Source organism: Ramlibacter sp. MMS24-I3-19, assembly GCF_050320135.1.
GTDB lineage: Bacteria > Pseudomonadota > Gammaproteobacteria > Burkholderiales > Burkholderiaceae_C > Ramlibacter.
Genome location: NZ_CP190017.1, coordinates 1,282,501 through 1,337,423 on the forward strand (window position 1 = coordinate 1,282,501; position 54,923 = coordinate 1,337,423).

Consider the following 54,923-nt stretch of genomic DNA (forward strand, 5'->3'; position numbering starts at 1 on the left):
AACGGTCCTAAGGTAGCGAAATTCCTTGTCGGGTAAGTTCCGACCTGCACGAATGGCGTAACGATGGCCACACTGTCTCCTCCCGAGACTCAGCGAAGTTGAAATGTTTGTGATGATGCAATCTCCCCGCGGAAAGACGGAAAGACCCCATGAACCTTTACTGTAGCTTTGTATTGGACTTTGAACAGATCTGTGTAGGATAGGTGGGAGGCTTTGAAGTGCGGTCGCTAGATCGCATGGAGCCAACGTTGAAATACCACCCTGGTGTGTTTGAGGTTCTAACCTAGGCCCGTTATCCGGGCTGGGGACAGTGCATGGTAGGCAGTTTGACTGGGGCGGTCTCCTCCCAAAGCGTAACGGAGGAGTTCGAAGGTACGCTAGTTACGGTCGGACATCGTGACGATAGTGCAATGGCATAAGCGTGCTTAACTGCGAGACTGACAAGTCGAGCAGATGCGAAAGCAGGACATAGTGATCCGGTGGTTCTGTATGGAAGGGCCATCGCTCAACGGATAAAAGGTACTCTGGGGATAACAGGCTGATACCGCCCAAGAGTTCATATCGACGGCGGTGTTTGGCACCTCGATGTCGGCTCATCTCATCCTGGGGCTGTAGCCGGTCCCAAGGGTATGGCTGTTCGCCATTTAAAGAGGTACGTGAGCTGGGTTTAAAACGTCGTGAGACAGTTTGGTCCCTATCTTCCGTGGGCGCTGCAGATTTGAGGAAGCCTGCTCCTAGTACGAGAGGACCGGAGTGGACGCACCTCTGGTGTATCGGTTGTCACGCCAGTGGCATTGCCGAGTAGCTATGTGCGGAAGAGATAACCGCTGAAAGCATCTAAGCGGGAAACTCGTTCCAAGATGAGATCTGCCGGGACCTGAGCCCCCTAAAGAGTCGTTCAAGACCAGGACGTTGATAGGTCGGGTGTGGAAGCGCAGCAATGCGTTAAGCTAACCGATACTAATTGCTCGTGCGGCTTGACCCTATAACTTTGATCTGCAAGATCAGGGTTGTTATGCCAAGTGACGCAATCCAAAAAAGCTGATTTGCTCTATGAATTGGTTGTCTTGACCTAGTCAAGATGACAAAAAGTTATGCCTGATGACCATAGCGAGGTGGTCCCACTCCTTCCCATCCCGAACAGGACAGTGAAACGCCTCTGCGCCGATGATAGTGCGGATTCCCGTGTGAAAGTAGGACATCGTCAGGCTCTTATGCCGTGCAAAGCCCCGTCTCATTAATGAGATGGGGCTTTTGCCTTTTCTGGCGGCCAATTGCATGCCTCCAAAATCTAGGCAAACTCGCGCAACGTCAACTGGGACTAGCGTCAGCGCGGGGCACGTGATTGGAAGATTCCGGCGCATCGGCGGCATCATCTCGACATGCGAAGAAGAATCTTGATGCAGCTGGGAGCAGGCACTGCCGCGCTGCTGGCATTGGGAGGTGGCGCCTTGACCCTCTGGTCCCTGCCGTCCACGATGGAGCTCTCACCGGTTCGGGCCGCCTTCTCTTTCGCCGCATCGGCGCTGCCGTGCTCGATGGAGTCCTGCCCCCGGATACTGCTCGGCGCAATCCTGCACTCGACGCATTCCTGGTCGGGATCGACGTGGTCGTGTCCACACTCGCGCCGCATGCCCGGCAGGAACTGTCGCAGCTGCTGGCACTGCTGGCGAGTGCGCCAGGCCGCCGCGCGCTGCTTGGCTTGGACGTCAGATGGGAGGACGCATCAGTGTCTCAGGTCCAAGCGGCTCTCGAGAGCATGCGCACCTCGACACTGTCGCTCCGTGTGCAGGCCTATCAAGCCCTCCACGACATCTCTGGAGCTGCCTACTTCTCGGACCGCAGCACGTGGGCAGTCCTGGGCTATCCCGGTCCGGTGCAGGTCTGAACATGGGCCAAATACCGGATCCCATCCAGGATGGCCTCGCCCGCGGTTGGCGCGTGTTCGGAGGCCAGCGTGGCATGTCCCCGGAACGCCTCGTCTGCGATGTGGCCATTGTCGGAAGTGGCGCCGGGGCCGGCATCACCGCAGAACTGCTGGCGCGTGCGGGCCTTCGGGTGGTCCTGGTGGAGGAGGGGCCACTGCGCAGCAGCAGTGATTTCCGACAGCAGGAGGCCGACGCCTATCCGGCCCTGTACCAGGAGAGCGCCGCGCGCAAGACGCGTGACAAGGCCATCACGATCCTCCAGGGCCGCTGCGTCGGCGGATCGACGACCGTCAACTGGACCAGTTCATTCCGAACGCCGGCGCCAACGCTGGCCCACTGGCGCTCTCACTTCGCGCTCCCGGAGTACACCGACCATGAGCTCGAGCCGTACTTCGCGCAGGTCGAACGCCGACTCTCCATCGGTCCCTGGCTGACCCCGCCGAACGAGAACAACGACCTGCTGCGTCGGGGTCGCCAAGCTGGGCATCCCCGCCGCGCCGATTCCGCGCAACGTCAAGGGCTGCTGGAACCTGGGCTCCTGTGGCCTGGGGTGTCCGACCAACGCGAAGCAATCGATGCTGGTCACGACCATCCCTCGCGCGCTGGACGAAGGAGCAACCCTCCTGGTCGAGACTCGCGCTGAACGGTTCGACATCCGCAATGGCCGGGTCCGCGCACTTCTTTGCGCAGGAGCCGGCACCCAGGCGTCCAGCACACGCATCGAGGCGCACCACTACGTGCTCGCCGGCGGCGCGATCAACTCACCCGCGGTGCTCCTGCGATCGCAGGCGCCCGACCCGCATGCGCGGCTCGGGCGTCGCACCTTCCTTCACCCGGTCGTGCTGTCGGCAGCGGTCCTGCCGCAGCGCGTTGAGGGCTGGCAGGGGGCGCCGCAGTCCATCTACTCCGACCACTTCCTTCACACGCATCCGATCGACGGCCTCATCGGCTACAAGCTCGAGGCGCCGCCATTGCATCCGGTGATCTTCGCGTCGACGGTCCCCGGCCATGGCGCCCGCTATGCCGAGGCACTGCATGCCTTCCCGCACACACACGTGCTGCTCGCACTGCTGCGCGACGGTTTCCATCCGAACGCGCCGGGCGGCGAGGTGCGGCTGCGGGCCGACGGTTCGCCGGAGCTCGACTACCCATTGACCGACTACGTCATGGACGGCGCGCGGCGTGCGCTGCTCAGCATGGCCGAAATCCAGTTCGCCGCGGGCGCCAGCCAGGTGCAACCAGTGCACGAACTCGCGCCCCCGTATCGCAGCTGGCCCGAGGCGCAGAGCGGGCTGCAGCAGTTGCCGATGAAGCCCCTGCTGACGAAGGTCGTGAGTGCCCATGTGATGGGCGGCTGCGCCTTTTCGGGGACGAACGCCAGGGTGTCGCACGTCCCGATGGCGTGCACTGGCAGCTGGAGAATCTCTCCATCCACGATGGCTCCCTGTTCCCGACCAGCATCGGTGCGAATCCCCAGCTGTCGGTCTACGGCGTCGCCAACCGCCTGGCCCAAGCCCTCGCCAGGCGCCTCACGGGCCGCGACATCCTGCTTGCCTGATGGCAGCAGCATCCCGCCTGGCCCGCCTGCAGCAGGTGCTGGTCACCGGCCTCATCGTGGCCGCCGCGGTGTGGGCGCAAACCTGGTGGCCTGACCATCCGGCCGTGGCGACCATCGGTGCGCTCGCCATTCTCCTGATCCACGCGGGACCGCTCGCCGTCGAATTCCTGCTGCTCGGGCCTGCCAGCAGGGGTGACCCAGCACCGCGCCCGCGCATGCGAGACCTGCTGCTCGCCTGGGTCCGTGAGGTCGTTCAAGACGTGCGCGTGTTCGCGTGGCGGCAGCCCTTCGCGTGGCGACGTTGCCCAGACCAGCTGAATGGCGGTGAAGGCGCGGTCGGCATCGTGTTCGTCCACGGATTCGTCTGCAACCGCGGGTTCTGGACGCCCTGGCTGGAGGAAGCCAAGCGCCGCGGCCACCCTTTCCTGGCCGTGAACCTGGAACCTGTCTTCGGCAGCATCGATGCCTATGCGCCCGCGATCGACGAGGCCGTGCACCGCATGACGATCGCGACCGGCCGAGCGCCTCTGCTGGTCTGCCACAGCATGGGCGGTCTCGCCGCCCGCGCGTGGCTGCGCCGGGCAGCCGACACAACGCGGGCATCGCATGTGGTCACCATCGGCTCGCCACACCAGGGCACGTGGCTGGCGCGATTCAGTCGCACAGCCAATGGCCACCAGATGCGCATGGAAGGCGAGTGGCTGCGAGCGCTGCGCAATGGAGAGCAAGTGCCAGCAGAACGCTTCACATGCTGGTACTCCAACTGCGACAACGTCGTGTTCCCCCCAGCGTCGCCACGCTGCCGGGCGCGGACAACCGGCTGATGCCAGGGGCGGCGCACGTGGACCTCGCGTTCCACCCCGAGGTGATGGAGCACACCTTCGTGCTGGCACGAAGCATTCGCGACGAACATCGACCAAGAAGGTGAACAGCCTCCGTGGCTGGTGAAGTTCATCACAACGAAGGGCGTTGATATTCACCGTCGCAAACGGTCGTGCGTTCCTAAGCTTGCGCTTCCAACAACTTCATGCCCAAGGGAGGAACCATGACCGATTTTTCCGTCCGCTCGCCTGCAGACGCCCAGGATCCGCGCCTCGCAACGCGATGGAACCAGGCAGCCGGCCTTGACCTCGTCCTCGACGAACTGGCCTATGGCGTCGCCGTGGCCAGTCCCACCGGCGAACTGCTGCACGCCAACCATGCCGCGCGCCACGAGCTGGGAGCCGAACGCGTGCTGTGGGTGCAGCACGGCCGGCTCCAGGTCCAGTCGAACGCCGACATCCGCGTCCTGATGGATGCCCTGTCGAAGGCATCGGCGGGCAAGCGCAGCCTGGTCACCCTGTCGGCCCGGCGCGGAGCGCCGCTCACCATCGCTGCCGTCCCCGTGGGCCGCAGCACGGGAACCCAGGCCGCGCTGCTGTTTTCGCGCGCCAGCGTGTGCGAGTCGCTGATGCTCTGTTTCTTCGCGCGCAGCCATTCGCTCACGGCGGCGGAAGAGAACGTGCTTGGCATCCTGTGCCAGGGCTACTCCGCTCCGCAGACCGCTCGCCAGCTCAAGGTCGCGGTGTCCACGGTGCGCAGCCACGTGCGCAGCCTGTGCGCCAAGACCCGCTCCAGCGGCGTGCGCGATCTCGTGAGCCGCTTGGCCATGCTGCCGCCGGTGGCCCCCGCCCTGATCACCGACTCGATGCATTGACAGGGGTCAAGCGATGAGCGGTGATGACCGCATCCTGCCCTGCTTGCTAAAAAGTGGCCAAAGGGGAGAGAGAACCATGAAACCGTCCACCACGGCGGCGCAAGACCGCCTGTTCGACGCCTTGTCACCGGCCGTGCGCGCCCTGGCGTTGCGCGGCGTCGTGCGCAGGTACCGCAAGAACACGGTCATCGTGAACGAAGGCGAGGTGGGCGAGTCCACCTTCGTGCTGCTCGAAGGCCGGGTCAAGGTGTATGCCAACGACACCTGCGGCCGCGAGATCATCTACGACATCGTCGAGCCGGGTGACTACTTCGCCGAGATGAGCCTCGACGGCGCTCCCCGCTCCGCATCGGCGATGACGCTGGAGCCATGCATTTGCGCCGTGGTCGATGGCCCGCAGATGCGCGCCCACCTGGCGTACCAGCCGCATGCGATCGAGTTCATGGCCCACGTCGGCCGGCGCGCCCGCGCCGCCACGCTCAAGGCGCGCGAACTGGCGTTGATGGACGTCTACGGCCGCGTGGTGAGCACGTTGGAGGGGCAGCGGGGCGCGGCCACGCTCGATGCGCCCATCATCATTTCGCCCATCACGCACCAGACCATCGCCAGCCGGGTCGGCGCCTCGCGCGAGATGGTCAGCCGCCTGCTCAAGGACCTGGAGCGCGGCGGCTACATCGATATCGGCTTGCGCCAGATCATCCTCAAGCGCAAGCTGCCCGCGCGCTGGTGAGCGTCACGGTGCGTGCAGTCAGGCCTGTGCCTTCGCAGGCAGCACACCGCGGCGCATCTGGTCCAGCTCCATGGTTTCGAACAGGGCCTTGAAGTTGCCCTCGCCGAATCCTTCGTTGCCCTTGCGCTGGATGAACTCGAAGAAGATCGGGCCCAGCTGGTTCTCGCTGAAGATCTGCAGCAGCAGCTCGCCCTGCTGGCCGTCCACCAGGATATTGCGCTGCTGCAGGCCCGCGATGTCCTCCTGCAGCTGCGAAATGCGCTTGGGCAGCAGCTCGTAATACGTCTCGCTGGTCGACAGCAGCTTGACGCCGGCCATCTGCAGCGCGTCCACCGTGTCATACAGGTTGGTCGATCCCAGCGCGATGTGCTGGATGCCCTCGCCGCGGTACTTGTCCAGGTACTCCTGGATCTGGCCGGCCTTCTCGTTGCCTTCCTCGTTGATCGGGATCCGGATCTTCCCGCACGGGCTGGTCATGGCCTTGCTCTTGACGCCGGTGGCCTGTCCCTCGATGTCGAAGTAGCGGATCTCGCGGAAGTTGAACAGGCGCTCGTAGAACTCCGACCATTCGGCCATCCGGCCGCGGTGCACGTTGTGCGTCAGGTGGTCGATGTAGGTGAGCCCGAATCCCTTCGGGTCCAGCGCACCCGCGCCCAGCGCGCCGGGCAGCGGCTCGAAGTCGACGTCGTAGAAACCGATGTTGCCAATGTCCCCTTCCTTGGCGCCGTTCTTGCCGCGCCAGCGGTCCACCAGGTAGATCAGGCTGTCGCCGATGCCCTTGATGGCGGGGATGTTCAGCTCGCCCGGGCCGACCTGGCCCGCGTAGCCCCAGGCGCCCAGCGACACCGCGCGCTCGTAGGCGGCCTTGGCGTCCTGCACGCGGAACGCGATGGCGCAGATGCTGGGGCCGTGCGCGCGCGCGAAGCGCTGCGCGAACGAATCGGGTTCGGCATTGACGATGAAGTTGATGCCGCCCTGCCGGTACAGCGTCACGTCCTTGTGGCGGTGTTTCGCGATCGGCCGGAACCCCATGCGCTCGAACAGCTCGCCCATGGCCTTCGGGTCGGGGGCGGCGTACTCGATGAATTCGAAGCCGTCGGTGCCCATCGGGTTGTCCCAGGTGCGGGCGGGGGCGGTGGCTTGGGCGGGCAGTGCAGCGTTCATGGCAACTCCGGATGCGATGGGCGCCACTGTAGGGCCGCAGCACGTCATTTTTCCGCCGGAGACAGGCTCGATCCGGCCATGTGCGTCAATAAAATTGCGCGATGGCCGACAACGCTGCACTCGACAAGCTCGACAAGGCCATCCTGCGCGCGCTGCAGGACAACGGCCGCGAGACCTACGACGTGGTCGGCGAGCAGGTCGGCCTGTCGCCCAGTGCCGTGCTGAGGCGAGTGAAGCGCCTGGAGGAGAGCGGCATCATCGACCGCTACGTGGCGTTGGTCCGCCCGGAGTCCGTGGGCCTCGGACTCACCGCCTACATCAACGTGCGGCTCGAAAAGCACACCGAGCACCACAAGCGCAACCCGATGGACGTGTTCCGCGCCAGCGTGCAGAGCTGGCCCGAGGTGGTCGAGTGCGTCGCGCTCACGGGTGAGATGGACTTCCTGCTGCGCGTCGTCGTCGAGGACATGGCCCACTACAGCCGCTTCATCATGGAGACGCTTCTCAAGCACCCCAGCGTGCAGGACTGCAAGACGAGCTTCGTGCTCGACCGTGTCAAGACCACCACGGCCGTGCCCGTGTGACGGGGCACTGCAGCACGCAAGCAGGCGTTCCGTGACGCGCCAGACCGCGCGGCTCGGTGAAAACCCGTAGATTCAGGGCATGGGAACTGACCACACCACCACTGCCGTTCCCGTGCTGGTGCCGATCCGCTCGCTCGGCCCGGCGCATCGCGAACGCATTGCCACGCACCTCCTGTCGCTGAATCCCGACGACCGCTACCTGCGCTTCGGTTATCCCGCCACCGACGAACAGATCCGCCGCTATGTCGAGTCCCTCGACTTCGACCGTGACGACATCTTCGGCATCTACAACCGCAAGCTCGAGTTGATCGCGATGGCGCACCTGGCGTTCTCGCGCGATCCCGAGGCCAGCCAGTGCGCCGAGTTCGGCGTCTCGGTACTGCAGAAGGCGCGCGGCCGCGGCTACGGCTCGCGGCTGTTCGAGCGCGCCACCATCCATGCCCGCAACGACGGCGTCGACCTGCTGTTCATCCACGCCCTGTCCGAGAACACGGCGATGCTGAAGATCGCGCGCAAGGCCGGCGCCAAGCTCGAGCGGTTCGGCACCGAAACCGAAGCGCACCTGCGCCTGCCGCCGGCCACGCTCGACACCCGGATGAGCGAGCTCGTGATCGAGCACTTCGCCCAGACCGACTACCGCCTGAAGCAGCAGGTCAAGAGCTTCTGGGACTTCCTGGCCGGCGTGCAGGAAACCCGCCAGGGGGTGCGCGCGGCGCGCCACAAGTCCGCCAGCTGAGTTGGAGGAGCGCAAGCGCGGCGCTGCCCTGCGATTCCGCTATCCTTGCAGGTCCCCCAACCACCGCACGTCCTGCAACAAGGCTGTGTCCGACCCCCACCCTGCGCGCGACAAGGAAGATCGCCGCACGTTCCTGCAGAAGGTCGCCGAGTTCATCCATCCGGGTCCGGATACGCGCGATGAACTGATCGAAACCCTGGCAGACGCCGAGGAAAACGACGTCATCGGCGCCGAGTCGCGCGTGATGCTCGAAGGCGTGATCCGCATGGCCGACCTGACGGCCGGCGACGTCATGGTCGCGGCGCCGCGCATGGACCTGGTGAACATCGACTCGCCGTACGACGAGATCCTGCACCTGGTCATCGACACCGCGCACTCGCGCTTCCCGGTGTACGAAGGCGACCGCGAGAACATCATCGGCATCCTGCTCGCGAAGGACCTGCTGAAGCTGCAGCGCGCGCCCGAGCTGAACATCCGTGCGCTGCTGCGGCCCGCCGTGTTCGTGCCCGAAAGCAAGGGCCTGAACGACCTGCTGCGCGAGTTCCGTGGCAACCGCAACCACCTGGCCGTCGTGATCGACGAGTTCGGCCGCATCGCCGGCCTGATCACCATCGAGGACGTGCTGGAGCAGATCGTCGGCGAGATCGAGGACGAGTTCGACATCGCCGAGGAGGAGGGCGACATCTTCGCCCTCGCCGACCGCACCTACCGCGTGAGTGGCGACACGAGCGTCGAGCGCGTCAACGAGGCGTTCGGCGTGTCGCTCGAGGCCTCGCTCCCGGCCGACGACGGCGAGCACCGGTTCGAGACCATCGGCGGCCTCATCGCGCACCAGATGGGCCACGTGCCCAAGCGCGGCGAGCACCACACGCTGGCCGGCCTGAACTTCGTCGTGCTGCACACCAAGGGTGGCGCCGTGCGCTGGTTCAAGGTCGCCCCGGTGCCCAGCGACGACAACACCGGGTGACGACCAGCCTCACCCGTCCCCTGCCGGCGTTCGCGCTCGCCCTCGTCGGCGGCCTGGCCCAGGCCGCCTCCATCGCCTTCTTCGGCAGCGGGCACCCCGTGTGGTGGCTGCAGGTCCTCTCGCTGGCGCTCCTGGCCTGGCAGGTGCAATCGGCGCCCGGCTGGAAGCGGGCCGCCCTCCTGGGCTGGACCTTCGCCATCGCCTGGCTGTGCGGCACCTTCTGGTGGCTGTTCATCTCGATGCACACGTATGGAGGACTCGCGGCGCCGCTGGCGGGCCTCGCCGTGCTGGCACTCGCGGCGTTCCTCGGTACCTACTACGCCTTCGCCTGCGGCGTGTTCCGCGCCATCGCGCCGACGCCGGCCTGGTCACCCGCTGCCTTCGCCGCCTTGTGGATGCTCGCGGAACTGCTGCGCGCGCGCTGGTTCACCGGTTTCCCGTGGGGCGCCGGCGGCTATGCGCATGTGGACGGCCCGCTGGCGGCGCTGGCGCCCTGGATCGGCGTGTACGGCATCGGCCTGCTGGCGGCGATCCTTGCGCAGGTGATTGCCCTGCTGGCCGCCAGGCCGCGCTGGTCGATTCCGCTGGCCTGGATCGCGGGCGTGGTCGTCGCCGTCATCGTGGCGAACGTTGGCACGGGCGCCGCAGCCGGCGCGCCGAATGGCGAGCGCCTCTCGGTGTCGCTCCTGCAAGGCGACATCCCGCAGAACGAGAAGTTCGAGGACCAGACCGGCGTGCCGTTCGCCCTGCGCTGGTATGCCGAGCAGATCACGCGCAGCACCACGCGCCTGGTCGTCGCGCCGGAAACCGCGATCCCGGTGCTGCCGCAGCAATTGCCCGAAAGCTACTTCGAGGGCATGCAGCGGCGTTTCAGCAGCGGCGAGCAGGCCCTGCTGGTGGGCATTCCCCTCGGCAACTACGAACAGGGCTACACGAACTCCGTCATCGGGCTGAAGCCCGGCGCGCAGCCGTACCGGTTCGACAAGCACCACCTGGTGCCCTTCGGCGAGTTCATCCCGCCGCTGTTCCGGTGGTTCACCGACCTGATGAACATCCCGCTGGGCGACTTCAACCGCGGCGCGGTCGGCCAGCCGTCATTCGACTGGGCCGGCCAGCGGCTCGCGCCCAACATCTGCTACGAGGACCTGTTCGGCGAGGAACTGGCCGCGCGCTTCGCCGATGCCGCATCGGCGCCGACGATCTTCGTCAACGTGAGCAACATCGGCTGGTTCGGCGACTCCGTCGCGATCGACCAGCACCTGCAGATCAGCCGCATGCGGGCGCTGGAGTTCGATCGCCCCGTGATCCGCGCCACCAACACTGGCGCGACCGCGATCGTCGATCACGACGCGCAGGTCACGCAGGCACTGCCGCGCTACACGCGGGCCGTGCTCACGGGCGAGGTCCAGGGTCGCACCGGCGTCACGCCCTTCGCGTGGTGGTCGGCCCGCTTCGGGCTGTGGCCGCTGTGGATCGTGGGCGTTGCGCCCGTCGTTGCAGCGGCTCTGCTGCACAGGCGCCGCAGAGCCCGCCCGTAAAATCGGGCGAATGCTCTCCTTCCAGCAAATCATCCTGAAGCTGCAAGCTTACTGGGACGCCCAGGGCTGCGCGCTTCTGCAGCCGTACGACATGGAAGTGGGCGCCGGAACCTCGCACACCGCCACTTTCCTGCGTGCCCTCGGCCCCGAGCCGTGGAAGGCCGCCTACGTGCAGCCCAGCCGCCGCCCCAAGGACGGCCGCTACGGCGAGAACCCGAACCGCCTGCAGCACTACTACCAGTACCAGGTGGTGCTCAAGCCCGCGCCCGCCAACATCCTCGAGCTGTATCTCGGTTCGCTCGAAGCACTCGGGTTCGACCTGAAGAAGAACGACATCCGCTTCGTCGAGGACGACTGGGAGAACCCCACGCTCGGCGCATGGGGCCTCGGCTGGGAAGTCTGGCTCAACGGCATGGAGGTCACGCAGTTCACCTACTTCCAGCAGGTGGGCGGCATCGACTGCAAGCCGATCACCGGCGAGATCACCTACGGCCTCGAGCGCCTCGCCATGTACCTGCAGGGCGTCGACAACGTCTATGACCTGAAGTGGACCGAGGGCCTGTCCTATGGCGACGTCTACAAGCAGAACGAGGTCGAGCAGTCGACCTACAACTTCGAGCACAGCGACGCGGACTTCCTGTTCACCGCGTTCACCGCGCACGAGAAGCAAGCGAAACACCTGATGGAGCAGCAGCTCGCACTGCCGGCCTATGAGCAGGTGCTCAAGGCCGCGCACACCTTCAACCTGCTCGATGCACGCGGCGCGATCAGCGTCACCGAGCGCGCCGCCTACATCGGCCGCATCCGCAATCTCGCTCGCAGCGTGGCGCAGAGCTACCTGCTCAGCCGGCAGAGGCTCGGATTCCCCATGGCGCCGAAAGCCTGGGCCGACGAGGTCACGGCCAAGCTGGCCGACGGCAAGCTGGTGGGGGCCGCGCAATGAGCACCCGCAACCTGCTCGTCGAGCTGTTCGTCGAGGAACTGCCGCCCAAGGCGTTGAAGAAACTGGGCGAGGCGTTCGCCGGTGGCATCGCGTCATCGCTGGCCGCACAGGGCTTGGCCGAATCCGGCGCGGCCTTCGAGGCGTTTGCGTCGCCGCGGCGCCTTGGCGTGCTCGTGCGCAGCGTGCGGTCGCAATCTGCGGACAAGGCCGTGTCGCACAAGCTGATGCCCGTCATCGTCGGCCTGACCCCCGATGGCCAGCCCACGCCTGCGCTGGTGAAGAAGCTGCAGGCCCTGGGTGCGGACGCGGGTGCGGCGTCGAAGCTGCGCCGCGCCGTCGATGGCAAGGCCGAGGCGCTGTTCCTGGACAGCACGCAGCAAGGCGTCACGCTGGCCGACGGCGTGCAGAAGGCTTTGCTGGACGCGATCGCCAGGCTGCCGATCCCGAAGGTCATGACGTACCAACTCGCCGACGGCTGGACCGACGTGAAGTTCGTGCGGCCCGCGCATGCGCTGGTCGCGCTGCATGGCAGCGACGTGGTGCCATTGCAGGCGCTGGGCCTGCAGGCAGGCCGCGTGACGCACGGCCACCGCTTCGAGGCCAAGGCGCAGGACGTCAGCATCCCCGACGCCGACAGCTACGCAGCCACGTTGCGCGAGCAGGGCGCCGTCATCGCCAGCTTCGCCGAGCGCCGCGCCGAGATCCAGAAGCAGCTCGCTGCGGCGGCGCAGGCCGTCGGCGGTGGCGCGCGCCCCATCGAGGACGAGGCGCTGCTGGACGAAGTCACCGGGCTGGTCGAGCGCCCGAACGTGCTCACGTGCGCCTTCGACAAGGAGTTCCTGCAAGTGCCGCAGGAGTGCCTCATCCTCACGATGAAGGCCAACCAGAAGTACTTCCCGCTGCTGGATGCGGCCGGCAAGCTCACCAACCGGTTCCTGGTGGTGAGCAACATCCGCCCGCAGGATCCCGGTGCTGTGATCGGCGGCAACGAGCGCGTCGTGCGTCCGCGCCTCGCAGACGCGAAGTTCTTCTTCGACCAGGACCGCAAGAAGACGCTGGCCTCGCGCGTGCCGGACCTGGGCAAGGTCGTGTACCACAACAAGCTGGGCACGCAGGGCGAGCGCATCGAGCGCGTGCGCGCGCTGGCCAAGGTGATCGGCGCGCAGATGGGCAGCGACCATCTGGCGCACGAGGCGGACATCGCCGCCAATCTTGCGAAGGCCGACCTGCTGACCGACATGGTGGGCGAGTTCCCGGAGCTGCAGGGCATCATGGGCGGCTACTACGCGCGCCATGACGGCCTGGGCGAGGACATCGCGATGGCCATCGAGGACCACTACCGTCCGCGCTTCGCGGGCGACGAGCTGCCGCGCAACGATCTCGGCATCGCGGTCGCGCTGGCCGACAAGATGGAGACGCTGGCGGGCCTGTTCGCCATCGGCCAGCTGCCCACCGGCGACAAGGACCCGTTCGCGTTGCGGCGCCATGCGCTCGGCGTGGTGCGCATGCTGATGGAGCGCAAGCTTCCGCTGGCGATCAACGAACTGGTCGCGCAGGCGCTGGGCCTGTTCCCGCAGGCGGCACCGGAGACCACCTCGCAGCTGGCGGATTTCATCGACGACCGCCTCGCGGGCCTGCTGCGCGAGCAGGGCTACAGCGCGCAGGAAGTCGACGCCGTGCTGGCGCTCAAGCCGCAGAAGCTGGGCGACGTCGCCCAGCGCCTTGCCGCCGTGCGCGTGTTCGCGGCGCTGCCCGAGGCACCGGCGCTGGCCGCCGCCAACAAACGCATCGGCAACATCCTGAAGAAGGCCGAGGAAACCGTGCAGCTGCAGGTCAAGCCGGCGCTGCTGCGCGAGCCGGCCGAGCAGGCGCTGCATGCCGCCATGCGCGACGTGACGCCGCGCGCGGGCCAGCAGTTCGAGGCCGGCGACTACACCGGCTCGCTGCAGACCCTGGCCGCGCTGCGCGCGCCCGTCGACAAGTTCTTCGACGACGTGATGGTCAACGCGGAAGACGCCGACCTGCGCGCCAACCGGCTCGGCCTGCTGGCCACCCTGCATGGCGCGATGAACCGCGTCGCCGACCTGTCCCGCCTGGTGGTCGAACGATGAAGCTGGTGATCCTCGATCGCGACGGCACGATCAACGTCGACAGCGACCAGTACATCAAGTCGCCGCAGGAGTGGCAGCCGCTGCCCGGCGCGCTGGAGGCCATCGCGCGCATGAACCACGCCGGCTGGCACGTGGTGATCGCCTCCAACCAGTCGGGCCTGGGCCGCGGCCTGTTCGACGTCGCCTCGCTCAACGCCATGCACGCCAAGATGCACAAGCTGCTGTCGGCGCACGGCGGCCGCGTCGACGCCATCTTCTACTGCCCGCACACGGCTGACGAGGGCTGCAACTGCCGCAAGCCGCTGCCGGGGCTCTTCGAGCAGATCGCCGAGCGGTTCGGCATCGAGCTCAAGGGCGTGCCCGTGGTGGGCGATGGCCTGCGCGACCTGCAGGCCGGCGTGGCGGCCGGCTGCGAGCCGCACCTGGTGCTCACGGGCAAGGGCGAGGCCTACCGCGACCGCCCGCTGCCCGACACGTTCCCGCCCGGCACGCGCGTGCATGCGGACCTGGCGGCGTTCGCCGACTACCTGGTGTCGCGTCCCGCACCGCGGCCGGTGGCCTGAGCGATGGCAGCCCTGCGTTCCGTCATCCACGGTCTCTGGATGCTGGTCACGGTGGTCCCGTGGGCGATCATGATGCTGCTCGCCTCGTTGGGTGTCAGCAGCGTGCGCATGTACTGGCTGGCCGTCGGCTGGCTCAAGCTCGCGATCTACGGCCTGCGCTCGCTGTGCGGCGTGCGCTGGCGCGTGACGGGCATGGAGAACCTGCCGGTGGGCACCACCGCGCCGGCGATCCTGCTGGTCAAGCACCAGTCCACGTTCGAGACCTTCCTGATGCCGATGCTGATGCCGCATCCGCTGGCGTTCGTGTTCAAGCGCGAGCTGCTGTACGTGCCGTTCTTCGGCTGGGCGATGGCGCGGCTGGACATGATCCACATCGATCGCAGCCAGCGCGCGCAGGCGTTCAACAAGGTCGTCGCGCAGGGCAAGCGGCTGCTGGCCCAAGGCGTCTGGATCATCATGTTTCCCGAAGGCACGCGCATTCCGCGCGGCCAGGCGGGCAACTACAAGAGCGGCGGCACGCGGCTCGCGGTGGCCACCGGCGCGCCGGTGATCCCGGTGGCGGTGAGTTCGGCCAAGGTCTGGCCGCGCAAGGCCTTCATCAAGCGGCCGGGGGTCGTCGACGTCGTGATCGGCAAGCCGATCCCCAGCGTCGGCCGCCAGCCCGAGGAGCTGATGCGCGAAGTGCAGGACTGGATCGAGGGCGAGATGCGCCGCATCGATCCCGAGGCCTATCCCGACGCGCAGGCGCCCGAGACGGCGAAGCGAGCCTGACCTTGGCCACGATGCGCAAGCTGATGCAGCTCACGCTCGACCTGTTCGATCCGGCGCCTGCGCCCGCTGCGCCGGAGCCTGCGGAGTCGACCCCGGCGTCGATGGAGGCGGTCGCGGCCGCTCCCGCCGAACCGCTCGAGGCGGTGCTGGCGCCCGCCACCTTCCACCATCCGCGCGCCAACCGCCAGGCCGTGCTGGGCGGCACCTTCGTCGCCTACGAATTCAAGCGCGCGCGCCGGCGCAGCATCGGCTTCGTGGTCGGCGCCGAAGGCCTCACGGTCAGCGCGCCCAAGTGGGTGACCCTGCGCGACATCGACGAGGCCGTGCAGGGCAAGTCGGCATGGATCCTGTCCAAGCTCGATGCCGCCCGCGAGCGCCACCAGCGCGTCGAGTCCTCGCGCATCGTCTGGCGCGACGGGGCCACCTTCCCGTTCCTGGGCGAGCCGGTGATCGTGGTGCTCGACTCGCGTGGCCAGAGCGGCGCCGTGCTGAACACGGACGCGCAGGCCCTTCCCGGCGTGCCGCGGCTCACGCTGCACGTCGCGCTGCCGCACACCGCCACGCCGGCGCAGATCCGCGACGCGGTACAGGCCTGGCTGATGCGGCAGGCCAAGCGCCTGTTCACGGAACGGCTGGACCACTACGCGCCGCAGCTGCGCGTCGAGTGGCGCAAGCTGGTGTTGAGCAATGCCGGCACGCGCTGGGGCACTGCGCATTCGGACGGCACCATCCGCCTGAACTGGCGGCTGATCCACTTCCGCCTGCCGGTGATCGACTACGTCGTGGCGCACGAACTCTCGCACCTGCGCGTGATGGACCACAGCCCGCGCTTCTGGGAAACGGTGGCCACCGTGGTGCCGCAGTACCAGCAGCTGCGGGGCCAGTTGCGCGACGAGCCGCTGCCGCCCTGGTGATCCGGGTCAGGCGGCGCTGAAGCGCCAGACGTTCTCCGTGTCGCGCGTGCGGCGCAGCTTCCCTTCGAACCACAGCGCATGCAGGTGCGCCACCGCCTCGCCCATCGCGAAGGTCGTCTGGTGCAGGTCGAGCGTGCGCTTGAACAGCACCGGCAGCATGTCGGCCGCGGTGCGACCACGGCCCCTGCACGCTTCCAGCACCTCGGCGAGCCGGTCGCGGTGGTGCTCGTGCAGCTGGTCGATGCGTCGGTGCAGGCCGATGAACGGCTTGCCATGCGAGGGCAGCACCAGCGTGTCGGCGGGCAGTCGCTTGAACTTGTCGATCGACTGCAGGAACTGGCGCAGCGGATCCGACTCGGGCTCGATGTCGTAGACGCTGATGTTGGTCGAGATGCGCGGCAGCACCATGTCGCCGCTCACCAGGAGGCGCAGCTCGGGGCAGTACAGCGCGATGTGCTCCGGCGCGTGCCCGTAGCCGCTGATGCACTCCCACAGCCGCCCGCCGATGCGCACCACATCACCGTCCTGCATGCGGCGGAACGTGCGCGGCACCGCCGGCACCATGCTCGGGTAGTAGCCCGAGCGCGCGCGGATCTTGTCGAGCGCCTCGGGATCGGCAAGGCCGTGCGAGCGGAAGAACTCCGCCGCCGTCTCGCCGCCAAAGCCGGTGGTGCTCTGCGACGCCATGCGCGCCGCGTTGTAGTCGGTCGCGCTGATCCACAGCCTGCACGGATGCTCCGGCGTGCTCCAGCGCTCGCACAGCCAGTGCGCCAGCCCGATGTGGTCCGGGTGCATGTGCGTCACCAGCACGCGCAGCACCGGCAGGCCCTCGAGCGAGGACGCGAAGATCTGCTCCCACTGCGCCCTGGCCACGTCGCGCGTGATGCAGCAGTCGATGACGGTCCATCCCTCGCGGCCGTCGAGCTGGTCGCGCAGCAGCCAGAGGTTGATGTGGTCCAGCGCGAAGGGCAGGGCCATGCGGATCCAGCGCACGCCGGGCGCGACATCCAGCGTGGTGCCGGGAGCGGGGAGGGTGTCGCCCAGCGGGTACTGCAGCTGTGCTTCGAGGAGATTCATGCGGTGTGTCGCCAACGCCAGCGCGCCGGGGATGGCTCCGGCCGGGACTTGACGTTGACGTAAACGTCAACTGTAATCCGCATTCTAGGACGCCGGCCACGGGCCGCCTGTCACGCACCTGTCCATCCCATGGCGACCACCTACACCATCAGCGATCTCGCGCGGGAATTCGACCTCACCACGCGCGCCATGCGCTTCTACGAGGACATGGGCCTGCTGCAGCCCGAGCGCAGCGGCCCGGGCGGGCGCAACCGCATCTACAGCGCGCGCGACCGCACGCGCCTCAAGCTCACGCTGCGCGCCAAGCGCCTCGGCCTGTCGCTGTCCGAGGCGAAGGACATCATCGACATGTACGACAGCCCGCGGGACACCGGCCCGCAGCTGAAGAAGTTTCTCGCCGTGCTGGCGCAGCATCGCCGCCAGCTGGAAGAGCAGATGGCCGACCTGCAGGCCAACCTCGACGAAGTGCGGGTGCACGAGCGCGAGGCGCGCGCGTTGCTCGCGCGTGTGGAGAAGGAGCCGGTCCCGCGCGCACGGCAGGCGGCGAACGCCAAATGAGCGCTCCCGATTTCCATCCCGCCGACGCGCGCTACGCCGAACGCGTGCGCGCCAGCTTCGCCCGCCAGACGGCGATGGCCACCATCGGCGCGTCGATCGTCGACGTGCAGCCGGGCCAGGTGGCGGTCGAACTTCCATACGCTGCGCACCTGACGCAGCAGCATGGCTTCCTGCACGGCGGCATCCTCGGGGCCGCACTCGACTCGGCCTGCGGCTATGCCGCCTCCACGCTGATGCCCGCCGAAGCCGGCGTGCTGAGCATCGAATACAAGATCAATTTCCTCGCGCCGGCCAAGGGCCAGCGGTTCCGGCTGGTCGGCACCGTCGTCAAGCAGGGCCGCACCATCAGCGTGGTCGAAGGCCGCGCGTACGCCATCGACGGCGACCGCGAGAAGCTGGTCGCCACGATGCACACGACGCTCATGACGGTCACGGGCCGCGACGACGTCAAACACTAGGAGACTCCATGACCCTTCCAGGCCTGAACTTCCAGCTCGGCGAGGACATCGACGCGCTGCGCGAAGCCGTGCGCGCCTTCGCCGACAGTGAGATCGCGCCGCGCGCGGCGGAGATCGACCGCAGCGACCAGTTCCCGATGGACCTGTGGCGCAAGATGGGCGAGCTCGGCGTGCTGGGCATCACGGTGCCCGAGGCGTACGGCGGCGCCAACATGGGCTACCTCGCGCACATGGTGGCGATGGAGGAGATCTCGCGCGCGTCGGCCTCCGTGGGGCTCTCGTACGGCGCGCACTCCAACCTGTGCGTCAACCAGATCAAGCGCAACGGCACCGAGGCGCAGCGCAGGAAGTACCTGCCGAAGCTGATTTCCGGCGAGCACGTCGGCGCGCTCGCGATGAGCGAGCCCGGCGCGGGCAGCGACGTCATCTCGATGAAGCTCAAGGCGCAGGACAAGGGCGGCTACTACCTCCTCAACGGCAGCAAGATGTGGATCACCAACGGCCCCGATGCCGACACGCTGGTGGTCTATGCCAAGACGGAGCCCGAGCTGGGGGCGCGTGGCGTGACGGCGTTCCTCGTCGAGAAGGGCATGAAGGGCTTCTCCATCGCGCAGAAGCTCGACAAGCTGGGCATGCGCGGCAGCCACACCGGCGAGCTGGTGTTCCAGGATGTCGAGGTGCCGGCCGAGAACGTGCTGGGCTCGCTCAATGGCGGCGCGAAGGTGCTGATGTCCGGCCTCGATTACGAGCGCGCGGTGCTCGCGGCCGGGCCCATCGGGATCATGCAGGCCGTGATGGACAACGTCATTCCGTACATCCACGACCGCAAGCAGTTCGGCCAGAGCATCGGCGAGTTCCAGCTGATCCAGGGCAAGGTCGCCGACATGTACACCGTGCTGCAGGCCGCGCGCGCCTTCTGCTACACCGTGGGCAAGAACCTCGACATGCTGGGCAGCGAACACGTGCGCCAGGTGCGCAAGGACTGCGCCTCGGTGATCCTGTGGTGCGCCGAGAAGGCCACCTGGATGGCCGGCGAGGGCATCCAGGTGTTCGGCGGCAACGGCTACATCAACGACTACCCGCTCGGGCGACTCTGGCGTGACGCGAAGCTCTACGAAATCGGCGCGGGCACGTCGGAGATCCGTCGCATGCTGATCGGTCGCGAGCTGTTCGCGGAGACCATGTGAGCCTCGCGCCGACCACGTTGGCCGGCACGCGTTGCGTGCTGCGCGCCCTGCAGCCGGCCGATGCGCCGTCGCTGCAGCGCCATGCCGACGACGAGGCGGTGTGGCGCAACCTGTTCGAGGGCTTCCCGCGCCCATACACCCTTGCGGACGCGCAGGCCTGGTGCGGTGGCGCATGGCGGGAAGTGGGCGAGGTCTGGGGCATCGCCGTGCAGGATCACGTGGTCGGCTGCATCAGCGTTCGCAGAGACGCGGGCTGGCTGCGCTGCAATGCCGAGGTGGGCTACTGGATCGGCCAGGCATTCTGGCGCCGCGGCATCGGCTCCGAGGCGCTGGGGCTGGTCAGCGACTGGGCCTTCGCGAACAAGCCCGAACTCAGCCGCCTCTACGCCCCGATCTTCGCGTGGAACGAGGGATCGCAGGGCGTGGCGCGAGCCAGCGGCTACGTCCTCGAGGGCCGCATGCCACAGAGCGCGATCAAGGCGGGCCGCGTCATCGATCGCGTGACTTACGCGCGGTACCGGACGGACGCGCCCTTCGAGACCGCAGCCGGAACGACAATCCACCCATGACAACGATCCACGACCTCTTCGAACACAACCGGGCCTGGGCGGCCGAGATGGAACGCACGCGGCCGGGCTTCTTCGGCGGCCTGGTCAAGCAGCAGCGACCCAAGTTCATGTGGATCGGCTGCAGCGACAGCCGCGTGCCGGCCAACCAGATCACCGGCCTCGAGCCGGGCGAGGTGTTCGTGCACCGCAACGTCGCCAATGTGGTGGTGCACTCCGACCTGAATGCGCTGTCCACGATCCAGTTCGCGGTCGACATGCTCAAGGTGGAGCACATCATGGTGGTCGGCCACTATGGTTGCGGCGGCGTGCTCGCCGCGCTGAACAACACGCGTGTCGGTCTCGCGGACAACTGGATCCGCCACATCCAGGACGTGCGTGACCGCCACAAGCCGCTGCTGGAAAGCCTGCCCGAGGCGCAGCGCGGCGATGCCCTGGTGGACCTCAACGCCATCGAGCAGGTGGTCAACATCGGCGTCAGCACCGTGATGGTCGATGCGTGGGCCAAGGGGCAGAAGGTCACGGTGCATGCCTGGGCGTTCGGCGTGCATGACGGCCTGCTGCAGGACCTGGGCATGTCGGTGTCCAGTCCGGAGGCGCTCGAGGCGCTGTACCCGGCAGCCGTGGCGAGGGCGGTGAACAGCCGTCGCTGAGATGTCCCCGCAGCGGCTCGACTCGACGCTGGCCTTCGACATCGCGCAGGCGATGCTCGATGGCTTCAACCGGCACTACCGGTTGTTCCGGCACGAGTCCGCGGCCGCCAAGCAGCGGTTCGAGCAGGCCGACTGGCACGGACAGCAGCGCGCCCAGCGCGATCGCATCGCGTTCTACGACACGCGCGTGAAGGAGGCCGTGCAGCGGCTGGAGCAGGAATTCCGGGCCGGCGAACAGCCGATGGAGCTGTGGCACGAGGCCAAGCTGCACTACATCGGCCTCCTGATCGAGCACCACCAGCCGGAGTGCGCCGAGACCTTCTTCAACTCGGTCACCACCAAGATCCTGCACCGCACGTACTTCCACAACGACTTCATCTTCGTGCGGCCGGCGGTCTCCACCGAGTTCATCGAGAACGACGAGCCCGCCGCCACGCCCACCTACCGCGCCTACTACCCGACGCGCGAGACGCTGCACGCGAACATCGTGCGCATCGTCACCAACTTCCAGCTGAAGCGCGAGTTCGACGACCTGGAGCGCGACGCCCGGCGCGTGCTCGACGCGATGAACGCGCGGCTGGCGCACGTCAAGCTGCGCGCCAACTTCCAGATCCAGGTGCTGTCGTCCCTGTTCTTCCGCAACAAGGGCGCGTACGTGGTGGGCAAGCTGATCAACGGCTTCAACGAGGTGCCGTTCGCGCTGCCGATCCTGCACGACGACGCGGGCAAGCTCGTGATCGATGCGTGCCTGTTCGGCGAGGACGAGCTGCTGATGCTGTTCTCCTTCGCGCGCGCCTACTTCATGGTGGACATGGAGATCCCGGCGGCGTACGTGCAGTTCCTGCGCACGCTGATGCCGCGCAAGCCGCGCGGCGAAATCTACAGCTCGCTCGGCCTGGCCAAGCAGGGCAAGACGCTGTTCTACCGCGACTTCCTGTACCACCAGAAGCACTCGAGCGACAAGTTCCGCATCGCGCCCGGCATCAAGGGCATGGTGATGCTGGTGTTCGACCTGCCCTCGTTCCCGTACGTGTTCAAGGTGATCAAGGACCACTACCCGCCGCAGAAGGACACCACGCGCGAGCAGATCAAGGGCAAGTACCTGCTGGTCAAGCAGCACGACCGCGTGGGCCGCATGGCCGACACGCTGGAGTACAGCCAGGTGGCGTTCGCGCGCGACCGCTTCGAGGACAGCCTGATCGACGAGATCCGCCAGCACTGCCCCAGCCAGCTGGTGGTCGGCGACCGCGATGGCGACGGCCACGAGGAGGTGGTGATCAGGCACCTGTACATCGAGCGCCGCATGATCCCGCTGAACATCTACCTGGCCGAGGCGTTCGACGCGCTGGAGCACGGCGACGCCACCATGGCCGCCGCGGCGCGCGTGCAGATCGAGCGTGCCGTGGTGGACTACGGCAACGCCATCAAGGACCTGGTCGCCGCCAACATCTTTCCCGGCGACATGCTGTGGAAGAACTTCGGCGTGACGCGCAACGGCAAGGTGGTCTTCTACGACTACGACGAGATCGAGTACGTCAGCGACTGCAACTTCCGCCAGGTGCCCGCCGCGCGCAACGAGGAAGACGAGATGTCGGGCGAGGTCTGGTACCGCGTTGGCCCGCGCGACGTGTTCCCCGAGACCTTCGGCCCCTTCCTGCTGGGCAATCCCACGGTGCGCGAGGTGTTCATGCGCCACCACGCCGACCTGCTCGATCCGACGTTCTGGCAGCAGCACAAGGAACGCATCCGCGCCGGCCACGTGCACGACGTGTTCCCGTACGACCACGAGAAGCGCTTCGAGCACCATGCCTGAGCCACGCCATCCCAAGACCCCGCGCCGCACCGGCCAGCGCCGCTGCGGCACCATTCCATCCCAGAGATCTCAAGGAGCACACCATGTCTGAAGCCGTCGTCATCGTCAGCGCCGCACGCACCCCGATGGGCGCGTTCCAGGGCGACTTTTCCACCCTCGCCGCGCACGACCTCGGCGGCGCCGCGATCAAGGCCGCCGTCGAGCGCGCCGGCATCTCCGCCGATGCGGTCGGCGAAGTCCTGTTCGGCAACTGCCTGATGGCCGGACAAGGCCAGGCGCCGGCGCGGCAGGCCGCGTTCAAGGGCGGGCTGCCCAAGAGCGCCGGCGCCGTCACGCTGTCCAAGATGTGCGGCTCCGGCATGAAGGCCGCGATGTTCGCGCACGACATGCTGCTGGCCGGAACGCACGAGGTGATGGTCGCCGGTGGCATGGAGAGCATGACCAATGCGCCCTACCTGCTGCTCAAGGGCCGCGGTGGCTACCGCATGGGCCACGACAAGGTCTACGACCACATGATGCTGGACGGCCTGGAGGACGCCTACGAGCCGGGCCGCGCGATGGGCACCTTCGGCGAGGACTGCGCGGCGAAGTACAAGTTCAGCCGCGAGGCGCAGGACGCGTTTGCCATCGCGTCGGTCACGCGTGCGCAGAAGGCCACCGAGTCGGGCGCGTTCGCGAAGGAGATCACGCCGGTCACCGTCAAGACGCGCGCCGGCGAGTCGGTGATCAGCAAGGACGAGGGCCCGGGCAAGGTGAAGCTGGACAAGATCGCCACGCTGCGGCCCGCATTCAAGAAGGACGGCACCATCACCGCCGCTTCGTCCTCCTCGATCAACGACGGCGCCGCGGCCCTGGTCATGATGACCGAGAGCACCGCGAACCGCCTGGGCTGCAAGCCGCTCGCGCGCATCGTGTCGCATGCGATGCATGCGCAGGAGCCGGAGTGGTTCACCACCGCGCCGGTGGGCGCCACGCAGAAGGCGCTGCAGAAGGCGGGCTGGAAGGTGGCCGACGTCGACCTGTGGGAAGTGAACGAAGCGTTCGCGGTGGTGCCGATGGCCTTGATGGAGGAGCTGAAGGTGTCGCACGACATCGTCAACGTCAACGGCGGCGCCTGCGCGCTGGGCCACCCGATCGGCGCCTCGGGCGCCCGCATCATGGTCACCCTGATCCACGCCCTGCAGGCCCGCGGCGGCAAGCGCGGCGTCGCCACGCTGTGCATCGGCGGCGGTGAGGGGACCGCGGTGGCGCTCGAGCTGCTGTAAAGCGGACAGCCGAACGCGAAAGACGCGAAAGGGCGCGAAAGACGCAAAAGGAATCGTTGATTTCTCTTTCGCGTTCTTGTCTTCTCTCTGCACCCATGGCAACCATCCTGATCCTCGGCGCCTCGCGTGGCATCGGCCACGAGTTCGTGCGCCAGTACCGCGCGGCGGGTGACCGCGTCATCGCCACTGCGCGCACCCCCGAGGGCCTGCAGGCCATCGAGGCGCTCGGGGCCAAGGCGCTGAAGGTCGACGTCGCCGATCCGGCGTCGGTCAGTGGCCTGTCGTGGCAGCTCGATGGCGAGAAGGTCGATGTGGCCGTCTACGTCGCCGGCGTGTACAGCACGGCCGGCGCCACCGAGCCGCCCACGCAGCAGGACTTCGACCGCGTGATGCGCACCAACGTGCTGGGCGCGATGCAGGCGATTCCGCAGGTCGGCCCGCTGGTCGAAGCAGCGGGCGGTCGCTTCGTCTTCATCACCAGCGGCATGGCCCACATCGCCGGCACCTCCTCCAGCTTCGGCTGGCTGTACAAGGCCAGCAAGGCGGCGCTGAACATGGTGGTGAAGGCGGCGTCCAGCGACTACCCCGGCGCGACCTTCCTCGCCATGAGCCCTGGCTGGGTGAAGACCGACATGGGCGGCCCCGGCGCGCCGCTCACGGTCGACCAGAGCGTGGCCAGCATGCGCAAGGCCATCGCGGCGGCCGGCAAGCGCCAGAGCGGCGCCTTCCTCGATCACGACGGCACCGCCTTCAAGGGCTGGTAGCCACACGGCGCCTCAGCGGCGCTTCACAATCGGGGTCCTTTCACACCCGAAGAGACAACGCATGTCGTTCACGTTTGCCCGTTCCACCCTGTCGATCGCGCTTGGCCTGGCACTCGCTGCCTGCGCTTCCGGACCGCAGGGCGGCTCCACCGCTGCAGCCCCGACGCCGGTCGCGGCACCGGCAGCACCGGTTGCACCCGCTGCGCAGCCCGATGCCGCGCTCATGGCCGCCGCCACCGCGGCGCAGCCGGAGGTGGTGAAGACGCTGGAGCGGCTGGTCAACATCGAGACCGGCACCGGCAACGCCGAGGGCATGAGCGCGATGGAGCAGCTGCTCGAAGGCGAGCTGAAGTCGCTCGGCGCCACTGTCACGCGCCATCCGGCCGTGGCCGGCGTGGTGGGCGAGAACCTCGTGGGCCGCATCCAGGGCCGTGGCGGCCGCAAGCTGCTGCTGATCGGGCACATGGACACCGTCTACGTGAAGGGCACGCTGGCCAAGGCGCCGTTCCGCGTCGAGGGCAACCGAGCCTACGGCCCCGGCATCGCCGACGACAAGGGCGGCGTGGCCACCATCCTGCACACGCTGAAGCTGCTGAAGGCGCGCAACTGGCAGGACTTCGGCCAGATCACGGTGATGTTCAACACCGACGAGGAGCGCGGCTCGTTCGGATCGCGCGACCTGATCCAGAAGCTCGCGGGCGAGAACGATGCCGTGCTGTCGTTCGAACCGACCGGCGCGCAATCAGAAGACCTCACGCTCGGCACCGCCGGCATCGTCTACTACAAGGTGGCCGTCAAGGGCCTCGCCTCGCATGCCGGCGCTGCGCCCGAGCTCGGCGTCAACGCGCTGGTGGAGGCCTCGGACATCGTGCTGCGCACGATGGACCTGGACGACAAGTCGCGCGACCTGCGCTTCAACTGGACGGTCGGCAAGAGCGGCCAGGTGCCCAACATCATTCCCGACGAAGCGCAGCTCGAAGCGAACATCCGCTACGCGCGGCGTGAAGACCTGGACGGCCTGCTCAAGACCCTCGACGAGCGCATCCAGGGCCACAAGAAGCTGCCCAAGAGTGTCGTCAGCATCACGCCCACCTTCGGCCGCCCGGCGTTCAACGCCAACGCCGAAGGCCGCGCGATGGTGCAGCGCGCGCAGGCGATCTACCGCGAGGTCGGCGGCAACGTGAAGGTGGTCGAGCGCACCGGCGGCGGCACCGATGCCGCGTATGCGGCGCTCTCCGGCAAGCCGGTGATCGAGAGTCTGGGCCTGCCCGGCTTCGGCTACCACAGCAACCAGGCCGAGTACGTGCAGATCGACGCCATCCCCCGCCGCCTGTACCTTGCCAGCCGCTTGGTGATGGAACTGGGCGCCCGCCGCTGAACGCACGATGCTCCTCACCCCCGACCAGGAAATGATCCGCGACGCCGTGCGGGCGTTCGCGCAGGACCAGCTGTGGCCGCATGCGGCGCGCTGGGACAAGGAGCATGTGTTCCCGCGCGAGGCGCATCGGGGCCTGGCGGCGTTGGGGGCTTACGGCATCTGCGTGCCGGACACCTACGGGGGTGCGGGGCTGGACTACGTGACGCTGGCGCTGGTGCTGGAGGAGATCGCCGCCGGCGACGGCGGCACCAGCACCGCGATCAGCGTCACCAACTGCCCGGTCAATGCGATCCTGATGCGCTATGGCAGCGAGGCCCAGAAGAAGCGCTGGCTGGCACCGCTGGCGCAGGGCGAACTGCTCGGCGCCTTCTGCCTCACCGAGCCCCACGTGGGCAGCGATGCCGCCGCGTTGCGCACGACCGCCACGCGCGAGGGCGGCGACTACGTGCTGAATGGCGTCAAGCAGTTCATCACCAGCGGCAAGAACGGGCAGCTCGCGATCGTCATCGCCGTCACCGACAAGGGTGCCGGCAAGAAGGGCATGAGCGCCTTCCTCGTGCCCACCGAGACGCCCGGCTACGTGGTCGCGCGGCTGGAGGACAAGGTCGGCCAGCATTCCAGCGACACCGCGCAGATCAACTTCGACAACTGCCGCATCCCTGCCGACCACCGCATCGGCGAGGAAGGCGAGGGCTACCGCATCGCGCTGTCGGCGCTGGAAGGCGGCCGCATCGGCATCGCCGCCCAGAGCCTGGGCATGGCGCGCAGCGCGTTCGAGGTGGCGCTCGCGTATGCCAAGGATCGCCAGAGCTTCGGCAAGCCGATCTTCGAGCACCAGGCGGTGGGGTTCCGGCTCGCCGATTGCGCCACCCAGCTCGAAGCAGCGCGGCAATTGATCTGGCACGCGGCCACGCTGCGTGACGCGGGGCTGCCGTGCCTGAAGGAAGCGGCGATGGCCAAGCTGTTCGCCAGCGAGATGGCCGAGCGCGTGTGCAGCGCCGCCATCCAGACGCTCGGTGGCTACGGCTACGTCAGCGACTTTCCGGTCGAGCGCATCTGGCGCGATGTGCGCGTGTGCCAGATCTACGAGGGCACGTCCGACGTGCAGAAGATCCTCATCCAGCGCGCGCTGGCGTGACGCCGCCTGCCTGTCCGTGCGGCCGCGCCGATGCGCGCGGACGTCCCCGCGCGCTCGCGCAGTGCTGCGGACCGCTGCTTGCCGGCCAGCCCGCGCCCGATGCCGAGTTGCTCATGCGTTCGCGCTACACCGCGTACGTGCTGGGCGACGTGGCCTACCTGCGCGCCAGCTGGGATCCGGCGACCTGTCCTGCCGACGTGATGCCGGATGCGGCGACGAAGTGGCTGGGCCTCGAGGTGCGCGATCACCGCCTGATCGACGCGGACCATGCCGAGGTGGAGTTCGTGGCCCGCTACCGCATCCAGGGCCGGGGCGGCCGCCTGCACGAGCGCAGCCGCTTCCGGCGCGATGCGCAGGGGCGCTGGCTGTACGTCGACGGCAGCTTCCCGCAGGGCGGCCCTTGAAGCGCGCGTTCCGCATCGTCCTGTTGCTGGTGCTGCTGCTCACCGTCTGGTCGGTCGGCATCGAGCCGCGCTGGGTGGCCGCGCGCCGCATCGAGCACAAGGTGTCCGGATGGCAGCGGCCGCCGTTGAAAGTGGCGGTGGCCAGCGACTGGCACATCAGCAACCACGCGCTCTGGCGCGTGATGACGCGGGCGCGCGCCGAACACATCGTCGACGCCATCAACGCAGCGCAGCCGGACGTCGTGCTGCTGCCCGGCGACTTCATCAGCGGCGTCGGCGATCCGGCCGCACGTGGCGAGCCCGATGGCGAGGAGATCGCCGCGATCCTGGGCCGGCTGCGCGCGCCGCTCGGGGTCTATGCCGTCATGGGCAACCACGACTGGTGGGGCGGCAAGGTGCCGCAGTTCCGCGCGGCGCTGGAGCGACGCGGCATCCGCGTGCTGGAGAACAGTGCACGGCCCATCGACGCGGGGCTGTGGGTCGCCGGCGTGGGCGACGTGCAGACGGGGCACTCGCGGCCGGTCCTTGCGATGGCGCAGGTGCCGTTGCAGGCCGACGCGCTGGTGCTGATGCACGACCCGGGCAGCCTGGTGGAGATGCCGCCGGTGCATGGGCTCGCGGTCGCGGGGCACACGCATGGCGGGCAGGTGGCGCTGCCGTTCCTCGGTGCGGTGCTCAAGCCGCCGCGGCTGCCGCGCTCCTGGTCATACGGCTGGGTGGACCATGGCGGCGTGCAGGCGTGGGTGACCAGCGGCCTGGGCGTGAGCATCCTGCCGGTGCGGTTTTGGCGCCGGCCCGAATGGGTGCTGTTCGTGATCGACGCCGCCGTCGGCTGACGCGGCGCGGCGGATTCAGAGCGAGGCGGTTGCCGCGCCGCGCTCGAAGGCAACGCACTCGATGGCCTCGGGGAACCCCGGCACGGCCACAGGGCCCATCGGCCGCAGGGCCGCGGCCGGCAGTTGCGCGGTGTCATGCGTGGACGTCGTCGTCATCACCTCGCCGGCACCGGCCATCGCGCACAGGCGTGCCGCCAGGTGCACGGTGGCGCCGACCACGTCGTAGTGGCGCTCGCCCGGCGTCTCCGGCCCGACGAAGCCGGCCAGCACCGGGCCGTCGGCCACGCCGATGCCGAATGGCAGCCCCGGCTCGCGCTCGCACGTGCGGGCCAGCGCCAGCGCGCAGCGCAGGGCCAGCGACGAGCGGCCCATGCCGCGGAACACCGCCATCAGCCCGTCGCCGGTGTACTTGATGACGTCGCCCTCGAAGCCGCGCACGCATTCGGCCTGCGCGCTCAACGACGTGTTCAGCAGCCGGAAGTACTCGCGCGGTGTCGTGCGCGTGACCAGGTCCGACGAGCCGCGCATGTCGGTGAACAGCACGGCCGCCTCGAACAGGTCTTCCCCGCCGCCGGCATCGGGCGGACAGGCCGCAGGCACGGCGGCGCAGTCGATCAGCGAGGAGGGGTGCATGGCGTGGCAGGAGGCGTCGGCATGCTAGCGGCATTCGCCCACGCCGTGTGGCTCAGCGGCGCGGTCCTCGCTTGGTACGATGCCCGCCCCATGCCTGCCACTCCCCGATTCGAGGCCGTCCTGTTCGATTGCGACGGCGTGCTCGTCGACAGCGAACCCATCACCAATGGCGTGCTGCGCGACATGCTGCAGGAGGCAGGCTGGACGCTCACGCCAGCCGAATGCATGCGCCTGTTCATCGGCAAGGCGGTGAAGGACGAACGCGCGCTGATCGAGGCGCACACCGGCCGGCCGCTCACCGAGGAATGGATGGTGCAGTTCCGCGAACGGCGCAACCTGCGGCTGGAGCGCGAAGTGCGCGCGATCGCCGGCGCGCCGGAGGCGGTCGAACGCGTGCATGCGACCTACGCGGGGCGCATCGCCTGCGCCAGCGGCGCCGACCGTTTCAAGGTCGAACTGCAGCTGGCCCGGTGCGGCCTGGACCGCTTCTTCCAGGGGCGCATCTTTAGCGGGCACGAGATGCCCCGCTCCAAGCCCGCGCCCGACGTGTACCTGGCGGCCGCGAAGGCGCTCGGGGTGGACCCGCGCCGCTGCGCGGTGGTGGAGGACACCGTGCCCGGTGCCAGCGCCGGCGTCGCGGCCGGCGCGACGGTGTTCGGCTACAGCCCGCCCGAGGCCGGCCACGATGCGCCGGCTGCGCTGCGGGCCGTCGGCGCCGTGCAGATCTTCACCGACATGCGCGAGTTGCCGGCGCTGCTGGCCGGCTGAAGGCGCTCACGCCGCCGCGCTGCCCGCCTGCACGGCCGCGGCGGAGAAGTGGATGGCGCAGACCCAGCCGCGCCCGTCGGGGCCGCTGCCCAGTGCCATGTGCGCATCCATCAGCGTGGCGTACTGCGCCACGAGCGCCAGCCCGAGGCCCGCGCCCTGGCCCAGCAAGTGGCCCAGCTGGCCCTGCGCACCGCGCTGCACCAGCTGCTCCTGCAACTCCGGCGGCACGCCCGCGCCGTTGTCCTGCACCGAGAGCACGACTTCCCCCGGCCGCTGCTCGATGGCCACGGTGACGGTGGAGGGCTGGCCTTCGGCAGCCGCGCCGTAGCGCAGCGCGTTGTCCAGCAGGTTGGTGAGGATGCCGTCGACCAGCGTCGGGTCGGCCCGCACGAAGCAGGGACTGTCGATGCCCACCGCACCGAGGTCCACGCCCGCGGCGTCGGCACGCGGCAGCATGCGCAGCACGGCATCGCGCACGAGCGCGTCCAGCGCCACCGGCTCCATCTTCAGTCCTGCTTCGGCCTCGAGCGCGAGCGCCAGGTCCAGCAGCTGGTCGACCAGGCGGCTCGCGCGGGCCTGGCTGGTGGCGATGCGCTTGAGCTGTTCGCGCCACGACTGCGGGTCCGACTGCGACAGCCCGTAGTCGGCCAGCGCGCGGATGCCGGCCAGCGGCGTGCGCAGCTCGTGGGCCACGTTGCCCGCGAACTCGCGTTGCGCGCGCACGCTGCGCTCCAGGCGCGCGAGCAGGGCGTTCAGGGCGGCCGCCAGCGTCACGACGTCGTGCGTGGTGGCGTCGACGTGGATCGCGGCCAGGTCGTTGGCGCTGCGGCGACCCAGCGCCACCTGCAGCTGGGCCAGGGGCTGCAGGTCACCCTGGATCGCGCGGCGCAGCCACCAGCCCAGCACCAGCAGCAGCAGCAGTTGCGGCGCCAGCGAGAACAGGATCAGCCGCTGCAGTGCGGCGCTGCGCCCGAGCGTGGTCTCGGCGACGACGACGTCGAAGGGGACCGGTTCCATGCGATGCAGGATCACGCCGCGCAGGTGCAGGCCATTGAGCACCACGTCCTGGAAGCGGTGCGTGCCGCCCGGCGCCACCGGCGGCAGCCGCAGGTCCTTGACGCCGGCCACGAGCGTGCCGTCGGGTTGCATCACGCTGAAGTACGTGGTCTCGACCTGGTCGAACAGCACGCGGTTCACCTCGCGTGTCGTCAGGGCGAGCTCGAGGCCGCCGCCGTGCGTCTGCACGTTGCTGGCGATCAGCGCCGCGTCGTCCAGCAGCGAGCGGTCGAAGGCGCGCTGGGTGAAGTAGTAGGCGATGCCGGCGGAGACGGCGGTGCCGGCGCCCCAGGTCAGGGCCAGCGGAACGAGCACATGGCGAAGCAGCCGCGAGGCAAGCCGCGGCGGGTTCGCGTTGGGCTTCAAGTCTCCGCCTCGAGCAGGTAGCCCAGGCCGCGCAGCGTGCGGATGCGCACGCCGCTGCCCACCAGCTTCTTGCGCAGGCGCGAGATGAAGGCCTCGAGCGCGTTGTCGCCCAGGTAGTCGTCCAGGTCCGAGAGCTTGTCGGCCATCTCGCGCTTGCTCACCACGCGGCCCGCGGGCGTCATCAGTTCCCACAGCACCTCGAACTCACGCGCGGGCAGCTCCAGCGGCTGCGCATGCACGCTGAAGCGGCGGTTCTGGCGATCCAGCGCGAGGCCGCCCACCACGACCTGGTCCTGCGTGCCCATGGTGCGGCGCACGAGCGCGCGCAGGCGGGCTTCGACCTCGGCGAGGTCGAAGGGCTTGCCCAGGTAGTCGTCGGCGCCTGCATTCAGGCCCGCGATGCGCTCGTCGGTGCGGTTGCGCGCGGTGAGGATCAGCACCGGGGTGCGGTCGCCGCGCGCGCGGGCGGCACGCAGCGTGGTGAGCCCGCTGCCGAGCCCGCTGCGGGGGCTGCTGTTGTGCGGCAGGTTGAGGTCGAGCAGCACGGCGTCGAACCCCGGCATCTGCCAGAGCTGGTCGGCTTCCTCCAGCGTGCCGGCCACGTCGACCCGGTGGCCCGCGTCGCGCAGGCTGCGAACCATCACGTCGCGCAGCACCACGTCGTCTTCGATCAGCAGGATTCGCATGCGCCGGTGTACCTCCCTCGCCTGGGGCCATGCTACGCACTTTCACCAACCCTTCCGGTCAGCCACAGGTCAGGCTGCGACGAACCTAATGCCCGAGGGCAGCCGGTGGGGATACGCACGGCTGTCCGCTTCACGAGGACAGGCATGAGGATCAAGAGCCAGAAAGATTTCTTCGCAGGACTCATGTTCTGCATCGTCGGCGCCGGGTTCGGCATCGGCTCCACCACCTACAACATCGGCGAGGGCGCCCGTATGGGCCCCGGCTACTTCCCGATGATGCTGGGCATCGTGCTCGCGCTGCTTGGCGCGTTCATCGTGTTCGAGGCCCTCGTGGTCGAGACCGAGGACGGCGAGAAGATCGGCAAGTGGGCCTGGAAGCCGCTGGTGTTCGTCATCGGCGCCAACCTTGCGTTCGGCGTTCTGCTGGGCGGCCTGCCCTCCATCGGCCTGCCGGCGATGGGCATGATCGTCGCGATCTACGCGCTCACCATCATCTCCAGCATGGCCGGCAACGAGTTCGCCTGGAAGGGCGTGCTGGTCCTGGCCACCATCCTGGCCATCGGCAGCTACGTCGCATTCATCTGGCTGCTGAAGCTGCAGATCCAGGTGTGGCCCACCTTCATTTCCGGCTGAGCCCAGGAACACATCATGGATCTCATTTCCAACCTGGCAACCGGCTTCGGCGTCGCGGTCACGCCTGTCAACCTGCTGTACGCCTTCATCGGCTGCGTGCTCGGCACGCTGATCGGCGTGCTGCCCGGCATCGGCCCGGTGGCCACCATCGCGATGCTGCTGCCCGCCACCTACGCGCTGCCTCCCGTGTCGGCGCTGATCATGCTGGCCGGCATCTACTACGGCGCGCAGTACGGCGGATCGACCACCGCCATCCTGGTGAACCTGCCCGGTGAGTCGTCGTCGGTCGTCACATGCATCGACGGCTACCAGATGGCGCGCCAGGGCCGTGCGGGCCCGGCGCTCGCCGCCGCGGGCATCGGCTCGTTCTTCGCCGGCTGCGTCGGCACGCTGATCCTGGCGGCCTTCGCCGCGCCGCTGACGGAAGTCGCGTTCAAGTTCGGCCCGGCCGAATACTTCTCGCTGATGATCCTGGGCCTGATCGGCGCCGTGGTGCTGGCGTCCGGCTCTCTGGTCAAGGCCATCGCGATGATCGTGCTGGGCCTGCTGCTGGGCCTGGTGGGCACCGACGTCAACTCCGGCGTCGCGCGCTTCTCGTTCGACATCCCCGAACTCACCGACGGCATCGGCTTCGTGACGATCGCCATGGGCGTGTTCGGCTACGGCGAGATCATCAGCAACCTGGCGCAGCCGGACGACCAGCGCGAGGTGTTCACCGCCAAGGTGCAGGGCCTGTTCCCGACCAAGGACGACTTCAAGGCGATGGCGCCCGCCATGCTGCGCGGCACCGCGCTCGGTTCCGCGCTGGGCATCCTGCCCGGCGGCGGCGCGCTGCTGGCGGCCTTCGCGGCCTACACGCTGGAGAAGAAGGTCGCCATCCGCCCAGGCGAGATCCCGTTCGGCAAGGGCAACATCCGCGGCGTGGCCGCGCCCGAGTCGGCCAACAACGCCGGCGCGCAGACCTCGTTCATCCCGCTGCTGACGCTGGGCATCCCGCCCAACGCCGTGATGGCGCTGATGGTCGGCGCGATGACCATCCACAACATCCAGCCGGTCCGCAGGTGATGACCAGCAACCCGCAGCTGTTCTGGGGCCTGATCGTCTCGATGTGGATCGGCAACCTGATGCTGGTGATCCTGAACCTGCCGCTGATCGGCATGTGGATCAAGCTGCTCACGGTGCCCTACAGGTACCTGTTCCCGGCCATCGTGCTGTTCTGCGCCATCGGCGTGTACTCGACCAACAACAACACGTTCGACATCTGGATGGTGGGCGCCTTCGGCATCATCGGGTACCTGTTCACCAAGCTCGGATGCGAGCCGGCGCCGCTGCTGCTCGGCTTCATCCTGGGGCCGATGATGGAAGAGAACCTGCGGCGCGCACTGCTGCTGTCGCGCGGCGACTGGGCGGTGCTCGTCACCCGTCCGCTGTCCGCCAGCCTGCTGGCGGCCGCCCTCGCACTCATCGTGATCGTGGCGCTGCCCTCGATCAAGGCCAAGCGCGAGGAAGCGTTCGTCGAGGACTGAACTCCGCGGCGCAACACGAAAGGCGCGGCCCTGCCGCGCCTTTTTCATTTGTAGTTCCACGTAGAAGGCGGCCCGACGGCGCGGTGTAAGCTCGCCGTTTTCACGGGCCGGGGCCCCGCAGGACAAGGAGACACGATGGGCGTGGTGATGACACCCGATTTCTGGATCGATCTGCTGAAGATCATCATGATCAACATCGTCCTGAGCGGCGACAACGCGGTGGTGATTGCCCTGGCATCGCGCTCGCTGCCCGCACAGCAGCAGAAGCAGGCCATCATCTTCGGCAGTGTCGGCGCCATCGTGCTGCGGATCATCCTGACGTTCTTCGCGGTGGTGCTGCTCGAGCAGCCCTACCTGAAGCTGGTCGGCGCGGCGCTGCTGCTGTGGATCGGCATCGGCCTGCTCAAGGGCGACGACGACGACGGCGAACTCGAAGGCCACTCCAACCTGATCGCCGCCATCCGCACCATCGTCGTCGCCGACCTGGTGATGAGCCTGGACAACGTGATTGGCGTGGCCGCTGCGGCCAAGGGCAACCTGCTGCTGCTGGTGCTGGGCCTGGTCATCAGCATCCCGCTGATCATCTTCGGCAGCACGCTGATCCTGAAGCTGATGAACCGCTTCCCGATCATCATCACCGCGGGTGCGGCGCTGCTGGGCTGGGTCGCCGGCGAGATGGCGATCTCCGATCCCGCGGTCAAGACCTGGTTCGGCGACATCGGCGAGCACCACATCGCCCACTGGCTGGTGCCGGCGCTCGGTGCCGTGATCGTGGTGGTCGTCGGCAAGTGGCTGGCCTCGCGCGGCGCGGAAGGCGACGAGAAGGCCGCGGCCAGTTGACGCTGTCCACGTGCTGATCGAAGCCGGGCATCGCCCGGCTTTTTTTTGCCTCTGCACTCAGGGTCGGCGACGCCGTCGACACGCCATGATGGCGGCCGTGCCCGCCTTTCTCACCACGCAGCAAGCGCTCGCCCTCTTCGACGGCTTGCCCGCCGTGCCGCTGCAAGCTGCACAGGGCGCCTGGCGCGGTGAAGGGATGCACACGGGCCATCCGCTCGATGGCCTGCTGGAGGCCTGCCACTGGCACGGCAAGCGCATCGACGGACCGGAGCACGTGCATCCGCTCGTGTTCGACACGCTTTCGGGTGGCACGGTGTGCGTGCGGCCGGCCGGCGTGCGGCTCGGCATCGCTGCCGTGTTGCGGTTCCCCGCGTTGAAGTCGCGATCAGTCGGCCGCGTGGTGCAGGCGCTCCTGCCGCTGCTGGCCACGCGCCGGTCGCAGGCACGGCTGCGCATGGTGGAGACCCGCAGCCGCAGCAGCGCGACCATCGTGTACGACAGGCTGCCGATCCACGACGCCCTGCGGCAGGAGGACGCGAACACCCTGCTGGGCCTGATGGACCTCAAGGGCCTGGACCAGCCCCTCTTCTTCCGATTGCGACGCGAGTGATGGCGCCCGGCTAGCGCTGCGCCTGCTGCAACTGCTTGCGGCGGGTCTCACCCTGCCGCTCGTGCATCCAGCCCGGGTACTCGGGCGGCAGGTGGCTCGCGGCGTCGATGCTGGCCAGCTCCTCGGCCGACAGGCGCACGTCGGCGGCCTTCAGGTTGTCGGCCAGCTGCTCGGGCCGCTTGGCCCCGACGATCACGCTCGTGACCTGCGGCTGGTGCAGCAGCCAGGCCAGCGCGACCTGCGCCACCGAGACCCCGCGCGCCTGCGCGATCGGCCGCATCGCATCGACAACGTTCCACGCGCGGTCCTTGTTCACCGGCGGGAAGTCGAAGGCGACGCGGCGGCTCCCGGCCTCGGCCTGCTGCTCGCGTCCGTACTTGCCCGACAGCAGCCCGCCCGCGAGCGGGCTCCACACCATCAGGCCCAGGCCTTCGCTGCGCAGCATCGGCACGATCTCCCGCTCGAGATCGCGCCCCGCCACCGTGTAGTACGCCTGCAGCGATTCGAAGCGGGCCAGGCCCAGCCGCTCGGCGATGCCCAGCGCCTTCACGATCTGCCACGCGGCCCAGTTGGACACGCCGACATAGCGCACATGGCCGTGCCGCACCAGCTGGTCGAGCGCGCGCACCGTCTCCTCGATCGGCGTGGCCGGATCGAAGCCGTGGATCTGGTACAGGTCGATGTGGTCCAGCTGCAGGCGCCGCAGGCTGGCCTTCACGCCATCGAGGATGTGGCTGCGCGTCGCCCCGCGCATGTTGGGCGAAGGTCCGGTCTCGCCGAACACCTTGGTCGCCACCACGACCTGCTCGCGCGGCACCTTCAGGTTGCGCAGTGCCTGGCCGGTGATCTGCTCGGACACGCCGCCCGCGTACACGTCGGCGGTGTCGATGAAGTTCACGCCCGCATCGAGCGCCTGCCCCACCAGGCGCTCGGCCTCGGCCTGCTGCAGCTTGCCGATCTGCCCCCACATGCCGTCGCTGCCGCCGAAGGTCATGGTGCCGAGGCACAGCTCGGAGACGAACAGGCCGGTGCGGCCGAGCGGGGTGTAGCGCATGGAGACTCCTGGGCGAAGGGACGCGATGCTAGTCGGATTCGCGCGGGGCTGCCTGCCGGGCTGCGTCGCGGCCCACGGCGAGCGGCCATCCACCGAGAATGTCCGTCCCCGTGGGAGCGGCATGTCCCTGTTCGAACTCGTCGGCGTCCTGTTCACCGTGGTGGCCGTGCTCGGCTACCTCAACCACCGCTACATCGGCCTGCCCGACACGATCGGCATCACCGCGACGGGCCTGGTCGCATCGCTATTGCTCGCCTGGCTCGGCCGCCACGTGCCGGGCGCGACCGCGTGGGCTTCGGCCCTCGTGGGCCGGCTGGACCTGCCCGAGGTGGTGTTCCATGGCCTGCTCAGCGTGCTGCTGTTCGCCGGCAGCCTGCATGTCGACATCGGCGACCTCGCGCGGCAGCGCCTGCCGGTGCTGGTGCTGGCCACCGTCGGCGTGGTGCTCTCGACCGTGTTCGTCGGCGGTGCGACGTGGTGGGTGCTGCAGGCGCTCGGCACGCCGGTGGCGCTGGTCTGGTGCCTGGTGTTCGGGGCCCTGATCTCGCCGACCGACCCGATCGCGGTGCTGGGCATCCTGAAGACGGCGGGCGTGCCCAGGGCGCTGGAGGTCGACATCGCCGGCGAGAGCCTGTTCAACGACGGCACCGGCGTGGTGGCCTTCCTCACGATCCTCGGCATCGCGACCGGGACCGCCGAGGCGTCGGTGCCTGCGGTCGCGCTGCTGCTCGCGCGCGAGGTCGCCGGCGCGATCGTCGTGGGGCTGGCGATCGGCTACGTCGCGTTCTTCATGCTGCGCGCGGTCGACAGCTACCCGGTCGAGATCCTGATCACGCTGGCGCTGGCCACCGGCGGCTACAGCCTCGCGGAACGCCTGCACGTGTCGGCGCCACTCGCGGTCGTGGTGATGGGGCTGGTGATCGGCAACCACGGTGCACGCAGCGCGATGAGCGCACGCACGCGGCAGCACCTGTTCTCGTTCTGGGAACTGCTCGACGAGGTGCTCAACCTCGTGCTGTTCGGGCTGCTCGGCATCAACCTGCTCGCGCTGGCCGACGCGGAGCTGGGCTCGCCGCTCGCGGCGCTGGCCCTGATCCCGGTCGTGCTCGCGGCGCGCTTCGCCAGCGTGGGGCTGCCCGCGATCGTGGTGCGGCGCCGGCTCGAGCACCGCACGCCGCATGCGGTGAAGGTGCTCACGTGGGGCGGCCTGCGGGGCGGCATCTCGGTGGCACTGGCGCTGTCGCTGCCGCAGTTCGAGGGACGCGACACGCTGGTGATGGCCGCGTACGCGGTCGTCCTCTTCAGCCTGCTGGTGCAGGCGCCGACGCTGGGCTGGTTGCTGCGGCGGCTGCGCATCGCGCGCAGCTGAGCCGTCCTAGACGGACGTCACGCCCAGCGCCGCGACGACGGCGGCCATCGCGGCCGTGGCCAGCCAGCCCAGCCAGCGCAGGCGTCGGCCGATCACGTGCGGTCCCATCACCGAGGTGCGCGTGGCCAGCAGCATCATCACGACCATGATCGGCACCGCGATGACGCCGTTCAGCACCGCCGACCAGAACAGCTCCTTCACCGGGTCGACCGGCGTGAAGCACAGCGCCACGCCGCCCAGCGTGGCGACCGCTATCACGCCATAGAAGCCGCGACCCTGGCCCTGCTCGAGGCGCAGGCTCAGGCTGCCTTCCCAGCCGGCGGCCTCGGCCACCGCGTACGCCGCGGAGCCCGCGAGCACCGGAACCGCCAGCAGGCCGGTGCCGATGATGCCCAGCGCGAACAGCAGGAAGGCCCAGTCGCCGGCCACGGGCCGCAGCGCCTGCGCGGCCTGGGCCGAGGTCTCGATGTCGGTCAGGCCGGCCGCATGCAACGTCGCCGCGGTGGCCAGGATGATGAAGAACGCGATCAGGTTGGAGAACGCCATGCCGATGCGCGTGTCCCACTTGATGCGCCGCAGGTGGTGCCGCACTTCGTTCGCGGTGTGCGGCACGCCCGCTTCCTTGTCCTCGACCTCCTGCGCGGCCTGCCAGAAGAACAGGTAGGGACTGATGGTGGTGCCGAAGACCGCCACCACCATCAGCAGCGTGTCGCGCGTGGCCGCCAGCTGCGGGTTCACGATGCGCAGCGCCACCTCGCGCCACTCCAGGTGCACCATGAAGACGACCGCCACGTAGGCGAGCAGCGCCAGTGTCAGCCACTTGAGCCAGGCGACGTAGCGCTGGTACGGCAGGAACACCTGCAGCACCAGCGTGAACAGGCCGAAGGTGACGGCGTACACATGCGGCGAGCCGCCCAGCAGCAGCCGCAGCGCCTCGGCCATCGCCGCGAAGTCGGCCGCGATGTTCAGCGTGTTGGCCACCAGCAGCAGGCCGATCACCGCCATCAGCACCGGGCGCGGAAAGCTGCGCTTGATGTTGGCGGCCAGGCCATGCCCGGTGACGTAGCCGATGCGCGCGCTGATGTTCTGGATCGACGTCATCAGCGGCAGCGTGAACACCATCGTCCACAGCATCGAGAAGCCGAACTGCGCGCCGGCCTGCGAATAGGTGGCGATGCCGCTCGGATCGTCGTCCGCGACCCCGTGATGAGGCCGGGGCCGAGCTGCCGCAGCGGGTGGAGGTGGAGGCGGGGCGGCGTTTTCATCGCGGGGCTTCTCGTGCGCAGGCATTGTCCCTGCTACGGCTGACCGCCGACGGACGAGGCAACCTTCTGGCGGGCTCAGGACGAACGGGCAGCGAGCGGCGGCGACGTGTCAGGGCGCCGCAGCCGCCGCCCGATCACCAGCTGGCCGCCATCGAGTCGGCGGAGAAGCGCGGGTCGCGCGTCACGTTGCCCATGTCGACGAACTCCATCTGCGACAGCGGGATGGTGGCGAGCTGGCTGAAGGTGCTGGTGTCCCACGCAGCGCTGGGCTCGCCCTGCACGTAGAAGTCCATGCCGATGTCGGCCACGTACAGGCCGTAGCGCTTGGCCGCGGTCGCGATCGCCTTGGCCTGCGTCGTCCAGTTGTCCGGGATCACGAAGTCGGCGCGCAGGCGCAGCAGGGCGCCGAAGGGGATCGAGCCCGCGGTGCTGCCCGCGCTGTGGCGTGCGGGCCAGACGAAGCTGTTGGCGATCGCGGCATCGCGGAACGTGACGCGCAGCGCGTGGCGGATCTCGCCGCTGGAGGCTTCGGCCGCCTTGGCCAGGAACGGGGTGATCGGCAAACCCGCGGCGTCGCCGGAGGTCCAGGTGGACGGGCGCAGCGCCAGCGACTTCAGGTCCCAGGCGGCGGTCGACAGGGCGTACCACTGGCTTCCCAGCTTGTAGGCCGAATAGGCTTCCCACAGGCGGCAGGCGCCCTGCTCGACGACCGCCAGGTGGTGGTCGCCGCACGTGTTGGGATCGTTGCAGGTGCCGCCCTCGTTCAGCACGGTGGCGGTCGGGATGGGGAAGCGCCGGTTGGTTGCCGGCACGGTGCTGCAGCCGCGCGTGAGGGTGTAGCCCGAGCCGTTGGGCACCGCGCAATCGCTCTCGTGCGGCCAGCCCACGGCGGTGCTCACGCCCGACGGGGTGAAGTCGTACTGCAGGGTCGCCCAGTTCGTCGTCGAGGCGGTGCCGTCAACGAGGTTGAACGGGATGCCGTAGTAGTTGTTGCGCTGGGTCGGATCCACGCCGGTCCCCCAGTCGGCACGGAAGGGCGTGGTGCTGCCCACCGAAGCGATCCAGCTCGCGCTGCTGGCCTGCGCCGGAAAGCGCGTGGTGTCGTCGATGCGCGTGTTGAACACGGCCTGGCTCGGGAACATCTCGCAGTCGCCGAGCATCACGGCCGACGAGGCGGTCGCAGCCGCGGTGCTGCTGGTGCCCGTGCCTGCAGGCGTGCCAGTGACTGTCGTGGTGCCGCCGCCCGCCGTCGCGCCGGCGCCTGTGGTCCCGACGGCGCCTGATGTCGCCCCCGCGCCTGTCGGCGTGCTGGCAGCGCTGCTGACCACGCTGCCGTCGGCCGTGGTGCTGGTGCTGCCCGAGCCCACGCTGGGACTCCCGGCGCCGCCACCGCCTCCACCACCGCAAGCACCGAGGCCCACCGCCACCAGCGTGCTCCAGGCAAGCGCGCCGAGCGCAAACCGCTTCGATCCATTCATGTCCGTCCTCCTGCTCGACAGTTGGGAGGGCGGATTCTTGGCCGGGTCGGCAGCTCACAACTGTGTCGGGGTGCAAAGTGGCGCGGCGGGCCTTACAGCCGAGCTGCCGTTTCGAACTGTTACCCCAGCCAGCCCGGCAGGGCGCGATCCAGCGCGTCCCGCATGCGGCGTGCATGGGAGCCGGGCCAGTAGATGCGGCCGCACCCGGGGCAGGCGCGCGCCGCGCCGGGAAGGGCTTGCACGTCGGGTGGCAGCAGGCGCGCGCGGTCGGCGGGATCAAGCGGCGCCGAGAGCGGCGTGTTGCACACCGTGCAGCGCGTGAACAGTTCGTGCGGCGCGGCGAGCTGCAGCTCGCGGACCACGTGCACGAGTTGCGCGAGTGGCTGGTCGTGCGTGATCTCCAGCGCCTGGCGCGGCCGCAGTTCGCGCAGCAGGCCGCGGTCGCGCGTGAGGAGGATGCGGCGCTCGAATTCCGCGAGCCGCACGATCTCGGGATCGGGCAGGGCGGGATCGAGCCGCGTGTCCCAGCCCAGCACGCGGAGCCAGCGCGCGAGGCGCGCCAGCATCGCGTCGGCGGTGAAACGCGGGTCGTCGTCCACCGCCGCGAGGTTACTTCTTGCCGAGCCCCATGCGGGCGGCGCCCTCGGTGTACAGCCTGGTCTTCTCGGCCATGAAGGCGTCCATCTGGTCGAGGCCGACGTTCACCAGCTCGAAGCCGGCCTTGGCCGCCAGCTCCTTCATCTCGGGGTCGGTGTTGATCGCCATCCAGAGATCCGACAGGCGCTTGCGTGCCTCGGGCGGCGTCGACTTGGGCACGCCGATGCCGCGGTACGCCCCGTCGACCCAGTCGACCCCCAGCTCCTTGAAGGTGGGCACGTCCGGCATCAGCGGGTGGCGCTTCTCCATCGCCACCGCCAGCGGGCGCACGCCCTTGTCGCGGTTGGCGATGGCGAACGGCGTGTACGTCATCGCACCGTCGACCTGGCCGCCCATCACGGACGTGGCGAGGTCACCGGTGCCCTTGAATGGCACATACAGCGTCTTGATGCCGAAGGCTGCGTCCAGCCGCTCGTGCGCGGCCTGGTTGGCCGAGAACTGGCCCGAGCCCGCGAGGCTGATCGATCCCGGCTTGGCCTTCGCGGCTTCGATGAACTCCTTGAAGTTCTTGATCGGGCTCCTGCTGCTGACCACCAGGATGTCGGGCGTGAAGTGGAACCAGAACACCGGCACCACGTCGGCGGTCTTGTACTGCACGTCGCCCTGGATCGGCTGGAACACGATGTGCGGCAGGTTGATGCCGACCACGTTGGCGCCGTCGCCGGGCAGCTGGTTCATCTGCGCCCACATCAGCCCGCCGCCGGCGCCCGCCTTGTACTGGATGATGGTCTCGATGGCCGGGCACTTCTTCTTGATCAGGAGCTGCTGGTGGCGCGCCGACAGGTCCGACTCGCCGCCCGGGGGAAGGCCTGCCAGTACTGGATGTTCTTGTCAGGACATTGGACGGTGCCCGCGCCTTGCGCGAACACCAGCGGCGCGGCCAGTGCCAGGGCCAGCGCTGCGAACTTCTTTCTCATCGCTTGTCTCCTTCTTGGTGGGAAGGAGAGGGTCTCAGGATTTCAGGCGGCCAGCAATCGGACACACCCGCATGGCCGCTCGCGCGGCGAGCGTCAGACCGCGCGATTCATGTCGACCTCGAGCCCGGCCTTGCGCATCTCGCGCGCGACCAGCAGGTGCCAGAGGTTGCCTTCGTCGCGCTGCTGCACGTGCACCAGGTCCCGCAGCTCCGGCGCCACCTGGCCCTTGCCGTCGACCAGGTAGCAGACCTTGCCGCGGCCGAGCACGCCGAACAGGAAGCCGATCTCGAGCAGCGTCTCGGACGGGGCTCCATGCCCGCCGGCCTCGGTGGCCAGTGCGGCGGCCGGGCCGAGCACGATCGCGTAGTCGGTGCCGCGCACGCCGGCGAGCCGTTCGACGAACGTGGTGGTGTCGCTGACCGGCGCATCGCCGACCTCGATGACCTGCAGGCCGAGCTGGCGCACGTACTCGGCCACCGGTGCGGCGGCGGCCGCCTCGCCGTGGCTGCTGATGATGGCGACGCGGTTCGCGCCGTGGCTGCTGGGGGCGGGCGTGGGAGCAGGCGTCGACGCAGGCGTCGGAGTCGGAGTCGGAGTCGGTGTGGGCGTCGGCGTCGGAGCGAGTGTGGGCGTCGGAGCGGGCGTCGGTGCCGCCGTCGGCGCGGGCGTGGACATCGCGTTCCTGGCGGCGGCGCGGGCCGCCACTGCGGCGGCCGTGCGCGACATCGGGGCGGGCGGGGGCGCCTTGGTGGGGGCCGGCGTCGGCACTGGCGTGGGCTTGGGGGTCGGCGTCGGTGCAGGCGTGGGTGCCGGCGTCGGTGCGGCGGTCGGCGCAGGCGTCGGTGCGGCGGTCGGTGCCGGCGTGGCCACGGGCTCCGCGGCCTTGGCGATGGGCGCCATCGCGCCACCGCGCAGGCGCTGCGCCAGGATTTCCCTGGCCGCATTCAGGGCCGAGATCGCGCCGTCCAGCCCCTTGCGGATGCACTCGTGCAGCTCTTCGCTGCTGTACCGCTCGCCGAAGCTGGTGTCCAGCGAACCGTCGAGCGCGTCGATCTTCAGCTGCTTGTAGTCGGGCGACCCATGGCCCAGCACGTCACCGAGCGCGTTGTTCACGCGCTTCTGCAAAGCCTCGGTGCGGGGATCCCAGCGTTCCTGGATGCCATCCAGGTCCTGGGTCTTGAGTTCCTTGGCGAGACGGGTGACGCGGTCGATGGCGGCCTCGAGGGCGGCCTTCTCCTGGCGTGAACCGGTGGACATGCGGTCTCCTGCGGCGATGCGTCACTGTACAGCTTGGAAGGCGCCGTTTCCCTGACGGGAGGGCGTGCGCCATCGGCGATGATGACGGCCCATGCAGATCCTCGACATCCGTGAGACCACCTGCGCGATCGCATCGCCGATCCGCAACGCCTACATCGACTTCAGCAAGATGACCCTGAGCCTGGTCGCCGTGGTGACCGACGTCGTGCGCGACGGCCGCCGGGTCGTCGGCTACGGCTTCAATTCCAACGGCCGCTACGGGCAGGGGGCGCTGATGCGCGAGCGCTTCATCCCGCGGCTGAAGGAAGCCGAACCCGCGTCGCTGCTCGACGACGCGGGCACCAACCTCGATCCGCACAGGATCTGGGCGACGATTTTCAGGAACGAGAAGCCGGGCGGCCACGGCGAGCGCTCGGTGGCCATCGGCACCATCGACATGGCCGTGTGGGACGCGACGGCCAAGATCGCCGGCCTGCCGCTGTACCAGCTGCTCGCCGAGCGCTATGGCAACGGCACGCCGAACCGCAAGGTGTTCGTGTACGCGGCCGGCGGCTACTACTACCCGGGCAAGGACGACGCGCAGCTGAAGGACGAGATGCGCAAGTACCTCGATCGCGGCTACAACGTGGTGAAGATGAAGATCGGCGGCGCCTCGCTCGACGAGGACCTGCGGCGCATCGACTCGGTGCTGTCGATCCTGAAGGACGGCCAGCGCCTGGCGGTCGATGCCAACGGTCGCTTCGACCTGGACACCGCGATCGCGTATGCGAAGGCGCTCTCCCGGTACAACCTGTTCTGGTACGAGGAGGCCGGCGACCCGCTCGACTTCGAGCTGCAGGCCACGCTGCGCAACTACTACGCCAATCCGATGGCCACCGGCGAGAACCTGTTCTCCATGCAGGACGCGCGCAACCTCATTCGCTACGGCGGCATGCGCGCGGACCGCGACTGGCTGCAGTTCGACTGCGCCCTGAGCTACGGCCTGGTCGAATACCTGCGCACGCTCGACATGCTCGAGCAGCACGGCTGGTCGGCCAGCCGCTGCATTCCGCATGGCGGCCACCAGATGTCGCTGGCCATCGCGGCGGGCCTGGGCCTGGGCGGCAACGAGTCGTACCCCGACCTGTTCCAGCCGTTCGGGGGCTTCCCGGACGGCGTGAAGGTCGAAGGCGGCCACGTGCTGATGCCCGAGTTGCCGGGCATCGGCTTCGAAGGCAAGAGCGACCTGATCCGCGTGATGCGCGAGCTGGCCGAATGAGCGCGCTGCCGCTGCTCGACGCCGCGCAGCTGCGCGAGCTGGCAGCGCGGCATCGCAGCGGCGACAAGTGCCCGGTGTGCGGGGGCCTGCAGTGCAAGGGCTGGGAGGCGCTCCCCGCCGCTGTCAATATCTCCGGGTTGCGGCGCGTGGGCACGCTGCGCGATCCCGAGCTCTACGAGGTCACGGTGGAGGAGTACCACCCGGACGGGACGCACAGCTGGTCGCCCGACGCGCCCATCGCGGCGGCTTTCCATCCGGCCAACAAGAGCGACGTGTGGCAGTGCTCGTCGTGCGGCCGCGTGTTCCTTCGCTACACCGAGTACGGCGGCTACTACCAGGAGGAACGCGTGAGGGAAGTTGACCCTGCGTTGATCGTTGACGCTGCGCTGCCCTAAGTTGCTCTAAGTCCTCGGGAACACTGAGCGGTCATCAACAAGCGTCGGGACGCAGGGACAAGCCATAACACGCTTGTCGTCTCAACCAACTACTGGAACGCGGTCTGCAACTTCTGCGAGAAGCTAAGGTGGGTTGCTCCGCCGAAGCTGCCTCGGATGACAGAGCAAAAGACGAAGCTGCGCTACCTATCCTACGAAGAAGAAGACGCGCTGTTCGCAACCATCGACCCGAATGCCAAGTACCACGGCAAGAATGCTCGACTCGACAAAGCTAGGCAGGGCAACAGCGACTTGCTGATGGCGTTGCTCGATCTGGGTTGCAGGTACAGCGAAGCAGGCGGAATGGCGTGGAACCAAGTTGATCTGGTCGCCCGTAAGATTTGATCTACCGCAAGAAATGTGGCGACGACGGAACGCTGGTAATGACCAACCGGCTGTATGAAATGTTCAAGCGCCGCAAAGCGCAAGCAACCGACGAATGGGTTTTCCCTACTAAGCGCCGTTGGAACAACGCGCAGTGGCTGCAACACGCACTGGTGCGAATTGGCATCACGCAAGACGCAGGCCGCATCACCTTACATACTGCGAGGCATACGGCGGCCAGCAGACTGATCAAGGGTGGGTTGTCGTTATTGGAAGTGCAGCAATACTTTGGTCACAAGGACGTGCAAAGCACCATGTGCTACTCGCACATTGAAACCGGCGCTGTTGCCGAAAAGGCGGCAACGTTGCTCAATCGACCAACGACTAGCGCTTGAAGCGTTCGGGCGGCACAGCGCCCTGCACCTTGCACTTTATCCAGTCCGCGGAGCGCTCCCCCGGCACGTACTTGGAGCCGAGGCGCTTTGCGACCAAGCCTTCGAGCTTCAGTGATAGGCCATGCCGGTACAGGTCAGCACCTTGCTTCGCGTCGAAGTGGCCAACGTTAAGCGCGCAGGTCAAGGAGTCGGCAACAGCCGCAAGAAGGTCGAGAAAAAGCTCGGCAAAGACAAAGGGATCGCACGGCCCCTTTGTCTTCAGCGAGTCCAACTACTTGCTCTTGCTCCCACCGCCGATCTGCGTCGTGCGGTAGTACACCTTGCAAGTGTGATGGTCGGTGTCCCACCTCGCGTCCGACTGGTGCACGTCCCGGTTATAGCCGGCGTTTACAGCACACACGCAGGGCGTCTCCTCTTCCAATCGGCTGACCGCGCTCATCTTCTGCATGTAGGCATGAAGCCCGCCTTTCACCCACTGACACGCTGCTGCTCGATTTTTAAAGATGGCGTCGTGAGAATCTTCAAACGGCAGCCATTTGAAGCCCTGGCTCTCATACGGGTCTGGCTCAAAGGATTTGACGCGGATGTAAGGCCCCTTTGATTCGCCCGACGTTGAAGAGGAAGACGCAATGTTGGTCGCGCCACCAGCTCTTGAAGTGGATTGCGACTGTGCAGCACGTGCGGAGCGAATGTCGTCTGCCGCCGACGTAATACCCCTTCCGCCCCCATCCGTCGCAATGTCCGACACCAATCCACTAGTCATGCGAGCACGCTCAGCAGCCGAGAGGTTTGGAGCTTTGCTCATGACGGCAGCTCCGATCACTCCCGCCACGATCTTGCCGGACGATGACGGCTCCGCGTCTTTGCGCAAGTCCTCTTTAACTTCCGCAATTCGCCCAGGGGCATCCTTGTCTCCGAGCCGTTCCGCCAGCTCGTACCACTGGAGCGCCACGCGTTCCCGTGCCTCATGTCCCCCTAGTCCGACTCTGCAATCACACCGGTGATACTTATCCAAATACAGGATCTCGCCCATAAGGTACGCGGCTGACGCGTACCCGGACCTTGCGGCTTCCGCGCACCAGTGAGACGCTGGATTGAGATTAGTTTCCACTGCCGCCACTTTCCTCGCTCGCAGATAGAACTCCCAACAGGCGTCGAACTGCGCTTGCTTGTCACCAGCTCTCGCCTTCGGCAAGTAGTCGTCGTTGAGTCGGTTTGCAGACTCTTCGTAAAATTTTGCCTGCTCTGGCGTTTCGCACCCGACAACAGCGAACAATACTGCTGTGATACAAAATAAGCAGCGGAGGTATCCCCAAGTCGATCTTTGAAGCGGCGTCATTGAATCCTCAGCAAAATAGGCGGGGTATTCTTGTTGAGGCACCATCGTTCCCGATCTACCGATGATGCGGATGGACAAACGTGCAGACGGGTGCTACCCATGTGGCGTTGAACACGGCGCCCTACTCTCCGGTCGCCTGCGTCCAGCGCGGGTGGTCGACGTTCGGGTTGACGTTGGAATACGAGCGGCGCATCGGCGAGGACGGCCTGTTTGCCGTTTTGGGGGGCTGCGCTTGCAGCCCCTCCGCGTTTGCGCGCTTGCTGCAACGCTGCTCCAACGCACTTGGTGACGCTCTGACGCGCTTGGGCTCCAAAAGCAGGGCTCGGCAAGCACCTGCGTTGCCAACGCGGCGCTGGCCGTCCCAGCACCGCCAAACAAATAGCGTTGCTGAAAAAAGCAGCAGCAAACAATAGGTTGACCTCGTCGGACCAGATGTTCGAATCGCAAGCCTGACAACTGGAGCTTTCTCGACCGGCAATGACCCTGCAACTGCGCAACGGCATCTATCACTGGAAGAAGATGGTCAACGGGCATCTGTTCGCCCGCACGACCAAAACGGGTGACAAGAAGACTGCAGAAACATCGGCTGCAATTTGGGAACGACTAGCGCTTGAAGCGCTCGGGCGGCACAGCGCCCGGCACCTTGCACTTGATCCAGTCCGCCGAACGCTCGCCTGGGATGTATTTGGAGCCGAGGCGTTTCGCGACCAAGCCTTCAAGCTTCAGCGACACCGCATGTCGGTACAGGTCAGCGCCCTGCTTGGTGTCAAAGTGCCCGACGTAGAGAACGCCCGGCACTCGTTCGCAGAGTGGATGTGGTGCTGGCTCAGCAGCGAAAGGCTCGCCGAACGCGGACCAGCGTCGCATCAGTACTGCATGGCCCGACGCGGACCAGACGTTGGCCCGTATGCAGTGGGCAACATCGACATCAAGACCAACCTTGAGAACCTGCGTGAGCAAGTGCCAACGCAGAGCACGCGCGAAAAGCTAAGCGAAGCCCTAACTGGCCGCAGGTTGTCTGAAGAGCACAAGGCCAAGATCAAAGCCAAGGCCAAGCGCCGCCCCATTGATGGCGTCCGCTACGAGGGAATCGAAGCTGCCGCTGCTGCGTTGGGCGCAAGCAGGCACACAATGCTCTACCGGCTCAAGCACTGGCCGCACCGCTACAAGGACGTGGAGTAACCCTGCCAAGTCGTCTCGCCAAGTTGTATGCACATCCTTTGCACACTGACTAGGCAACGCCGAGAACGTCACTGGGACGGTCATCAAAATTGTTAGGCGGCTACTACCAGGAGGAACGCATCCGCGAGGTCACGCCGGCGCTGGTAGCCTGAACGGGCCACCGCGGTAGCGCCTCGTCCGACGCGTAACGTCGGGTGCTGGGAATGCTTCCCAGACATCGGGCGGCTCATGCTCCAGGGCGAAGGGAGCAATGCATGAGTCGCAAGAAGACCATCACCGCGGCCGGCGCCCATCTCCGGATGGCGCTGGCGGTGGCCATGTTGGCGGGCTGCGCGTCGGGGCCGCCATCCTCCACGCCCGAGGACCCGTCCTCCTCCACCGCCACCTTGTCCGGGCCGCCGGCCGACGAGGTCCCCATCGTCGGCTGCAACGCGGCGAGCCTGCGGCAGTCGCTGCTGCAGCGGGTGAACCAGGCGCGCGCGTCCGGCACGGTGTGTGGCGATGCCAGGCAGGTCGCGACGAAGCCGCTGGTGTGGCAACCGGCGCTGGCCGCGGTGGCGACGCGACGCGCCACCGAGATGGCCCAGCGCGGCACGTTCGGCGCGACCGACCCGCGCGGCACCGAACAGCGGCTGCGGCAGGAAGGCTACCGGGCCGCCGTGGCGCAGGAGGGCGCAGCGGGCGGCGACTACACCTCCGACACCGTGGCGCAGACCTGGCTCTCGCACCAGCAGCAATGCCTGGTGCTCACCAGTGCGCAGTACACCGACGTCGGCGCGGGCTGCGCCAATGCGCCCGGCAGCGAACTGGGCCACTACTGGACCGTGGTCGTGGCCCGGCCGGGCGAGGGGGCCGCCTCCAGGGCTGCACCGAAGGCCAAGGGCAAGTCCGCTGCGCCGAAGCCCAAGGCGGTGCAGCGCGGCGTGAAGCCGGTGGCCAGCAACAAGGCCGTGTCCAGCACGACCAGGAAGGCCACGCCTTCGGCGAAGAAGGCCAGCACGGCCAAGGCCAGCAAGTGCACGGCGCCGGATTGCAAGGCAACCCCGGCGGTGCGGTGACCATCGGCATCAACCGTCCGCGTCTGTGAGCGACGCGGCGCGCGAGGGGCGCCGCTGCCTAGAGTCGGTTTTCGACGGAGATCGACATGGCCAGGGATTCCCTCACCCGCTACCTCGACTGCATCGCGGCGTGCAACGCCTGCGTGGTCGCCTGCCAGCACTGCGCGGCCTCGTGCCTGCAGGAGCCCGACGTCAAGGCGATGGCCCGCTGCATCGCGCTCGACATGGATTGCGCGCAGGTCTGCGCCACGGCGGTGGCCCTGATGGCCGGCAGCAGCGAACTGGTCGGCGAGATGTGCAAGTTCTGCGCGCTCGCCTGCAATGCCTGCGCCAGCGAATGCGGCCGCCATCCGATGGACCATTGCCAGCAATGCGCCGAGGCCTGCCGACGCTGCGCCCAGGCCTGCGACCGCCTGGCCGCCTGAGCGGGAAACCTTCGCTGGAGGGGAACAGGCGCTAGTGCGCCGGGCTCTTCGCTGCGGTCTTGCCGCGCTTGTAGGCCATGCACTGGACCTCCAGGTTCGCGCGTGCCTGCGGGCCCGTGGTGTCGGACTCCTGCAGCGCAACGAACATCGACCGCAGGTCGCCCTTGTTCCGGCCGTCGAAGGGACGGGCCTCAATCTGGTTCTGCAGTTTCGCCAGCGGCTCGCCCGCGTGCAGGCGCTTCCAGAGCGGTATCAGCTCCGACACCGCGCGGGTGCATTCGCGATCGGTGTCGGGATGCGCGCGGTCCATCTCGAAGTGCCCGTGCTCGAAGCGCTTCTGCGCCTCCTGGTTCTCGCACGGGTGGTCCTGGTAGACCGAGCCGCACCGGTACATGTGCTGGGCCGAGGCCGTGCCGGCTGCCGCCGCCAGCACCAGGGCCAGCGCCCATCGTCTGCTTGCCATCTGCATCACGCTCCCCAGGACGCGACGCATCCTGCGCGGGCAAGCATCGCACACGCGGATGGGCTTGCGGCGATCCGTCCCGCGCGCTGTCGCCTCGCCGCATCGCCCCTCGGTGTTTCTCCCCGCCATCCGCAGGCCGGGCCGATCCGATACTGCAATGCACCGAGGAGAGCGCCATGGATCCCGCCGTCCGCCGCCAGACCCTGTCCGACGTCCTGCACCGCACCGCGCGACGCCTGCCCGGCAAGCCGGGACTGGTGTGCGGCGACGTGCACTGGACCTTTGCCGAGTTCGATGTGGTGGTCGACCGCGTGGCTGCGGGGCTCTCGCGGCTGGGCGTGGAGCATGGCAGCCGCGTGGCCGTGCTCGCGCGCAACTCGCATGGCTTCGCGGCGCTGCGCTTCGCGCTGGCACGGCTGGGCGCGGTTCTGGTGCCGATCAACTTCATGCTGCAGGCGCCCGAGGTGGCGTACATCCTGCGCCATGCACAGGCGCAGATGCTCGCCACCGACTGGGGCTCGCCGCGCTGGCGCAGGCCGCCGCGAAGCTCGATACCGCGGTGCGCCAGTTCGTCTGGCTGCCGTCCGAGGAAGCGACGCAGCCGGTCGCCGGCATGGTGTCCTTCGACGATCTCGCGCGCACGGAGGGAACGCCGCCGCCATCCCCGGTGCAATCGGGCGACCTGGCGCAGATCGTCTACACCAGCGGCACCGAATCCAGCCCCAAGGGCGCCATGCTCACGCACGATGCGGTGATCTGGCAGTACGCCAGCTGCGCCATCGACGCCGCCATCGCCGGCAGCGACGTCGTGCTGCATGCGCTGCCGCTGTACCACTGCGCGCAGCTCGACGTGTTCCTCGGCCCCAGCGTCTACGTGGGCGCCACCAGCATCGTCACGGCCAGGCCCACGCCCGACAACCTGCTGCCGCTGCTGCAGCGGCATCACATCACGTCGTTCTTCGCGCCGCCGACGGTGTGGATCTCGCTGCTGCGGTCGCCGCAGTTCGACGGCACGGATCTCTCGGCGCTGCGCAAGGGCTACTACGGCGCGTCGATCATGCCGGTGGAGGTGTTGCGCGAGATGGCGCGCCGGCTGCCCCAGGTGGGGTTCTGGAACCTGTATGGCCAGACCGAGATCGCGCCGCTGGCCACGCTTCTGGGCCCCGAGGACCAACTGCGCAAGCCCGGCTCGTGCGGCAAGCCCTGCCTGAACGTGGAGACGCGCGTGGTCGACGACGCGATGAACGACGTGGCGCCGGGCCAGGTCGGCGAGATCGTGCACCGCTCGCCGCACCTGATGCTGGGCTACTTCCACGACGACGAGCGCACCCGCGCCGCGTTCGATGGCGGCTGGTTCCACTCGGGCGATCTCGCGACCATCGACGACGAAGGCTTCATCACCGTCGTCGACCGCAAGAAGGACATGATCAAGACCGGCGGCGAGAACGTGGCCAGCCGCGAGGTCGAGGAAGCGATCTACCGCCTGCCGTCGGTATCGGAGGTCGCCGTGATCGGCGTGCCGCATCCGCGCTGGGTCGAAGCGGTGGTGGCGGTGGTGGTGCCCAAGGCCGGGCAGGCCTGCAGTGAGCAGGACGTGCTGGCCCATTGCGAGCAGCACCTCGCCACCTTCAAGCGCCCCAAGGCGGTGGTGCTCGCGACGACGCTGCCCAAGAACCCGAGCGGCAAGCTGCTCAAGCGCGACCTGCGGCGGGCGCACCAGCAGCTGTTCGCCTAGCGACGCCGGCCAGGCTATTCGAGCGGGGCGGGGCGCGAGTCGCGCTGGTTCGCGAGGTAGGGCTCCAGGCTGTCGCTGCCGGTGCCGCTGCGCTGTCCGGGCGGCGCCAAGGGCGGCGGTGCGGCGGATCGCGATCGCGACAGTCCGCGCAGCAGCGCGCCCAGCAAGCCTTGCTGCGATCGCGTGCCCTTCGCCGGCACCGGCTGGATCGGTCTGTTCGGCATTCCGTGTTCTCCCTCCAACGGAATGGCTGAGGTTCGCCCCGGCTGCAGTCGGTGATCAATGCGCTCCCTGCAACAGCGGTAACGGGATGCCGCAACCGGGCGACCGAGCCGCATTTGCCCGCGCCTTTCGTGCAGTCGTGCCGCAGTGGGCCCTTCAAGGATGCGTTCGGCCGCGGTTCAGCCGTGGGGTTCCTGCGCGATGCCGGCGCATGTGCCCCATGTTTGTTCCTAGACTGGCCCGCGATGACCACCACACCCACTGTCCGCACGGGCCAGGCCGGACCCATGCTGCCCCGTGACGAATTCCGCCGCCGCTTCATGGAGCCGTACTACGACCCCGCGTTCCGGGTCCGAGGACGCGGCGATCACGCGCCTGGAGCAAATCGCGTGGGACGCCTACCAGCAGGGCCGCAAGGCGCCCGTCACGCGCAAGGCCGGCCCCGGCTTCGCTGATCCCGGGTACGACCTGTCGGTGGAGTGGCGCGAGGCGCGCGACCGCCTGCTCGCCGCGCAGAAGCGCCAGGAGCAGCCCGACACGCCGTCGCGGATCCTGCTGGTGTGCTGCTCGTCGCGCAACGACGGCAGCTGCCCGGGCGAGATGTCGAAGACCTTCCGCCTGGTGCAGCTTGCGAAGGAGGTGATCGAGCGCGAGGGCCAAGGCTGCGAGGTCGACGTGCTGGACCTGAGCCGCCTGATCTCCGACTACGACCGCCGCATCCATCCGTGCAAGGGCTGCGCATCGACCGCGATGCCGCTGTGCCACTGGCCGTGCAGCTGCTACCCGAACCACAGCACGCGGCAGACCAACGACTGGATGAACGAGATCTACGAGCAGTGGGTCAGCGCGCACGGCGTGGTGCTCGTCACGCCGACCTACTGGTACCAGGTGGCGAGTCCGCTGAAGCTGATGATGGACCGCATGGTGTGCGCCGACGGCGGCAACCCGGACCCGACCAGCACGCACGGCAAGAAGGCCGACGAAGCCAAGGCGCTGGAGCTCAAGGGCTGGGACTATCCCAAGCACCTGGCCGGTCGCGTCTACGGCGTGGTGGTGCACGGCGACGTCGCCGGCATCGAGGGCGTGCGACGCAGCCTGTGCGACTGGCTCGACTGGATGGGGCTGATCGAGGCCGGCATGCAGGCCCGGCTCGATCGCTACATCGGCTACTACGAGCCGTACGCCACCAGCCACGACACGCTGGACAAGGACGAGTGCGTGCAGGAGGAGGTGCGCAACGTCGCGCGCGCCGTGCTGCACGGCGTGCGCGAGCGGCGCGCCGGGCGGCTCAAGCCCGCCGATGCGCACCTGCAGCGGCCACGCCCGAAGTGACTGCGCAGTGCGGCGAGCCCGCGCGCAGTGCAGGACGACGGGTCACGGAACCTTCACGCCCTTGAGTTCCGGCGGCAGCGGCGGGAACCGCAGGTCCAGTCCCTTGAGCACCGAGCGCAGCACGGTGGCGATCATCAGGTTGCGGTGGGTCTTGGAATCCGCAGGCACGATCGTCCAGGGCGCCCAGGGCGTTCCGGTGGCACGGATCGCATGGTCGTACGCGTGCTGGTAGTCGTCCCATTGGTCGCGCGCCTTCAGGTCGGCGGGGTCGAACTTCCAGTACTTCTCCGGGTCGTCCAGGCGTTCCTGCAGCCGCTTGCGCTGTTCGCCGCGCGAGATGTGGAGCATGAACTTCACGACGACCGTGCCGCTCTCGCACAGCATGCGCTCGAAGTCGTTGATCTGCGCATAGCGGCGCTGCGCCGCCTCGGGATCGATCTGCCCGTTCACCAGCGGAACCAGCACGTCCTCGTAGTGGCTGCGGTTGAAGACCACGACCTCGCCGGCGGCGGGCACCGCGGCGTGGATGCGCCACAGGAAGTCGTGCGCGCGCTCGTTCTCCGACGGCGCCTTCCACGCCGCGGTGCGCACGCCCAGCGGGCTCATGCGGTTGAACACGTGGCGCAGCGTGCCGTCCTTGCCGCTGGTGTCCACGCCCTGCAGAACGACCAGCATCTTGTAGCGGCGGTCGGCCCAGAACTTGTTCTGCAGGCCGTCGAGCTCGAGTGCCAGCGCATCGACGGCCTCGCGATCGCCGGCCTTCTTGCCGCCGGAGCAGGGCTTGTCGCCCGGGTCGATGCGCGAGAGATCGAACTTCGCATCTGGCTTCGCGTGCCGGAAGCGCGCGAGCTTGGCGGGCAGGGCGGGTTCGGGCATTGCGCGGCTTGTTCTTGTGGGTGGTTGGCCAGTATGCCGTCCGCTGCAACTCAGCCGGGATGCGCGCCTACATGGGTCGTGGGCGCGGGCGGTCACGGTGCGCGCGCGAGCGTCGGCACACTCCACCGCCATGAACCAGGTGAGGATGCGACTGCACGCCGGCGAACACGCGATCGACGCCCATGTGGCACGGACCCGCGCACAGCGGGCCCGGGGCCTGATGCATTGCACGGAGCTCGGGCCGAACGAAGGGATGCTGTTCATCTGCGACGACTGCGCGGTGCAGAGCTTCTGGATGAAGGACACGCCGCTGCCGCTGTCGATCGCGTTCCTCGAGGAGGACGGCACCATCGTGCACATCGGCGACATGGAGCCGCATTCGCTGGACTCGCATGCCTGCCCGCAGCCGGTGCGGCACATCCTCGAGATGCGCCGCGGCTGGTTCGCCGAGCGCGGCATCGGCCC

Annotated in this window: 55 protein-coding genes, 2 rRNA genes and 4 pseudogenes (2 of these 61 only partly in view); 44 read left to right on the forward strand and 17 right to left on the reverse strand. The window is 68.1% G+C overall.

Annotated features, from left to right (window positions below; translation table 11 throughout):
* From ACPWT1_RS06315 to ACPWT1_RS06345, 7 genes and pseudogenes are all read left to right on the forward strand, one after another.
* Positions 1-985 (forward strand): 23S ribosomal RNA (locus ACPWT1_RS06315) (it extends 1,891 nt beyond the left edge of the window).
* A gap of 112 nt (positions 986-1,097) precedes the next feature.
* A 5S ribosomal RNA gene (rrf, locus tag ACPWT1_RS06320) occupies positions 1,098-1,210 on the forward strand.
* 549 nt (positions 1,211-1,759) lie between these two features.
* Positions 1,760-1,888: a hypothetical protein gene (locus tag ACPWT1_RS06325; protein WP_427915642.1), complete on the forward strand. Its 129-nt coding sequence runs from the start codon at positions 1,760-1,762 to the stop codon at positions 1,886-1,888.
* A 2-nt stretch (positions 1,889-1,890) separates the two neighbouring features.
* Positions 1,891-3,486, forward strand: a pseudogene (locus tag ACPWT1_RS06330) (GMC family oxidoreductase N-terminal domain-containing protein).
* Positions 3,487-3,590: 104 nt separating this feature from the next.
* Positions 3,591-4,310: an esterase/lipase family protein gene (locus ACPWT1_RS06335; protein ID WP_427915514.1), complete on the forward strand. Its 720-nt coding sequence runs from the start codon at positions 3,591-3,593 to the stop codon at positions 4,308-4,310.
* A 221-nt stretch (positions 4,311-4,531) separates the two neighbouring features.
* The gene (locus ACPWT1_RS06340; RefSeq protein ID WP_427914530.1) at positions 4,532-5,182 is read left to right on the forward strand and encodes a helix-turn-helix transcriptional regulator; all 651 of its coding nucleotides are present in this window, start codon (positions 4,532-4,534) and stop codon (positions 5,180-5,182) included.
* A gap of 76 nt (positions 5,183-5,258) precedes the next feature.
* Complete coding sequence (locus tag ACPWT1_RS06345) at positions 5,259-5,912, forward strand: Crp/Fnr family transcriptional regulator (protein WP_427914531.1); 654 nt, start codon at positions 5,259-5,261, stop codon at positions 5,910-5,912.
* Between the two features lie 18 nt (positions 5,913-5,930).
* Here the strand turns inward: ACPWT1_RS06345 and hppD are convergent, their stop codons facing one another.
* Positions 5,931-7,076, reverse strand: a complete 1,146-nt coding sequence (hppD, locus tag ACPWT1_RS06350) for a 4-hydroxyphenylpyruvate dioxygenase (RefSeq protein ID WP_427914532.1) — start codon at positions 7,074-7,076, stop codon at positions 5,931-5,933.
* 101 nt (positions 7,077-7,177) lie between these two features.
* On the opposite strand from hppD, the gene ACPWT1_RS06355 reads away from it, so the two are divergent.
* The 9 genes from ACPWT1_RS06355 to ACPWT1_RS06395 all read left to right on the forward strand — a co-directional run bounded on the left by ACPWT1_RS06355 (position 7,178) and on the right by ACPWT1_RS06395 (position 16,203).
* Positions 7,178-7,660: an Lrp/AsnC family transcriptional regulator gene (locus tag ACPWT1_RS06355; RefSeq protein ID WP_427914533.1), complete on the forward strand. Its 483-nt coding sequence runs from the start codon at positions 7,178-7,180 to the stop codon at positions 7,658-7,660.
* Between the two features lie 79 nt (positions 7,661-7,739).
* Entirely contained in the window at positions 7,740-8,396 is a 657-nt protein-coding gene (locus tag ACPWT1_RS06360) for a GNAT family N-acetyltransferase (RefSeq protein ID WP_427914534.1), read from the forward strand.
* Between the two features lie 85 nt (positions 8,397-8,481).
* Positions 8,482-9,363 (forward strand): HlyC/CorC family transporter, encoded by an 882-nt coding sequence (locus ACPWT1_RS06365; protein WP_427914535.1) that lies wholly within the window; start codon positions 8,482-8,484, stop codon positions 9,361-9,363.
* Positions 9,360-10,901 carry an apolipoprotein N-acyltransferase gene (gene lnt, locus ACPWT1_RS06370; protein ID WP_427914536.1) on the forward strand — a complete coding sequence of 514 codons (1,542 nt, stop codon included), beginning with the start codon at positions 9,360-9,362 and terminating at the stop codon, positions 10,899-10,901. The genes ACPWT1_RS06365 and lnt overlap by 4 nt, the downstream gene beginning before the upstream one ends.
* A 10-nt stretch (positions 10,902-10,911) precedes the next feature.
* Complete coding sequence (gene glyQ / locus ACPWT1_RS06375) at positions 10,912-11,844, forward strand: glycine--tRNA ligase subunit alpha (RefSeq protein WP_427914537.1); 933 nt, start codon at positions 10,912-10,914, stop codon at positions 11,842-11,844.
* Complete coding sequence (gene glyS, locus ACPWT1_RS06380; RefSeq protein WP_427914538.1) at positions 11,841-13,955, forward strand: glycine--tRNA ligase subunit beta; 2,115 nt, start codon at positions 11,841-11,843, stop codon at positions 13,953-13,955. Before glyQ ends, glyS begins: the two co-directional genes overlap by 4 nt.
* Positions 13,952-14,518 carry a D-glycero-beta-D-manno-heptose 1,7-bisphosphate 7-phosphatase gene (gene gmhB / locus ACPWT1_RS06385; protein WP_427914539.1) on the forward strand — a complete coding sequence of 189 codons (567 nt, stop codon included), beginning with the start codon at positions 13,952-13,954 and terminating at the stop codon, positions 14,516-14,518. The genes glyS and gmhB overlap by 4 nt, the downstream gene beginning before the upstream one ends.
* A gap of 3 nt (positions 14,519-14,521) precedes the next feature.
* Positions 14,522-15,289, forward strand: coding sequence for a lysophospholipid acyltransferase family protein (locus ACPWT1_RS06390; protein WP_427914540.1), 768 nt, complete (start codon positions 14,522-14,524; stop codon positions 15,287-15,289).
* A gap of 11 nt (positions 15,290-15,300) precedes the next feature.
* On the forward strand, positions 15,301-16,203 hold the full coding sequence (locus ACPWT1_RS06395; RefSeq protein ID WP_427914541.1) for a M48 family metallopeptidase: 903 nt from the start codon (positions 15,301-15,303) through the stop codon (positions 16,201-16,203).
* Positions 16,204-16,209: 6 nt separating this feature from the next.
* On the opposite strand, the gene ACPWT1_RS06400 is transcribed toward ACPWT1_RS06395, so the two are convergent.
* Positions 16,210-17,280 carry an MBL fold metallo-hydrolase gene (locus ACPWT1_RS06400; protein WP_427914542.1) on the reverse strand — a complete coding sequence of 357 codons (1,071 nt, stop codon included), beginning with the start codon at positions 17,278-17,280 and terminating at the stop codon, positions 16,210-16,212.
* Between the two features lie 129 nt (positions 17,281-17,409).
* Between ACPWT1_RS06400 and ACPWT1_RS06405 the strand changes: the two genes are divergently transcribed.
* The 12 genes from ACPWT1_RS06405 (at position 17,410) to ACPWT1_RS06460 (ending at position 28,300) form a co-directional block, all read left to right on the forward strand.
* Positions 17,410-17,838 carry a MerR family transcriptional regulator gene (locus ACPWT1_RS06405; protein WP_427914543.1) on the forward strand — a complete coding sequence of 143 codons (429 nt, stop codon included), beginning with the start codon at positions 17,410-17,412 and terminating at the stop codon, positions 17,836-17,838.
* On the forward strand, positions 17,835-18,296 hold the full coding sequence (locus ACPWT1_RS06410; RefSeq protein WP_427914544.1) for a PaaI family thioesterase: 462 nt from the start codon (positions 17,835-17,837) through the stop codon (positions 18,294-18,296). Before ACPWT1_RS06405 ends, ACPWT1_RS06410 begins: the two co-directional genes overlap by 4 nt.
* 8 nt (positions 18,297-18,304) lie before the next feature.
* Positions 18,305-19,483, forward strand: a complete 1,179-nt coding sequence (locus ACPWT1_RS06415; RefSeq protein WP_427914545.1) for an isovaleryl-CoA dehydrogenase — start codon at positions 18,305-18,307, stop codon at positions 19,481-19,483.
* Positions 19,484-19,518: 35 nt separating this feature from the next.
* Entirely contained in the window at positions 19,519-20,052 is a 534-nt protein-coding gene (locus ACPWT1_RS06420; protein WP_427914546.1) for a GNAT family N-acetyltransferase, read from the forward strand.
* Complete coding sequence (gene can / locus ACPWT1_RS06425; protein ID WP_427914547.1) at positions 20,049-20,702, forward strand: carbonate dehydratase; 654 nt, start codon at positions 20,049-20,051, stop codon at positions 20,700-20,702. Before ACPWT1_RS06420 ends, can begins: the two co-directional genes overlap by 4 nt.
* Position 20,703: 1 nt before the next feature.
* Positions 20,704-22,515 carry a bifunctional isocitrate dehydrogenase kinase/phosphatase gene (aceK, locus tag ACPWT1_RS06430; protein WP_427914548.1) on the forward strand — a complete coding sequence of 604 codons (1,812 nt, stop codon included), beginning with the start codon at positions 20,704-20,706 and terminating at the stop codon, positions 22,513-22,515.
* Between the two features lie 83 nt (positions 22,516-22,598).
* Entirely contained in the window at positions 22,599-23,780 is a 1,182-nt protein-coding gene (locus ACPWT1_RS06435; RefSeq protein WP_427914549.1) for an acetyl-CoA C-acyltransferase, read from the forward strand.
* A gap of 95 nt (positions 23,781-23,875) precedes the next feature.
* On the forward strand, positions 23,876-24,544 hold the full coding sequence (locus ACPWT1_RS06440) for an SDR family oxidoreductase (protein ID WP_427914550.1): 669 nt from the start codon (positions 23,876-23,878) through the stop codon (positions 24,542-24,544).
* Positions 24,545-24,605: 61 nt separating this feature from the next.
* Complete coding sequence (locus ACPWT1_RS06445; RefSeq protein ID WP_427914551.1) at positions 24,606-25,922, forward strand: glutamate carboxypeptidase; 1,317 nt, start codon at positions 24,606-24,608, stop codon at positions 25,920-25,922.
* Positions 25,923-25,929: 7 nt separating this feature from the next.
* On the forward strand, positions 25,930-27,060 hold the full coding sequence (locus tag ACPWT1_RS06450) for an acyl-CoA dehydrogenase family protein (RefSeq protein WP_427914552.1): 1,131 nt from the start codon (positions 25,930-25,932) through the stop codon (positions 27,058-27,060).
* Complete coding sequence (locus tag ACPWT1_RS06455; protein ID WP_427914553.1) at positions 27,057-27,464, forward strand: YchJ family protein; 408 nt, start codon at positions 27,057-27,059, stop codon at positions 27,462-27,464. The genes ACPWT1_RS06450 and ACPWT1_RS06455 overlap by 4 nt, the downstream gene beginning before the upstream one ends.
* Positions 27,461-28,300, forward strand: coding sequence for a metallophosphoesterase (locus ACPWT1_RS06460; protein WP_427914554.1), 840 nt, complete (start codon positions 27,461-27,463; stop codon positions 28,298-28,300). Before ACPWT1_RS06455 ends, ACPWT1_RS06460 begins: the two co-directional genes overlap by 4 nt.
* Before the next feature lie 15 nt (positions 28,301-28,315).
* Here the strand turns inward: ACPWT1_RS06460 and ACPWT1_RS06465 are convergent, their stop codons facing one another.
* Positions 28,316-28,933 carry an adenylate/guanylate cyclase domain-containing protein gene (locus tag ACPWT1_RS06465; RefSeq protein ID WP_427914555.1) on the reverse strand — a complete coding sequence of 206 codons (618 nt, stop codon included), beginning with the start codon at positions 28,931-28,933 and terminating at the stop codon, positions 28,316-28,318.
* Between the two features lie 90 nt (positions 28,934-29,023).
* On the opposite strand from ACPWT1_RS06465, the gene ACPWT1_RS06470 reads away from it, so the two are divergent.
* The gene (locus ACPWT1_RS06470) at positions 29,024-29,701 is read left to right on the forward strand and encodes an HAD family hydrolase (RefSeq protein ID WP_427914556.1); all 678 of its coding nucleotides are present in this window, start codon (positions 29,024-29,026) and stop codon (positions 29,699-29,701) included.
* 6 nt (positions 29,702-29,707) lie between these two features.
* Here ACPWT1_RS06470 and ACPWT1_RS06475 read toward each other — a convergent pair whose 3' ends face one another.
* Positions 29,708-31,123 (reverse strand): sensor histidine kinase, encoded by a 1,416-nt coding sequence (locus tag ACPWT1_RS06475; protein ID WP_427914557.1) that lies wholly within the window; start codon positions 31,121-31,123, stop codon positions 29,708-29,710.
* Positions 31,120-31,809 carry a response regulator transcription factor gene (locus tag ACPWT1_RS06480; protein ID WP_427914558.1) on the reverse strand — a complete coding sequence of 230 codons (690 nt, stop codon included), beginning with the start codon at positions 31,807-31,809 and terminating at the stop codon, positions 31,120-31,122. The genes ACPWT1_RS06475 and ACPWT1_RS06480 overlap by 4 nt, the downstream gene beginning before the upstream one ends.
* Positions 31,810-31,953: 144 nt before the next feature.
* On the opposite strand from ACPWT1_RS06480, the gene ACPWT1_RS06485 reads away from it, so the two are divergent.
* The 4 genes and pseudogenes from ACPWT1_RS06485 to ACPWT1_RS06500 all read left to right on the forward strand — a co-directional run bounded on the left by ACPWT1_RS06485 (position 31,954) and on the right by ACPWT1_RS06500 (position 35,418).
* Entirely contained in the window at positions 31,954-32,442 is a 489-nt protein-coding gene (locus ACPWT1_RS06485; RefSeq protein ID WP_427914559.1) for a tripartite tricarboxylate transporter TctB family protein, read from the forward strand.
* 15 nt (positions 32,443-32,457) lie between these two features.
* Positions 32,458-33,968, forward strand: a pseudogene (locus tag ACPWT1_RS06490) (tripartite tricarboxylate transporter permease).
* Positions 33,969-34,103: 135 nt separating this feature from the next.
* Positions 34,104-34,808 (forward strand): TerC family protein, encoded by a 705-nt coding sequence (locus ACPWT1_RS06495; protein ID WP_427914560.1) that lies wholly within the window; start codon positions 34,104-34,106, stop codon positions 34,806-34,808.
* Positions 34,809-34,905: 97 nt separating this feature from the next.
* A complete protein-coding gene (locus ACPWT1_RS06500; RefSeq protein ID WP_427914561.1) occupies positions 34,906-35,418 on the forward strand; it encodes a GXWXG domain-containing protein in 513 nt (170 codons plus the stop codon).
* Between the two features lie 10 nt (positions 35,419-35,428).
* Here ACPWT1_RS06500 and ACPWT1_RS06505 read toward each other — a convergent pair whose 3' ends face one another.
* The gene (locus ACPWT1_RS06505) at positions 35,429-36,472 is read right to left on the reverse strand and encodes an aldo/keto reductase (RefSeq protein WP_427914562.1); all 1,044 of its coding nucleotides are present in this window, start codon (positions 36,470-36,472) and stop codon (positions 35,429-35,431) included.
* Between the two features lie 121 nt (positions 36,473-36,593).
* Here ACPWT1_RS06505 and ACPWT1_RS06510 point away from each other — a divergent pair, with 121 nt between their 5' ends.
* Positions 36,594-37,841, forward strand: a complete 1,248-nt coding sequence (locus tag ACPWT1_RS06510) for a cation:proton antiporter (protein WP_427914563.1) — start codon at positions 36,594-36,596, stop codon at positions 37,839-37,841.
* A 6-nt stretch (positions 37,842-37,847) separates the two neighbouring features.
* On the opposite strand, the gene ACPWT1_RS06515 is transcribed toward ACPWT1_RS06510, so the two are convergent.
* The 6 genes from ACPWT1_RS06515 to ACPWT1_RS06540 all read right to left on the reverse strand — a co-directional run bounded on the left by ACPWT1_RS06515 (position 37,848) and on the right by ACPWT1_RS06540 (position 43,415).
* Positions 37,848-39,131, reverse strand: coding sequence for an NRAMP family divalent metal transporter (locus tag ACPWT1_RS06515; RefSeq protein WP_427914564.1), 1,284 nt, complete (start codon positions 39,129-39,131; stop codon positions 37,848-37,850).
* A gap of 109 nt (positions 39,132-39,240) precedes the next feature.
* The gene (locus tag ACPWT1_RS06520) at positions 39,241-40,584 is read right to left on the reverse strand and encodes a hypothetical protein (protein ID WP_427914565.1); all 1,344 of its coding nucleotides are present in this window, start codon (positions 40,582-40,584) and stop codon (positions 39,241-39,243) included.
* A gap of 119 nt (positions 40,585-40,703) precedes the next feature.
* The gene (locus tag ACPWT1_RS06525) at positions 40,704-41,183 is read right to left on the reverse strand and encodes a Mut7-C RNAse domain-containing protein (protein WP_427914566.1); all 480 of its coding nucleotides are present in this window, start codon (positions 41,181-41,183) and stop codon (positions 40,704-40,706) included.
* A 10-nt stretch (positions 41,184-41,193) separates the two neighbouring features.
* A complete protein-coding gene (locus ACPWT1_RS06530) occupies positions 41,194-41,919 on the reverse strand; it encodes a tripartite tricarboxylate transporter substrate binding protein (RefSeq protein WP_427914567.1) in 726 nt (241 codons plus the stop codon).
* 77 nt (positions 41,920-41,996) lie between these two features.
* Positions 41,997-42,158 (reverse strand): hypothetical protein, encoded by a 162-nt coding sequence (locus ACPWT1_RS06535; protein ID WP_427914568.1) that lies wholly within the window; start codon positions 42,156-42,158, stop codon positions 41,997-41,999.
* Between the two features lie 93 nt (positions 42,159-42,251).
* The gene (locus tag ACPWT1_RS06540; protein ID WP_427914569.1) at positions 42,252-43,415 is read right to left on the reverse strand and encodes a hypothetical protein; all 1,164 of its coding nucleotides are present in this window, start codon (positions 43,413-43,415) and stop codon (positions 42,252-42,254) included.
* A 91-nt stretch (positions 43,416-43,506) separates the two neighbouring features.
* Between ACPWT1_RS06540 and ACPWT1_RS06545 the strand changes: the two genes are divergently transcribed.
* The 4 genes from ACPWT1_RS06545 to ACPWT1_RS06560 all read left to right on the forward strand — a co-directional run bounded on the left by ACPWT1_RS06545 (position 43,507) and on the right by ACPWT1_RS06560 (position 45,826).
* Positions 43,507-44,673: a mandelate racemase/muconate lactonizing enzyme family protein gene (locus tag ACPWT1_RS06545; RefSeq protein ID WP_427914570.1), complete on the forward strand. Its 1,167-nt coding sequence runs from the start codon at positions 43,507-43,509 to the stop codon at positions 44,671-44,673.
* Positions 44,670-45,068, forward strand: a complete 399-nt coding sequence (locus ACPWT1_RS06550) for a hypothetical protein (RefSeq protein WP_427914571.1) — start codon at positions 44,670-44,672, stop codon at positions 45,066-45,068. Before ACPWT1_RS06545 ends, ACPWT1_RS06550 begins: the two co-directional genes overlap by 4 nt.
* A gap of 156 nt (positions 45,069-45,224) precedes the next feature.
* Positions 45,225-45,452 (forward strand): hypothetical protein, encoded by a 228-nt coding sequence (locus tag ACPWT1_RS06555; protein WP_427914572.1) that lies wholly within the window; start codon positions 45,225-45,227, stop codon positions 45,450-45,452.
* Positions 45,449-45,826 (forward strand): tyrosine-type recombinase/integrase, encoded by a 378-nt coding sequence (locus tag ACPWT1_RS06560; protein WP_427914573.1) that lies wholly within the window; start codon positions 45,449-45,451, stop codon positions 45,824-45,826. Before ACPWT1_RS06555 ends, ACPWT1_RS06560 begins: the two co-directional genes overlap by 4 nt.
* On the opposite strand, the gene ACPWT1_RS06565 is transcribed toward ACPWT1_RS06560, so the two are convergent.
* The gene (locus tag ACPWT1_RS06565; protein ID WP_427914574.1) at positions 45,816-46,097 is read right to left on the reverse strand and encodes a hypothetical protein; all 282 of its coding nucleotides are present in this window, start codon (positions 46,095-46,097) and stop codon (positions 45,816-45,818) included. The two genes, ACPWT1_RS06560 and ACPWT1_RS06565, sit on opposite strands and share 11 nt — an antisense overlap.
* Positions 46,098-47,243: a hypothetical protein gene (locus ACPWT1_RS06570; RefSeq protein WP_427914575.1), complete on the reverse strand. Its 1,146-nt coding sequence runs from the start codon at positions 47,241-47,243 to the stop codon at positions 46,098-46,100. It abuts the gene before it with no gap.
* 399 nt (positions 47,244-47,642) lie between these two features.
* On the opposite strand from ACPWT1_RS06570, the gene ACPWT1_RS06575 reads away from it, so the two are divergent.
* From ACPWT1_RS06575 to ACPWT1_RS06585, 3 genes are all read left to right on the forward strand, one after another.
* Positions 47,643-48,347 (forward strand): hypothetical protein, encoded by a 705-nt coding sequence (locus ACPWT1_RS06575; protein WP_427914576.1) that lies wholly within the window; start codon positions 47,643-47,645, stop codon positions 48,345-48,347.
* 254 nt (positions 48,348-48,601) lie between these two features.
* A complete protein-coding gene (locus tag ACPWT1_RS06580; RefSeq protein ID WP_427914577.1) occupies positions 48,602-49,405 on the forward strand; it encodes a CAP domain-containing protein in 804 nt (267 codons plus the stop codon).
* An 86-nt stretch (positions 49,406-49,491) separates the two neighbouring features.
* A complete protein-coding gene (locus ACPWT1_RS06585; RefSeq protein WP_427914578.1) occupies positions 49,492-49,830 on the forward strand; it encodes a four-helix bundle copper-binding protein in 339 nt (112 codons plus the stop codon).
* A gap of 31 nt (positions 49,831-49,861) precedes the next feature.
* On the opposite strand, the gene ACPWT1_RS06590 is transcribed toward ACPWT1_RS06585, so the two are convergent.
* Positions 49,862-50,293 (reverse strand): hypothetical protein, encoded by a 432-nt coding sequence (locus tag ACPWT1_RS06590; protein ID WP_427914579.1) that lies wholly within the window; start codon positions 50,291-50,293, stop codon positions 49,862-49,864.
* 176 nt (positions 50,294-50,469) lie between these two features.
* On the opposite strand from ACPWT1_RS06590, the pseudogene ACPWT1_RS06595 reads away from it, so the two are divergent.
* Positions 50,470-52,028 (forward strand): annotated as a pseudogene (locus ACPWT1_RS06595) (fatty acyl-CoA synthetase).
* 14 nt (positions 52,029-52,042) lie between these two features.
* Here the strand turns inward: ACPWT1_RS06595 and ACPWT1_RS06600 are convergent.
* The gene (locus ACPWT1_RS06600) at positions 52,043-52,252 is read right to left on the reverse strand and encodes a hypothetical protein (RefSeq protein WP_427914580.1); all 210 of its coding nucleotides are present in this window, start codon (positions 52,250-52,252) and stop codon (positions 52,043-52,045) included.
* A 243-nt stretch (positions 52,253-52,495) separates the two neighbouring features.
* On the opposite strand from ACPWT1_RS06600, the pseudogene ACPWT1_RS06605 reads away from it, so the two are divergent.
* Positions 52,496-53,582: pseudogene (locus ACPWT1_RS06605) on the forward strand (flavodoxin family protein).
* Between the two features lie 42 nt (positions 53,583-53,624).
* Here the strand turns inward: ACPWT1_RS06605 and ACPWT1_RS06610 are convergent.
* Entirely contained in the window at positions 53,625-54,458 is an 834-nt protein-coding gene (locus ACPWT1_RS06610; RefSeq protein ID WP_427914581.1) for a PPK2 family polyphosphate kinase, read from the reverse strand.
* Between the two features lie 130 nt (positions 54,459-54,588).
* On the opposite strand from ACPWT1_RS06610, the gene ACPWT1_RS06615 reads away from it, so the two are divergent.
* Positions 54,589-54,923, forward strand: the 5' portion of a protein-coding gene (locus ACPWT1_RS06615) for a DUF192 domain-containing protein (RefSeq protein ID WP_427914582.1). 55 nt of this gene lie beyond the right edge of the window; only the first 335 of its 390 coding nucleotides appear in the window; it begins with the start codon at positions 54,589-54,591; its stop codon lies off the right edge, out of view.

Excerpts from the sequence above, each read along its gene's own strand:
- ACPWT1_RS06575 (WP_427914576.1), top strand. The coding sequence starts at position 47,643 with ATGACCCTGCAACTGCGCAACGGCATCTATCACTGGAAGAAGATGGTC.
- ACPWT1_RS06395 (WP_427914541.1), top strand. The coding sequence starts at position 15,301 with ATGCGCAAGCTGATGCAGCTCACGCTCGACCTGTTCGATCCGGCGCCT.
- ACPWT1_RS06450 (WP_427914552.1), top strand. The coding sequence starts at position 25,930 with ATGCTCCTCACCCCCGACCAGGAAATGATCCGCGACGCCGTGCGGGCG.
- ACPWT1_RS06415 (WP_427914545.1), top strand. The coding sequence starts at position 18,305 with ATGACCCTTCCAGGCCTGAACTTCCAGCTCGGCGAGGACATCGACGCG.
- ACPWT1_RS06550 (WP_427914571.1), top strand. The coding sequence starts at position 44,670 with ATGAGCGCGCTGCCGCTGCTCGACGCCGCGCAGCTGCGCGAGCTGGCA.
- ACPWT1_RS06510 (WP_427914563.1), top strand. The coding sequence starts at position 36,594 with ATGTCCCTGTTCGAACTCGTCGGCGTCCTGTTCACCGTGGTGGCCGTG.
- ACPWT1_RS06445 (WP_427914551.1), top strand. The coding sequence starts at position 24,606 with ATGTCGTTCACGTTTGCCCGTTCCACCCTGTCGATCGCGCTTGGCCTG.
- ACPWT1_RS06435 (WP_427914549.1), top strand. The coding sequence starts at position 22,599 with ATGTCTGAAGCCGTCGTCATCGTCAGCGCCGCACGCACCCCGATGGGC.
- ACPWT1_RS06535 (WP_427914568.1), bottom strand. The coding sequence starts at position 42,158 with ATGAGAAAGAAGTTCGCAGCGCTGGCCCTGGCACTGGCCGCGCCGCTG.
- gmhB (WP_427914539.1), top strand. The coding sequence starts at position 13,952 with ATGAAGCTGGTGATCCTCGATCGCGACGGCACGATCAACGTCGACAGC.
- ACPWT1_RS06485 (WP_427914559.1), top strand. The coding sequence starts at position 31,954 with ATGAGGATCAAGAGCCAGAAAGATTTCTTCGCAGGACTCATGTTCTGC.
- ACPWT1_RS06410 (WP_427914544.1), top strand. The coding sequence starts at position 17,835 with ATGAGCGCTCCCGATTTCCATCCCGCCGACGCGCGCTACGCCGAACGC.
- ACPWT1_RS06465 (WP_427914555.1), bottom strand. The coding sequence starts at position 28,933 with ATGCACCCCTCCTCGCTGATCGACTGCGCCGCCGTGCCTGCGGCCTGT.
- ACPWT1_RS06355 (WP_427914533.1), top strand. The coding sequence starts at position 7,178 with ATGGCCGACAACGCTGCACTCGACAAGCTCGACAAGGCCATCCTGCGC.
- ACPWT1_RS06345 (WP_427914531.1), top strand. The coding sequence starts at position 5,259 with ATGAAACCGTCCACCACGGCGGCGCAAGACCGCCTGTTCGACGCCTTG.
- ACPWT1_RS06405 (WP_427914543.1), top strand. The coding sequence starts at position 17,410 with ATGGCGACCACCTACACCATCAGCGATCTCGCGCGGGAATTCGACCTC.
- ACPWT1_RS06360 (WP_427914534.1), top strand. The coding sequence starts at position 7,740 with ATGGGAACTGACCACACCACCACTGCCGTTCCCGTGCTGGTGCCGATC.
- ACPWT1_RS06495 (WP_427914560.1), top strand. The coding sequence starts at position 34,104 with ATGGGCGTGGTGATGACACCCGATTTCTGGATCGATCTGCTGAAGATC.
- ACPWT1_RS06580 (WP_427914577.1), top strand. The coding sequence starts at position 48,602 with ATGAGTCGCAAGAAGACCATCACCGCGGCCGGCGCCCATCTCCGGATG.
- ACPWT1_RS06585 (WP_427914578.1), top strand. The coding sequence starts at position 49,492 with ATGGCCAGGGATTCCCTCACCCGCTACCTCGACTGCATCGCGGCGTGC.
- ACPWT1_RS06515 (WP_427914564.1), bottom strand. The coding sequence starts at position 39,131 with ATGCCTGCGCACGAGAAGCCCCGCGATGAAAACGCCGCCCCGCCTCCA.
- can (WP_427914547.1), top strand. The coding sequence starts at position 20,049 with ATGACAACGATCCACGACCTCTTCGAACACAACCGGGCCTGGGCGGCC.
- ACPWT1_RS06530 (WP_427914567.1), bottom strand. The coding sequence starts at position 41,919 with ATGAACCAGCTGCCCGGCGACGGCGCCAACGTGGTCGGCATCAACCTG.
- ACPWT1_RS06505 (WP_427914562.1), bottom strand. The coding sequence starts at position 36,472 with ATGCGCTACACCCCGCTCGGCCGCACCGGCCTGTTCGTCTCCGAGCTG.
- ACPWT1_RS06555 (WP_427914572.1), top strand. The coding sequence starts at position 45,225 with ATGACAGAGCAAAAGACGAAGCTGCGCTACCTATCCTACGAAGAAGAA.
- ACPWT1_RS06600 (WP_427914580.1), bottom strand. The coding sequence starts at position 52,252 with ATGCCGAACAGACCGATCCAGCCGGTGCCGGCGAAGGGCACGCGATCG.
- ACPWT1_RS06470 (WP_427914556.1), top strand. The coding sequence starts at position 29,024 with ATGCCTGCCACTCCCCGATTCGAGGCCGTCCTGTTCGATTGCGACGGC.
- ACPWT1_RS06340 (WP_427914530.1), top strand. The coding sequence starts at position 4,532 with ATGACCGATTTTTCCGTCCGCTCGCCTGCAGACGCCCAGGATCCGCGC.
- ACPWT1_RS06590 (WP_427914579.1), bottom strand. The coding sequence starts at position 50,293 with ATGGCAAGCAGACGATGGGCGCTGGCCCTGGTGCTGGCGGCGGCAGCC.
- ACPWT1_RS06540 (WP_427914569.1), bottom strand. The coding sequence starts at position 43,415 with ATGTCCACCGGTTCACGCCAGGAGAAGGCCGCCCTCGAGGCCGCCATC.
- ACPWT1_RS06545 (WP_427914570.1), top strand. The coding sequence starts at position 43,507 with ATGCAGATCCTCGACATCCGTGAGACCACCTGCGCGATCGCATCGCCG.
- ACPWT1_RS06480 (WP_427914558.1), bottom strand. The coding sequence starts at position 31,809 with ATGCGAATCCTGCTGATCGAAGACGACGTGGTGCTGCGCGACGTGATG.
- glyS (WP_427914538.1), top strand. The coding sequence starts at position 11,841 with ATGAGCACCCGCAACCTGCTCGTCGAGCTGTTCGTCGAGGAACTGCCG.
- ACPWT1_RS06610 (WP_427914581.1), bottom strand. The coding sequence starts at position 54,458 with ATGCCCGAACCCGCCCTGCCCGCCAAGCTCGCGCGCTTCCGGCACGCG.
- ACPWT1_RS06520 (WP_427914565.1), bottom strand. The coding sequence starts at position 40,584 with ATGAATGGATCGAAGCGGTTTGCGCTCGGCGCGCTTGCCTGGAGCACG.
- ACPWT1_RS06325 (WP_427915642.1), top strand. The coding sequence starts at position 1,760 with ATGCGCACCTCGACACTGTCGCTCCGTGTGCAGGCCTATCAAGCCCTC.
- ACPWT1_RS06440 (WP_427914550.1), top strand. The coding sequence starts at position 23,876 with ATGGCAACCATCCTGATCCTCGGCGCCTCGCGTGGCATCGGCCACGAG.
- ACPWT1_RS06400 (WP_427914542.1), bottom strand. The coding sequence starts at position 17,280 with ATGAATCTCCTCGAAGCACAGCTGCAGTACCCGCTGGGCGACACCCTC.
- hppD (WP_427914532.1), bottom strand. The coding sequence starts at position 7,076 with ATGAACGCTGCACTGCCCGCCCAAGCCACCGCCCCCGCCCGCACCTGG.
- aceK (WP_427914548.1), top strand. The coding sequence starts at position 20,704 with ATGTCCCCGCAGCGGCTCGACTCGACGCTGGCCTTCGACATCGCGCAG.
- glyQ (WP_427914537.1), top strand. The coding sequence starts at position 10,912 with ATGCTCTCCTTCCAGCAAATCATCCTGAAGCTGCAAGCTTACTGGGAC.
- ACPWT1_RS06390 (WP_427914540.1), top strand. The coding sequence starts at position 14,522 with ATGGCAGCCCTGCGTTCCGTCATCCACGGTCTCTGGATGCTGGTCACG.